Origin of the sequence: Staphylococcus sp. HMSC034C12 (genome assembly GCF_001835895.1) — a bacterium.
In the GTDB taxonomy this organism is placed as follows: domain Bacteria; phylum Bacillota; class Bacilli; order Staphylococcales; family Staphylococcaceae; genus Staphylococcus; species Staphylococcus hominis.
Genome location: NZ_KV826331.1, coordinates 173014 through 219462, shown reverse-complemented (window position 1 = coordinate 219462; position 46449 = coordinate 173014). Strand labels below are relative to the sequence as shown.

General features: G+C 31.2%; 38 protein-coding genes, 1 pseudogene and 1 riboswitch (1 of these 40 only partly in view). Of the genes and pseudogenes, 31 read left to right on the top strand and 8 right to left on the bottom strand.

Features of this window, described 5'->3' with window-relative positions:
• The coding region (locus HMPREF2629_RS07710) for a pyridoxal-phosphate-dependent aminotransferase family protein (protein ID WP_070813253.1) at positions 1–841 on the bottom strand (841 nt) is incomplete at its 3' end.
• A 103-nt stretch (positions 842–944) separates the two neighbouring features.
• Positions 945–1388 carry an OsmC family protein gene (locus HMPREF2629_RS07705; protein ID WP_017176107.1) on the bottom strand — a complete coding sequence of 148 codons (444 nt, stop codon included), beginning with the start codon at positions 1386–1388 and terminating at the stop codon, positions 945–947.
• Between the two features lie 78 nt (positions 1389–1466).
• On the opposite strand from HMPREF2629_RS07705, the gene HMPREF2629_RS07700 reads away from it, so the two are divergent.
• Entirely contained in the window at positions 1467–2213 is a 747-nt protein-coding gene (locus tag HMPREF2629_RS07700; RefSeq protein WP_017176108.1) for a glycerophosphodiester phosphodiesterase, read from the top strand.
• A 51-nt stretch (positions 2214–2264) separates the two neighbouring features.
• Here the strand turns inward: HMPREF2629_RS07700 and rpsD are convergent, their stop codons facing one another.
• On the bottom strand, positions 2265–2867 hold the full coding sequence (gene rpsD, locus HMPREF2629_RS07695; protein ID WP_017176109.1) for a 30S ribosomal protein S4: 603 nt from the start codon (positions 2865–2867) through the stop codon (positions 2265–2267).
• 231 nt (positions 2868–3098) lie between these two features.
• Positions 3099–3566 carry a GAF domain-containing protein gene (locus HMPREF2629_RS07690; RefSeq protein WP_019835459.1) on the bottom strand — a complete coding sequence of 156 codons (468 nt, stop codon included), beginning with the start codon at positions 3564–3566 and terminating at the stop codon, positions 3099–3101.
• Positions 3567–3697: 131 nt separating this feature from the next.
• On the opposite strand from HMPREF2629_RS07690, the gene ezrA reads away from it, so the two are divergent.
• The 7 genes from ezrA to HMPREF2629_RS07655 all read left to right on the top strand — a co-directional run bounded on the left by ezrA (position 3698) and on the right by HMPREF2629_RS07655 (position 11671).
• The gene (gene ezrA / locus HMPREF2629_RS07685) at positions 3698–5392 is read left to right on the top strand and encodes a septation ring formation regulator EzrA (protein WP_054105800.1); all 1695 of its coding nucleotides are present in this window, start codon (positions 3698–3700) and stop codon (positions 5390–5392) included.
• Positions 5393–5556: 164 nt separating this feature from the next.
• Positions 5557–6693 (top strand): cysteine desulfurase family protein, encoded by a 1137-nt coding sequence (locus tag HMPREF2629_RS07680; protein ID WP_054105799.1) that lies wholly within the window; start codon positions 5557–5559, stop codon positions 6691–6693.
• Positions 6694–7917: a tRNA uracil 4-sulfurtransferase ThiI gene (thiI, locus tag HMPREF2629_RS07675; RefSeq protein ID WP_049413796.1), complete on the top strand. Its 1224-nt coding sequence runs from the start codon at positions 6694–6696 to the stop codon at positions 7915–7917.
• Between the two features lie 30 nt (positions 7918–7947).
• Positions 7948–8733, top strand: a complete 786-nt coding sequence (locus HMPREF2629_RS07670; protein WP_080979090.1) for a sulfite exporter TauE/SafE family protein — start codon at positions 7948–7950, stop codon at positions 8731–8733.
• Between the two features lie 93 nt (positions 8734–8826).
• Complete coding sequence (tpx, locus tag HMPREF2629_RS07665; RefSeq protein ID WP_002448307.1) at positions 8827–9321, top strand: thiol peroxidase; 495 nt, start codon at positions 8827–8829, stop codon at positions 9319–9321.
• Between the two features lie 123 nt (positions 9322–9444).
• Positions 9445–10392, top strand: a complete 948-nt coding sequence (locus tag HMPREF2629_RS07660) for a class I SAM-dependent methyltransferase (protein WP_019835454.1) — start codon at positions 9445–9447, stop codon at positions 10390–10392.
• An 82-nt stretch (positions 10393–10474) separates the two neighbouring features.
• Positions 10475–11671 (top strand): acetate kinase, encoded by a 1197-nt coding sequence (locus HMPREF2629_RS07655; RefSeq protein ID WP_019835453.1) that lies wholly within the window; start codon positions 10475–10477, stop codon positions 11669–11671.
• A 181-nt stretch (positions 11672–11852) separates the two neighbouring features.
• On the opposite strand, the gene HMPREF2629_RS07650 is transcribed toward HMPREF2629_RS07655, so the two are convergent.
• Positions 11853–12350: a universal stress protein gene (locus HMPREF2629_RS07650; protein WP_048761525.1), complete on the bottom strand. Its 498-nt coding sequence runs from the start codon at positions 12348–12350 to the stop codon at positions 11853–11855.
• Positions 12351–12502: 152 nt separating this feature from the next.
• On the opposite strand from HMPREF2629_RS07650, the gene ald reads away from it, so the two are divergent.
• Positions 12503–13621, top strand: coding sequence for an alanine dehydrogenase (gene ald, locus HMPREF2629_RS07645; RefSeq protein WP_049379582.1), 1119 nt, complete (start codon positions 12503–12505; stop codon positions 13619–13621).
• Between the two features lie 88 nt (positions 13622–13709).
• Here ald and HMPREF2629_RS07640 read toward each other — a convergent pair whose 3' ends face one another.
• A complete protein-coding gene (locus HMPREF2629_RS07640) occupies positions 13710–14765 on the bottom strand; it encodes a M24 family metallopeptidase (protein WP_049415022.1) in 1056 nt (351 codons plus the stop codon).
• Between the two features lie 129 nt (positions 14766–14894).
• On the opposite strand from HMPREF2629_RS07640, the gene HMPREF2629_RS07635 reads away from it, so the two are divergent.
• Entirely contained in the window at positions 14895–15584 is a 690-nt protein-coding gene (locus tag HMPREF2629_RS07635; RefSeq protein ID WP_054105798.1) for a metal-dependent hydrolase, read from the top strand.
• 58 nt (positions 15585–15642) lie between these two features.
• On the opposite strand, the gene HMPREF2629_RS07630 is transcribed toward HMPREF2629_RS07635, so the two are convergent.
• Positions 15643–16056, bottom strand: coding sequence for a universal stress protein (locus tag HMPREF2629_RS07630; RefSeq protein ID WP_048679566.1), 414 nt, complete (start codon positions 16054–16056; stop codon positions 15643–15645).
• Between the two features lie 216 nt (positions 16057–16272).
• On the opposite strand from HMPREF2629_RS07630, the gene HMPREF2629_RS07625 reads away from it, so the two are divergent.
• From HMPREF2629_RS07625 to pyk, 8 genes and pseudogenes are all read left to right on the top strand, one after another.
• Entirely contained in the window at positions 16273–17571 is a 1299-nt protein-coding gene (locus tag HMPREF2629_RS07625) for a DRTGG domain-containing protein (RefSeq protein ID WP_054105797.1), read from the top strand.
• Positions 17572–17601: 30 nt separating this feature from the next.
• The gene (locus tag HMPREF2629_RS07620; protein WP_048761533.1) at positions 17602–18540 is read left to right on the top strand and encodes a DHH family phosphoesterase; all 939 of its coding nucleotides are present in this window, start codon (positions 17602–17604) and stop codon (positions 18538–18540) included.
• Positions 18541–18560: 20 nt separating this feature from the next.
• Positions 18561–21764, top strand: coding sequence for a DNA polymerase III subunit alpha (locus HMPREF2629_RS07615; RefSeq protein ID WP_054105796.1), 3204 nt, complete (start codon positions 18561–18563; stop codon positions 21762–21764).
• Between the two features lie 194 nt (positions 21765–21958).
• A pseudogene (locus tag HMPREF2629_RS11170) lies at positions 21959–22117 on the top strand (NAD-dependent malic enzyme); the annotation flags it as partial.
• 310 nt (positions 22118–22427) lie between these two features.
• Positions 22428–23294 (top strand): acetyl-CoA carboxylase, carboxyltransferase subunit beta, encoded by an 867-nt coding sequence (accD, locus tag HMPREF2629_RS07610; RefSeq protein WP_017176124.1) that lies wholly within the window; start codon positions 22428–22430, stop codon positions 23292–23294.
• The gene (locus HMPREF2629_RS07605; protein ID WP_017176125.1) at positions 23287–24231 is read left to right on the top strand and encodes an acetyl-CoA carboxylase carboxyltransferase subunit alpha; all 945 of its coding nucleotides are present in this window, start codon (positions 23287–23289) and stop codon (positions 24229–24231) included. Before accD ends, HMPREF2629_RS07605 begins: the two co-directional genes overlap by 8 nt.
• A gap of 173 nt (positions 24232–24404) precedes the next feature.
• On the top strand, positions 24405–25373 hold the full coding sequence (gene pfkA / locus HMPREF2629_RS07600; protein ID WP_054105795.1) for a 6-phosphofructokinase: 969 nt from the start codon (positions 24405–24407) through the stop codon (positions 25371–25373).
• A 17-nt stretch (positions 25374–25390) separates the two neighbouring features.
• Positions 25391–27151 (top strand): pyruvate kinase, encoded by a 1761-nt coding sequence (gene pyk, locus HMPREF2629_RS07595; RefSeq protein WP_017176127.1) that lies wholly within the window; start codon positions 25391–25393, stop codon positions 27149–27151.
• Between the two features lie 306 nt (positions 27152–27457).
• Here pyk and HMPREF2629_RS07590 read toward each other — a convergent pair whose 3' ends face one another.
• A complete protein-coding gene (locus HMPREF2629_RS07590) occupies positions 27458–28810 on the bottom strand; it encodes an amino acid permease (RefSeq protein WP_017176128.1) in 1353 nt (450 codons plus the stop codon).
• Positions 28811–29159: 349 nt separating this feature from the next.
• Here HMPREF2629_RS07590 and HMPREF2629_RS07585 point away from each other — a divergent pair, with 349 nt between their 5' ends.
• From HMPREF2629_RS07585 to HMPREF2629_RS07525, 13 genes are all read left to right on the top strand, one after another.
• A complete protein-coding gene (locus tag HMPREF2629_RS07585; protein ID WP_017176129.1) occupies positions 29160–30278 on the top strand; it encodes a citrate synthase in 1119 nt (372 codons plus the stop codon).
• 35 nt (positions 30279–30313) lie between these two features.
• On the top strand, positions 30314–31585 hold the full coding sequence (gene icd / locus HMPREF2629_RS07580; protein ID WP_017176130.1) for an NADP-dependent isocitrate dehydrogenase: 1272 nt from the start codon (positions 30314–30316) through the stop codon (positions 31583–31585).
• A 224-nt stretch (positions 31586–31809) separates the two neighbouring features.
• Positions 31810–32520 (top strand): response regulator transcription factor, encoded by a 711-nt coding sequence (locus HMPREF2629_RS07575; protein WP_017176131.1) that lies wholly within the window; start codon positions 31810–31812, stop codon positions 32518–32520.
• Entirely contained in the window at positions 32520–34217 is a 1698-nt protein-coding gene (gene pnpS, locus HMPREF2629_RS07570) for a two-component system histidine kinase PnpS (RefSeq protein ID WP_048681004.1), read from the top strand. The genes HMPREF2629_RS07575 and pnpS overlap by 1 nt, the downstream gene beginning before the upstream one ends.
• A 180-nt stretch (positions 34218–34397) precedes the next feature.
• A complete protein-coding gene (gene polA / locus HMPREF2629_RS07565) occupies positions 34398–37034 on the top strand; it encodes a DNA polymerase I (protein ID WP_049419697.1) in 2637 nt (878 codons plus the stop codon).
• 15 nt (positions 37035–37049) lie between these two features.
• On the top strand, positions 37050–37922 hold the full coding sequence (gene mutM / locus HMPREF2629_RS07560; RefSeq protein ID WP_017176134.1) for a bifunctional DNA-formamidopyrimidine glycosylase/DNA-(apurinic or apyrimidinic site) lyase: 873 nt from the start codon (positions 37050–37052) through the stop codon (positions 37920–37922).
• Between the two features lie 21 nt (positions 37923–37943).
• A complete protein-coding gene (gene coaE / locus HMPREF2629_RS07555) occupies positions 37944–38546 on the top strand; it encodes a dephospho-CoA kinase (RefSeq protein WP_017176135.1) in 603 nt (200 codons plus the stop codon).
• Between the two features lie 193 nt (positions 38547–38739).
• Positions 38740–39765 carry a type I glyceraldehyde-3-phosphate dehydrogenase gene (gene gap, locus HMPREF2629_RS07550; protein WP_054105793.1) on the top strand — a complete coding sequence of 342 codons (1026 nt, stop codon included), beginning with the start codon at positions 38740–38742 and terminating at the stop codon, positions 39763–39765.
• A 287-nt stretch (positions 39766–40052) separates the two neighbouring features.
• On the top strand, positions 40053–40523 hold the full coding sequence (gene nrdR / locus HMPREF2629_RS07545) for a transcriptional regulator NrdR (protein WP_017176137.1): 471 nt from the start codon (positions 40053–40055) through the stop codon (positions 40521–40523).
• Positions 40524–41894, top strand: coding sequence for a replication initiation and membrane attachment family protein (locus HMPREF2629_RS07540; protein ID WP_017176138.1), 1371 nt, complete (start codon positions 40524–40526; stop codon positions 41892–41894). It begins immediately after the preceding gene.
• Positions 41895–42815, top strand: coding sequence for a primosomal protein DnaI (gene dnaI / locus HMPREF2629_RS07535; protein ID WP_054105792.1), 921 nt, complete (start codon positions 41895–41897; stop codon positions 42813–42815).
• A gap of 310 nt (positions 42816–43125) precedes the next feature.
• Positions 43126–45063, top strand: coding sequence for a threonine--tRNA ligase (gene thrS, locus HMPREF2629_RS07530; RefSeq protein WP_037541057.1), 1938 nt, complete (start codon positions 43126–43128; stop codon positions 45061–45063).
• 48 nt (positions 45064–45111) lie between these two features.
• Positions 45112–45287: riboswitch (Lysine riboswitch) on the top strand.
• Positions 45288–45439: 152 nt separating this feature from the next.
• Positions 45440–46449: the 5' portion of an amino acid permease gene (locus tag HMPREF2629_RS07525; protein ID WP_002448996.1), read on the top strand. 484 nt of this gene lie beyond the right edge of the window; 1010 of the gene's 1494 nt are visible here — the first part of the coding sequence; the start codon lies at positions 45440–45442; the stop codon falls past the right edge of the window.

The following is a 46449-nucleotide window of genomic DNA, read 5'->3' as shown; positions in this document are numbered from 1 at the left end:
TTTCTCTTAAACCATCTCTAATCGAGTAATGTCTGTGAATGGTATTGTTAAATCCTTCTTTTTTAATAAGTGCAGCATAAGCGTTAACCGCTCTAAATAATCCAACATTTGGTGTGAATGGAGTAGAATTTTGTTCAATAGAATCAAAGTACTTATTTAAATTTAAATAAAAACGTGGTGTTTTAACTGCTTTAAATCGCTCTTGTGCACGATGATTATAAGCAACAAAAGATAGGCCAGGCGGTAACATTAAAGCTTTCTGGCTACCTGACACGAGTACATCAATATTGTCTCTTTCTAAATCGACATCAACGGCACCAATACAACTTACGCCATCGACAACGAAGTAAATGTCTTGATTGAATGCTTTAATCACTTTTCCTAATTTGTGTATAGGGTGAAGTACAGCAGTAGAAGTCTCGCAAAATTGGGTGAATACAGCAGTAATATCATGTTTAAGTGAATGTAAATATGTTTCAAATGCTTCAATGTCGACCGCTTTTCCCCATTCAACATCATAAACATGTACATTCTTATAATATGTTTCAGCAATTTGTTTAAAACGATTGCCAAATGCACCTGATACAATGACTACAAAATGATCCTCGGGATTGACTATATTTAACATACTAGCTTCTAAGACGCTAGTACCACTTGAAGTAAGAATCATTACTTTATTTTTAGTTCCAAAAATAGGTTTTAAATGATTAAATGCTTCTTCTGCGATAGCTTCAAAATCTGAAGAACGATGGCCTACCATTGATAAATTAAGTGCATGTGTGATTTCATCAGGTACAGGGGTTGGTCCAGGTGTTAATAATAAGGGTTCATAATAATACATCGTAAATCTTCCTCCTGATATAAGATTTTTTAATTTTACCAAATATTCTGAAAATTTAAAAGTCTAAAATAAAAAGCGGCAGTTAAATCGACCGCTTTTAGTTCTAATCTTGAATGGTTGCTTGAATTTCTATTTTAACGTTGTTTCGAATTGAGTTAGATATCATACAATGATGATCAGCAATATCTAATAGTTTAGGAAGTCGTTTATTAAGATGCGTTTTTTCTTCTTCTGTAAGAGATATTGTTGGATAATGAGTGATTTTTTCCATTTTAAATTTTCCATTTTCAAACACTGCGCTTCCAATTGACTTAATTTCTAAATGAATATTAGTAAATTTAGCTCTTTCAAGTGTAGCAGCTAAAGAGATAATATAACATGATGAGGCTGCTGCAACTAACATTTCATCGGGATTTGTCCCAGTTCCATTACCACCAAGTGAAGAGGGAATAGAAATTTGCTCAGAAATTACATCGCCATTAACTTTACCGATTTCTTCACGACCTCCACGCCATGACGTATGAACTACAAAATCGTGTTTAACCATTATTATTGACCTCCTATATCATTATGGTAATTTAAGTGTAGTTGAACATATAATTAATTTAAAGGATGGTATTTAAAAATGAAAATACAAAAGCCTAATACATCATTTCAAATCGTTGCACACCGTGGATTATCGCAGAAATATCCTGAAAATACGGTAGAAGGTTTTAAAGCAGCCCTTATGCAACATATTGATATGTTAGAAATTGATGTACATTTTACAAAAGATAAACAATTAGTAGTCATTCATGACGATTCCATTGACCGCACATCGAATCAAAAGGGTAAAGTAAAAGATTTTACTTTAGAAGAATTAAAACAATTTGATTTTGGAATCAGACATGGTGAAACTTTTAAAAATACTCGTATTTCTACTTTTAGCGAAGTACTTTCATTATTTAAAAATTACTCTAAAACATTACTTATTGAAATAAAAAAACCAGAACAGTATCCTGGCATTGAAAAAGCGTTACTTGAGGAACTCGATAAATTTCAAATTCCCTCTCATAGAGTCATTATTCAGTCATTTGATGTGGAAAGTGTTAAAAGAATGTCTGAATACACAAAGAAATATGCACTAGGTGTTTTAATAAGTAAAAAGCAATACTGGTACAAACAACCTGATTTTGAAAATATAGCTTCTTTTGCACAATTTATAAATCCTAACTATAAATTAATAAATAAAAAATTTATCAAGCGTGCTCATGAACATCATCTTAAAGTAATACCTTATACAGTAAATAACATGAAAGATGTGAAAAAATTGATTCATTTAGGAGTAGATGGAATTATCTCAGATATACCAGATGATATATTTAAATTATAAATAAAAAACCACCCTGACCAAAATGGAAAGGGTGGTAGAATATTAATCAACTTATCTTGAGTAGTACTCAACGATTAATTGTTCATTAATTTCAGCTGGTAATTCACTACGTTCTGGTAAGCGAACGAAAGTACCTTTTAAGCTGTCAGCATCGAAATCTAAATATTCTGGTACGAAATTGTTGATTTCAACAGATTCTTTAATGATATCTAAGTTTTGTGATTTTTCACGAACTGAGATAACTTGACCAGGTTTTAAAGTGTATGATGGGATGTCAACACGTTTACCATCAACTTCAATGTGACCATGGCCAACTAATTGACGAGCTTGACGACGTGTACGTGCTAAACCTAATGAGTAAACTACTGCATCTAAACGGCTAGCTAATAAAATCATGAAGTTTTCACCGTGTACACCGTGCTGTTTACCAGCAATATCAAATGTGTTACGGAATTGTCTTTCAGTCATTCCATATAAATAACGTAATTTTTGTTTTTCACGTAATTGTAAACCATATTCTGATAATTTTTTACGTTGGTTTGGACCATGTTGTCCTGGTGCGTAAGGACGTTTTTCTAATTCTTTACCAGTACCACTTAATGAGATACCTAAACGACGAGATTTTTTCCAGTTAGAACCTCTGAAACGAGCCATAATAAGACTCCTCCTTTTTCTTTTTTGTTGGAATGAATAAACAAAAAAGAGTGTTGTATGCTCATTAAGATATATTGTTTTATGTGTCTTCACCTTATAGCTACAGTTACATGACACGTCCACATCGGGAACAACATAGAGCTTAATAATATACAACTGCTATTTTCGTTAATTCACACAAAATTCATTGTACCATTATTTTTTAAAGTGTCAAGGAATCATTTAAATTTATTATTTTGATAATTGGTGTTCTAAGATAGAAACTATCTCTTCAAGTCCTTGTTGATCGCCTTTACTAAATCGTTGTGTAATAGGCGCATCTATATCTAACACGCCGATTATTTCATTATCAACATGAATTGGAACGACAATTTCAGATTTACTATTAGCATCGCAAGCGATGTGACCAGGAAATGTATTTACATCATCGACAAGTTGTGTTTGGTTATTTGCAACAGCAGTTCCACATACACCTTTTCCTATAGAGATATGCACGCAAGCAGGATGCCCTTGGAAAGGACCTAAAATAAGTTCATTATTTTCAATTAAATAAAATCCTACCCAATTGATTTGATCTAAGTTGTCATTGAGTAAAGCTGAAGTATTACTTAAAATTGCAATTAGATTTGTTTCATCTTCAATAAGACTTGCAAGTTGTTTACCTAATAAGTTGTAATTTGTTTCTTTAGTTGTCGTCATATAAAAACCTCTCTATGTAATATTTTGATTATTAGTATAAATGTAAAAATTTTTTCAATCAATTCTTTGAATTTTATTTTAATGACGGGATAAGATACGTTATAATAATGATAATATAGGAGGAGAATGAGATGGTTTTATACATTATATTAGCAATTATTATTATTATATTGATTGCTGTCGGTATTATGTTTTATTTACGTTCTAACAAACGTAAAATGGTTGAGCAAGCAGAAGAACGTAAATTAAAAGTTCAACAGTTACCTTTTGAAGATAATTTAGAAAAGTTATCAGCTTTAAACCTTAAAGGTGAAACGAGAACAAAATACGACGCGTTAAAACAAGATACATTAGATCACACTAATAACTATTTAGCACCAGTAGAAGAAAAAATTCATGACGCTGAGCTTCAACTTGATAAATTCCAATTTGCAGGAGCTCAAACTGAAATTGATGACGCTCATGAATTAATGGATAGATATGAAGCTGGTTATCAGTCACAAGTAGATGAAGTAAATGAAATTCTTTCTCTACATAAAGATAACGAAGCAATCTATGAAAAATGTAAAATAGATTATCGTGAAATGAAAAGAGATGTTTTAGCAAATAGACATCAATTTGGAGAAGCGGCAGCTCCTCTTGAAAAACGTATTGAGGCTTTTGAACCAGAACTTGATCAGTATGACATGCTGAAAGAAGAAGGTAACTATGTACAAGCTCATAATCATATTAATGGATTAAATGAATCTATTAATGAAACAAAAAGATACATGGATGAAATTCCTGATTTAATTAGAGAAACTCAAAAAGAGTTACCAGGACAATTCCAAGATTTAAAATATGGTTGTAGAGATTTAAAAGTAAATGGTTATGACTTGGATCATGTAAAAATTGATGGTACATTACAAAGCTTAAAAACTGAATTAAATTTTGTAGAACCTATGATTAGTCGTCTTGAATTACAGGAAGCTAATGATAAATTGCAACAAATTAATGATAAGCTTGATGAAATGTATGATTTAATTGAGCATGAAGTAAAAGCTAAAAATGAAGTTGAAGAAACAAAAGAAGATATTACAAATGAATTATTCAAAGCGAGAGAAATGAACTATACGCTTAGAACAGAAATCGACTATATACGAGAAAACTATTTCATTAATGAAAGTGATGTTCATAGTATTAGACAACATGAAAATGAAATTCAAAATCTAGTTGTAGTATATGATGATATTCTAAAAGAAATGTCTAAATCTGCTGTGAGATACAGTGAAGTAAAAGATAATTTAGAATACTTAGATGAACATGTAAAAGTGATTAATGAAGAACAAGAAAAATTACAAAATCATCTGATTCAACTTAGAGAAGATGAAGCTGAGGCTGAAGATAATCTATTAAAAATTCAATCGAAAAAAGAAGAGATTTATCGTCGACTTCTTGCTTCAAACCTAACAAGTGTTCCAGAGCGATTTGTTATTATGAAAAATGAAATCGACCATGAAGTAAGAGCGGTCAGCGAACAATTTAACGAACGTCCGCTTCATGTTAAACAACTTAAAGATAAAGTTTCAAAAATTGTAATTCAAATGAATACTTTTGAAGATGAAGCGAATGATATATTAGTCAATGCAGTCTATGCAGAACGATTAATTCAATATGGAAACAGATATCGTAAAGATCATCATAGTGTAGATAAAAGTTTAAACGAAGCAGAACGTTTATTTAAAAATAACCGTTATAAGCGCTCAATTGAAGTATCAGAGCAAGCACTTGAAAGCGTAGAACCTGGTATAAAAAAACATATTGAAAATGAAGTAATTAAAGGATAATACATTTTTATAATTAGAGAATGACCTAGACATCCACATATTTCTAGGTTATTCTCTTTTATTTTTTTTAAAAAATAGTATAATGCTTGAGTGTCTATTTTTAAGTCGAGAAATCTAAAATATGTTTTAGATATGTTATTGATGAAAGTGAGTGTTCTATATATATGATTTATTTAGATAATGCTGCCACAACAAAACCAAACCCAGCGGTTTTAGCTTCATTTCTAAAAGTAAGTGAGAAAGCTTATTATAATGCTAATAGTCCTCATCAAATGGGCTTACAATCAGAAAAAATATTATTACAGGCTAAGTCGCGTGTAAAAGAGATGTTAAACCTCAATAATAATACTGATGTCATTTTCACAAGTGGTGCCACTGAGTCTAATAATATTGCACTCAAAGGTATTGCATTAAGAAAAAAACAGTTTGCGAATGTAATCATTACCTCAGTATTAGAACATCCATCAGTATTAGAAGTGATGCGTTATTTAGAAACACAAGGATTTATATTGAAATATGTGAATGTGACTCCAAATGGTCAAATAGATATTAATCATTTAGAACAATTAATGACGGATAATGTGGGCTTAGTTACATGTATGTATGTCAATAATGTTATGGGACAAATACAACCGATAAAAGAAATTGGATCATTATTAAAACAATATCCTAAGGCACATTTTCACGTAGATGGCGTACAGGCTTTAGGGAAAATTCCAATGCAATTAGAGAATGTAAATAGTGTAAGTTTTAGTGGTCATAAATTTAATGGTTTAAAAGGTCAAGGCATATTAGTTATCGATAATAAGGAAAAAATTGAACCGACAGTATTTGGCGGTGGCCAGGAATATGGAATTAGAAGTGGCACTGTAAATTTAGCAATGAATGTTTCACTTGTGAAAGCAATGGAAATTGCAATTCAAAATTTAAATGAGCTTAATCATCGTCTATCACGTTATAATAAAGTAATTAGAGAAAGTTTAAGTCAATATAAAGGAGTGTATATTAATTCTCCAGAAAATAGTGCTCCGCATATTTTAAATATTGCTTTTCCAGGAGTAAAAGGAGAAGTACTTGTTAATGCGTTCTCAAAATTGGATATTATGGTGTCGACTACAAGTGCATGTTCGTCTAAAAGAGAAAAATTAAATGAAGTTTTGTTAGCAATGGACATCGAGGACAACAGAATAGAGGGAAGCGTTCGCTTATCCATGGGTGAAACTACAACAGAAAAAGATATCGAACAATTTAAAGATAAATTTAAATTAATCTATGCTCAAATAAAGGAGTTGTTGAAATAAATGAAATATGATCATATTTTGGTAAGATATGGAGAACTTACGTTAAAAGGAACAAATAGAAAAAGATTCACAAATGTATTAAAAGAAAATGTGATTCAGTCATTACGTTCATTAGAAGGTACACGAGTTAAATGTGAGAGAGATCGCATGTTTATCTCGCTTTTTGAGGAAGCAAATGTAAATGAAGTCATGAATCGTTTAACAAAGATATTTGGCATAAAATCTATTAGTCCAGTATTTAAAACAACACAAAATCTTGAAGATATAAAACAACTTTGTGTTTCGTTAGCTAAAGACTTTGCAAATGGAGATACTTTTAAAATTGATGTAAAACGTGTAGATAAATCATTTTCATTAGATACGTATCAACTACAAAGAGAACTAGGTGGTGTCATTTTAAAATCAGTTGATCATTTAAAAGTAGATGTTAAACGTCCGACACATAATATTAAAGTGGAAGTACGTAAAGAAGGCGTATATATCTATACTAAAGTTATCGATGGTGCTGGCGGATTACCTACAGGTACAGGTGGTAAAACACTTCTTCAGTTATCAGGTGGGATTGATTCACCAGTAGCTGGTATGGAAATGATGAAACGTGGCGTAAAAATAGAAGCTATTCATTTTCACAGTCCACCATTTACAAGTGAAAAAGCGAAAGACAAAGTGATTGAATTGACACGCATACTATCTGAACGTGTAGGACCCATTAAATTACATATTGTTCCTTTCACAGCACTTCAAAAACAAATCAATAAGTCTGTGCATCCACGATATACCATGACTTCTACTAGACGCATGATGTTACGAGTGACAGATATTATTTTAGAACGTATTGGAGCGAACGCTATCGTAAATGGTGAAAATTTAGGTCAAGTAGCTAGTCAAACATTAAAGAGCATGTACGCAATCAATGATGTTACATCTACTCCTATTTTAAGACCACTTATTTCTTTAGATAAAGAAGACATTATAAAAAAAGCAAAAGAAATAGGAACATTTGAAGTTTCAATACAGCCTTATGAGGATTGCTGTACGATTTTTACGCCTAAAAACCCTGTAACTGAACCAGATTTTGATAAAGTTGTTAAATATGAAAGTGTGTTTAACTTTGATAATCTTGTTCAAGAAGCAGCAGACAATGTAGAAACAATAGAGATTAATAAAGATTATAAAACTGAAAAAGATAAAAGTACTGATGCACTCATTGATGAATTATTTTAATATGAAAGTATTAAAGTAATTTAATAAGGGGTGGGCGTTATAGAACTAAGTTTTCATATTATTTTCATTATTATTAGTTTTGGTTTCTTGGCAGCATTTATAGATGCTGTTGTAGGTGGCGGTGGCTTAATATCAATTCCTGCACTCTTAGCTATAGGAATGCCGCCATCATTAGCATTAGGTACAAACAAATTAGCAAGTGCGTTTGGCTCATTAACGAGTGCAATCAAATTTTTAAAATCTGGAAATGTTGATAAAAAAATAGTATTTAGACTATTTCCGTTTGTATTTATATTTGCAGTTGGTGGAGCAAGTTTAGCTACTTTCTTGCCATCAGATGTTTTGAAACCACTCGTTATAGTCATATTGACACTTGTTTTAATTTACACCATTTTTAAGAAAGAATGGGGTAATGTCAGAACGTTCTCTAAATTTACTATTAGTAAAGCGATTGCCTTTATATCACTTCTGCTTTTAATTGGATTTTATGACGGATTCTTAGGCGGAGGTACTGGATCATTTATGTTATTTGTATTATTAATGTTTGGATTTGATTTTTTAAGTGCAGCTGGTAATGCAAAAGTATTAAACTTTGCTTCAAACGTTGGTGCATTAACATTATTTATTATTCTTGGTCAAGTAAATATAGCATATGGATTAATTATGGCAGTCAGTATGGTGATTGGGTCGTATACTGGTGCACATTTTGCAATCAAAAAAGGTGTAGGATATGTCAAAATTTTATTTATAATAGTTACCATTTTACTCATTTTAAAAAATACCTTTGATTATATCATGCAAATCATTTCAAATTAAAATAGTAGTTAGTGTTTTAAATGATTGAAATAAGTTTAAATACTATCGTATCATTAAACTATAATTTAAATAACTAATGGGAGGTCATATAATATGACAGAAATTACTTTTAAAAATAACCCTATACATTTAGAAGGAACTGAGGTTTCAAAAGGAGATGTGGCTCCTAATTTTAAAGTTTTGGATAATAGTTTAAATGAAGTTACTTTAGATAATTTTAAAGGGCAAAAGAAATTGATTAGTGTTGTTCCTTCTATTGATACTGGCGTATGTGATCAACAAACTCGCAAATTTAATGAAGAAGCTTCTCAAGAAAATGGTGTAGTACTTACAATTTCAGCGGATTTACCTTTCGCTCAAAAAAGATGGTGTGCATCAAATGGTCTAGAAAATGTAATTACGTTAAGTGACCATAAAGATTTATCATTTGGTGAGCATTATGGTGTTGTTATGAAAGAAATGAGATTATTAGCGCGTTCTGTTTTCGTATTAGATGAAAACAATCATGTAGTTTATAAAGAGTTAGTTCAAGAAGGTACTGATTTTCCAAATTTCGAGGCTGCTTTAGAAGCTTATCGTAATATTTAAGTCACTATTAAATGATTAAATTAAAGATATAATACTAATATTGTCCATATGTATTTTAAAATGAATGATTTCGTTTTAAGACATTTGCATTATGGACATTTTTTTATTGGAAAGGAATTGAATATGGCAGAAGAACAAACTATTATGGAAAGATTATTCCGAACTTTAGATGATAAAGCTAAGTCGTTAAATGAAGAAAATGGTCAAAGCTTTATAGAAAATTTAGGTTTAGCAATGGAAGATGTATATCGTAATCAACGTACTCTATTAGAACAAGCAACGCTTCAAGATCGTCGAAAAGCATTTCAATTTGCTTACTTAAGCTTATTACAAGAAGAAAATATTCAGGCAAATCATCAAATTACACCAGATTCTATTGGCTTAATTTTAGGTTTTTTAGTACAAAAATTTATAGAAAATAATAAAGAATTACAGATTGTTGATATTGCAAGTGGAGCTGGTCATTTAAGCGCTACAGTGAATGAAGTATTAAAAGATAGCGAAGTTATGCATCACTTAATTGAAGTAGATCCTGTTTTATCGAGAGTTAGTGTGCATCTAGCGAATTTTTTAGAAATACCGTTTGATGTGTATCCTCAAGATGCGATTATGCCATTACCATTGGAGGAAGCTGATGTGGTTGTTGGAGATTTTCCTATTGGATATTATCCTTTAGATGAACGTAGTAAAGAAATGAAACTTGGATTTGAAGAAGGCCATAGTTATTCACACTTTTTACTCATCGAACAAGCCGTCTATGCTTTAAAACAAAGTGGCTATGCTTTTTTAGTAGTACCTAGTAATATTTTTGAAGATGAACATGTGAAACAGTTACAAAATTTTATTACTACAGAAACTGAAATGCAAGCATTTTTAAACCTTCCTAAAACATTGTTTAAAAATGAAAATGCACGTAAATCAATTTTAATACTACAAAAGAAAAAAGCAAATGAAACTAAGCCTGTAGAAGTGTTATTAGCTAATATTCCGGATTTTAAAAATCCTAATCAATTCCATGGTTTTATTAACGAATTAAATGAGTGGATGGACGCAAATCATTCACAAAAATAAACTGTGATATTCTTGAATTACTTCTGTATTAGTGGTTAAATAGATATGGATATTTAATATATAAATTGGAGGACAATGAATCATGTCTAAATTAGTTTTAGCGATTAATGCGGGAAGTTCTTCTTTAAAGTTCCAACTTATCAGAATGCCTGAAGAAGAATTAGTTACAAAGGGCTTAATTGAGCGTATTGGTATTAAAGATTCAATATTTACTATTGAAGTAAATGGTGAAAAAGTAAAAAGAGTTAAAGATATTAAAGATCATGAAGAGGCAATTAATATCATGTTAGATAGCTTCAAAAAACATGGTATTATTAATGATATTAATGATATTGCTGGTACAGGGCATCGTGTTGTTCATGGTGGAGAATTATTCCCTAAATCTGCTTTAGTCACTGATGAAGTAGAAGAAAAAATTGAGTCATTAAGTGAATTAGCGCCATTACATAATCCTGCAAACTTAATGGGAGTTCGTGCCTTTAGAAAGTTATTACCTAATATTCCACATGTTGTAGTTTTTGATACTTCATTCCATCAAACTATGCCAGAAAGTTCTTATTTGTATAGTTTACCATATAACTATTACGAAGATTTTGGTATTCGTAAATACGGTTTCCATGGTACAAGCCATAAATATGTATCACGTCGTGCGGCTGATATTTTAGAAAAACCTATTGAAGAATTACGTATTATTTCTTGTCATATTGGTAATGGTGCGTCAATTGCTGCAATTGATGGTGGGAAATCTATCGATACATCAATGGGCTTCACTCCATTAGCAGGTGTAACAATGGGTACACGTTCAGGAGATATTGATCCAGCTTTAATTCCATTTATTATGGAAAAAACAGGTAAAACTGCTGATGAAGTTTTAACAGTTTTAAACAAAGAATCTGGATTATTAGGTATCTCTGGTACTTCAAGTGATTTACGTGATTTATTAGGTGAAGCTGCCAATGGCGATGAACGAGCTGAACTTGCTTTAGATATTTTTGCTTCTAGAATTCACAAATACATTGGTTCTTATGCTGCTAGAATGCATGGCGTTGATGTTATTGTCTTCACAGCAGGTGTCGGTGAAAATTCATCACCAATACGTGCTAAAATTTTAGAAGGCTTAGAGTTTATGGGTGTTTATTGGGATCCTAAGAAAAATGAATCTACTCACGGTGAAGAAGCTTTCATAAATTACCCACACTCTCCAGTTAAAGTAATTGTTGTTCCAACTAATGAAGAAGTCATGATTGCAAGAGACACAGTAAAATTCGGTGAATTATAAGATATATTAAAAAAACGATGAGATTAAACTTATCTCATCGTTTTTTAGAATATAACAGGGGAATAGAACAAAAGTCATGTTGAATTTGTTGTCCCACTCTAATGTTGTATCTCTAACATATTAAAGAGGTCTGAGACATAAGGAATTGTCTCAGACCTCTTTATTTACATACATTACTTTATTAAGAAAATTGTTTTCTAAATTCAGGAGTTGCAACTTCAGGTTGGAAATCTTCTGGAATTTCTTCAGTACGCACGACAAGTACATCACATGGTGCATGACGAACGATTGCTTCTGAAACAGAACCAACGATAAATCGTTCTACTGCATTTAATCCTGAAGTACCACACATTATTAAATCGACACCTAATTCATTTGCTAACTTTTTAGGTATAATCGCTTTAGGTGATCCAAATTCTAAACGAGTTTCTACATTTGTAACACCTGCACGTGAAGCAACTTCCTTATAGCCTTTTAAAAGTTCATCAGAAAAACCTTTAGATTTTTCCGTGAATTGAGCATCGTACACTTCATAAGAAGAGTAAGTTCTTGAATCGATAATATTAACAATAGTTAATTGAGCATCATTACGTTTAGCAACGTCTACAGCTTTGTTGAAAGCCCATTCTGCTTCATGTGAACCATCAACTGCGATTAAAATGTTTTTATAAGTTAACATCTTAAGTCCCCCTTAACTTTTCTTAATTCAATTTTAACATAAATTTCTGAATATTTAATATTTATAATTCAACAATTATGTGGACATTGTGTATCTTTGGTGATTGCGCTTTCATTACTTTAGCGTTACCATAAGAAGTGGAGGTGGATGGAATGAAAATCGGTATTCCAAAAGAAATAAAAAATAATGAGAATAGAGTAGGTTTATCACCAAGTGGTATACATGCATTAGTTGAACAAGGACATACAGTACTTGTTGAAACAAACGCAGGTTCTGGTTCATATTTTGAAGACGAAGATTATAAACAGGCTGGTGCAGAAATAGTTAATGATGCAAAAACAACTTGGGATGTAGACATGGTGATTAAAGTAAAAGAACCATTAGAAGAAGAATATAAATATTTCAGAGAAGGTCTTATCTTATTCACATACTTACATCTTGCTAATGAAGAAAAACTTACTCAAGCATTAGTTGATAATAAAGTAGTAAGTATTGCCTACGAAACAGTTCAATTACCAGATCGTTCTTTACCTTTATTAACACCAATGAGTGAAGTTGCAGGACGTATGTCAGCTCAAATTGGTGCAGAATTCTTACAAAAAATTAACGGTGGAATGGGTATTTTACTTGGTGGCGTGCCAGGTGTACCAAAAGGCAAAGTTACTATTATTGGTGGCGGTCAAGCAGGTACAAATGCTGCTAAAATTGCTTTAGGATTAGGTGCAGATGTAACTATTTTAGATGTAAATCCTAAACGTTTAGCGGAATTAGAAGATTTGTTTGACGGTCGTGTTAATACAATAATGTCTAATCCACTTAATATTGAAAATGCAGTTAAAGAAAGTGACTTAGTTATTGGTGCAGTATTAATTCCTGGAGCGAAAGCACCAAGTTTAGTTACTGAAGATATGATTAAACAAATGAAAGACGGTTCAGTAGTAGTCGACATTGCTATTGACCAAGGTGGGATCTTTGAAACTACTGATAAAATCACGACACATGATGATCCAACTTATGTTAAACATGGTGTTGTACATTATGCAGTAGCGAATATGCCTGGTGCAGTTCCACGTACGTCTACTATTGCTCTTAATAATGCTACTTTACCTTATGCACAGTTACTTGCTAATAAAGGTTATAAAGAGGCATTTAAAGCAAATCAACCTCTGTCATTAGGTTTAAATACGTATAAAGGTTATGTAACTAATAAAGGTGTTGCAGAAGCTTTTGATTTAACTTATACATCTATTGAAGATGCATTAAAAGAATAATCTAAATTAATTCAATAAAAAGCGGAATAGCATTCTTTATGAGTGCCTATTCCGCTTTTTTGATATAAAAGAGAGATTTAATTTTAAATTACTTATTATAATGTGTAAGTATTTCAAATCCAGTATCAGTGACTAAAATATCATCTTCAATTCTGACGCCAGCGACATCAGGTACATAAATGCCAGGTTCAATTGTAATCACCATACCTGCTTCAAGTAAATTTGTATTTGTACTTGATACATCTTGATATTCATGTTCTTCTAAACCGAGTCCATGTCCTAATCGATGAGGGAAGAAATCACCGTAACCCGCTTCTGAAATAATGTCTCTAGCAATTTTATCAATATTTTGTAAAGGGACACCTGGTTTAATTGCTTCAATAGCACTTTGTTCAGCTTTTAAGACAATATCATAAATCGTTCTTGCTTCTTTACTTGGTTCACCAAATTTTACAGTTCTTGTCATATCACTACAATATTGATTATAGACTACACCTAAATCAAATAATACATATTCATTCTTAACTAATGTTCGATCTCCAGGTACACCATGTGGAGATGCAGCATGATCACCAAATAGTACCATTGTATCGAAACTCATTTCACTAACGCCATATTTTTTAATTTCATTTTCAATATGATTTACAACTTCTCTTTCAGTTACGCCTTCAGATAAAAATGAAACACCAATATCTATACATTTATCTGCAAGTTCAGCAGCTTTTTTTATATTTTCAACTTCATTTTCATCTTTAATATTTCTTAGCTTTTTAATAGTTAAATCGATATCTTCATACGCTTTAACGTTAAAGTTATTCGTAAGTTCTCGTTGACGTTTAACAGTGAGATGCTCACTTTCAATTAATAATTTATCAAATGTATGGGGTGCTAAATCGAAAGGACTCTCAGTATCTAAATAGCCAACAATATTTCCATTAAAAGGTGAATGCTTAACTTCTTCAACTTCCATTTTAGGACAATATAATGTGCATTCACCATTTGAAGTTATAAGTAACGCAAACAATCTTTCATGAGGTTCACTTCTATAACCTGTGAAGTAGAATATATTAAGTGGAGTAGTAATCCATGCTGCATCAGCATTTTTATCTTTTAATGTTGCAATAATTTCGTCTGTTTTAATCATAATACGTATCCTCCTATAGTTTAATCAATTTAATTTTACGTCTAAATAGAAATGAATTCAAAGTGTTTCAAGTTATAAATATAATTATCAGGGTATAATAATAATATTAAAATATAGGAGGTTCTATATATGAAACTTTCATTTCATGGACAGTCAACGATTTATTTTGAAAGTAATGACAAAAAAGTAATTGTTGATCCATTTATTTCTGGTAATGATAAAAGTGATTTAGATGAGCAGACATTAGATGTGGATTATATTATTTTAACGCATGGACATGGTGATCATTTTGGTGATGTAGTTGAATTAGCTAATCGCAATCATGCTACAGTGATTGGTTCTGCAGAAGTACAAGGCTATTTAACAACGTATCATGGAATTGAACACGCACATGGTATGAATATTGGCGGTAAATATCAATTTGATTTCGGTACAGTAAAATTTGTTCAATCCTTCCACAGTTCAAGTTATACTAATGAAGATGGAATACCTGTTTATTTGGGTATGCCAATGGGCGTTATCATTGAAGCAGAAGGTAAAACAATTTACCATGCAGGAGATACTGGTTTATTTAGCGATATGAAATTAATTGCTGAACGTCATCCAGTAGATGTATGTTTTATTCCTATTGGTGATAATTTTACTATGGGTATTGAAGATGCAAGTTATGCAATAAATGAATTCATTAAACCTAAAATTTCAGTGCCTATTCATTACAATACATTCCCATTAATTGAACAAGATCCACAGAAATTTAAAGAAGCAGTATCTCAAGGAGAAGTACAAATTTTACAACCTGGTGATGAAGTGACATTTTAATGATATATAGAAAAGACGGTAAATATAGCATTTACCGTCTTTTTTTATAAGATTAAAATTATTTAACTATTAAAACAGGGATAGTAGCACGTTTAGCAACTTTATGACTAACACTACCTAAAACAAATTTCTTTTGTTGTTCAGCTTTACGGTTACTTAATACGACAATGTCATATTTACCACTATTTGCATGTTTCACCAATTCATCTTTTGGATTTCCACGAACGATAATTTGATCATAATTAATACCATAATCATCTAAAGTATGACGTGTGTGTTCAAGTCCTTGATCACGACGATGTGTCAATTTTTCGATGTGAGTCCCTCCTTTAATAGAGGCTTGGATGTCTTGTTCACCAATCGCATTCATGATTGTAACAACGGTACCTGGGCCAGCTAATTTTGAAATTTCTTTCAATGCTTTGTCATTTTTTAATTGAGTATCTACACCTAGTAATATGTTTTTATACATAGGTCATCCCTCCTTATATTTAATTATATAATTAGTGATTTAATATTTCCATCAAATTTATATTTTTATTATTTAAATTAACTTCATTTTTATACATTAAAAACAAAATGATACCGATATGTTAGTTTTTGATACTTTTGTCACATTCAAATCGATTTTTATAAATAAAAAAGTTATAATATATTAGACATTGTCTAAAAATGAAGAGGGTTGAAAATGACTAAACATGAACAAATTGTATCTTATATAGAATCATTAAATATAGGACAAAAAATTTCAGTTAGAAAAATAGCCAAAGTAATGAATGTTTCTGAAGGGACTGCTTATAGAGCAATTAAAGATGCTAGTCAACTTGGCTTTGTAACCACCATCGATAGAGTGGGTACAGTTCGGATAGATAAAAAGAGTCGCGAACAAATTGAACATCTTACTTTTCAAGAAATTGTGAATATTATTGAAGGTGACATCATAAGTGGGAAAAATGGTTTAAATAAAACTGTTAGTAAATTTGCAATTGGAGCTATGGAACTAAAAGATGTAGTAAAGTATATTGGAAATCAAACGTTATTGATTGTAGGTAACCGTCCTGAAGTTCAGATGGAAGCATTAAAAAGAGGAAGCGGTATACTTATTACCGGTGGATTTAGTACAGCTCAAAATATTATTGATTATGCAAATAAACAAGAGTTACCTATTATTTCTTCAAATTATGATACATTTTTAGTAGCTAATATCATTAATAGAGCCATGTATAATCAAATGATAAGAAAAGAGATACTTATTGTTGAAGATATCGTAAAACCTATCAATGATATGACGGTAGTGTTTGATGAAATGGGTTTAGAAGACTATATTTCTCGTGCAAAAGTCACAGGACATTCTCGTTTTCCAGTAGTAAATAAAGATTGGAAACTTGTGGGAATTGTAACGAGTAAAGAAATTATTCATATGAACGAAGATGATAAGATTAATAAAGTCATGACAAGACGACCTATCAATGTTGAATTAACAACTACAGTAGCGAGTTGTGCTCATATAATGATTTGGGATGGAATTGAAATTTTACCTGTCACAACAAGAAATAAAAAAGCAATAGGTGTTATTACACGAAATGATGTGTTAAAAGCAATGCAATTAATTGGAAGACAACCTCAAATTGGAGAAACCATTATCGATCAAATTGCCAAACATATCTCAATAAATCATAATGAGACTTCAGTTAAAATTTCACCAGTTTTAACCAACCAATATGGTACGTTGAGTAAAGCAATATGTGTCGCAATTATTGAAGAAACAATTAAACATGAATTGCGTAAGTATAAAAAAGTAGATGTTATGATTGAAAGCTTGAATATCATTTATATTAAAAATGTCGCAATTGAAAGTACGCTTGATGTAAAGTATAACATGTTAGATGTAGGAAGAAATTTTGCTAAATTAGAGGTCACTATGACTTGTAAAAATGAGAAAGTTGCAAATGCAATGGTTATATGTCAAATGTTTGAAGGTGTTTAAAATAGTTTTTGAAATTAAAGGAGAAAAGAAATGGTAGAAATTTTTAATAAAATAATGAATGAAATTGATAAATATGAAACTGTTATTATTCATAGACACGTTCGTCCTGATCCAGATGCATATGGTTCGCAGTTAGGCTTAAAATATTATTTGCAACGTAAATTTCCAGAAAAGTCTATTTATGCAGTTGGGCAACCAGAATCTTCTTTAGCATTTATAGGGGATTTAGACAGAGTTAGAGATGATATGTATCAAAACGCTCTAGTGATTGTTTGTGACACAGCAAATGCACCTCGTATCGATGATCAAAGATTTAATCAAGGCAAAGATTTAATTAAAATTGATCACCATCCTGCTACTGATCAATATGGCAGAATAAATTATGTAGATACTAATGCAAGTTCAACAAGCGAAATCATTTTTGATTTTATTACACATTTTAATGATATTAATATTATCGATGAATCTGTCGCACGTGTTCTATATTTAGGAATTGTCGGAGACACAGGTCGTTTTTTATTTAGTAATACCACACCACATACTATGAAGGTTGCTAGTCGTTTGCTAGAATTTCCATTTAATCATAATGAGATATTAAATCAATTGGGTGAGAAAGATCCAAAACTTATGCCATTCCAAGGATATATTTTACAAAATTTCCAATTAAGTGAAGATCATCAATATTGCCAAATAAAGATTACTAAAGACGTCCTAAACCAATTTCAAATTGCACCTAACGAAGCATCTCAGTTTGTTAATACCGTAGCGGATATCAAAGGTCTAAAAATATGGATGTTTGGTGTTGATGAAGGTGATCAAATTAGATGTCGATTACGTTCTAAAGGAATTACTATTAATGATATAGCTAATCAATTTGGCGGTGGAGGACATCCAAATGCATCTGGAGTCTCTGTTGAAAATTGGGAACAATTTGAGACTTTAGGTGAAGCCTTACGCCAAAAACTATAAATTACGAAAGGAAGTCATATATGTTTGTACATTTGAATATTCATTCAACATATGATTTATTATATTCAAGTTTAAAAATTAACGATGTTGTATCAAAGGCAAAAGAAAATAGATATCAAGCACTTGCAATTACTGATACGAACGTATTATATGGCTTCCCTAAGTTTTATGACGCATGTGTTAAAGAGGGAATTAAGCCAATATTTGGAATGACTGTAATGGTTTCTGATGAAATTAGCACAATTGAAACAGTATTATTCGCAAAGAATAATGAAGGTCTCCATGCTCTGTATCAACTTTCTTCTGCAATAAATATGAAACAAAAGACTACGATACCCCTAAAATGGCTACAAAAATATAGTTATCATCTTGCTATTGTTTTTAAAGATGCTCATGCGTCTCATCAATCGTTAATTCAAACACTAAAGAATAATGAGTCAGTATTCATAAATCACACAAGTCAATTAGATTTTTCAGACGATAAAATTGTCTTTCTTAATAATGCAAGATATTTAAATCCTGAAGATGCAGATACAATACCTGCATTAAAAGCAATAAAAAACAATACAAAATTGGATTTAGTAAATGATATTAAGGATGCTCATGAATATTTTCCAACTAGTGAAAATATTAAAGCATTTCAATTGTCTGAAAAAATAATAGCTAATACAAAGGCTTTAGCTGATGAGTGTAACGCAGAAATTCAATATCATCAAAATCTATTGCCTAACTTTAAAACCCCTAATCAACAAAGTACTAAATCCTATCTTTTAGAAAAGTTAAAATATAGTCTTAAAGAATTTAAATTAGATAAAGATCAGCGATATATTGACCGATTACATCATGAATATTCAATAATAACGAATATGGGATTCGAAGATTATTTTTTGATAGTGAGCGATTTAATACATTTTGCTAAAACGCATGACGTGATGGTTGGACCTGGACGTGGTTCATCTGCAGGATCTTTAGTCAGTTACTTATTAGGTATCACAACTATTGATCCAATTAAATTTGATTTATTATTCGAGCGCTTTTTAAATCCAGAACGTGTCACTATGCCAGACATTGATATCGATTTTGAGGATACAAGAAGAGAAAAAGTGATTCAGTACGTACAAGAAAAGTATGGTCAATATCACGTATCAGGTATCGTCACTTTTGGTCACCTATTAGCAAGAGCTGTAGCGAGAGATGTAGGCCGTATTATTGGTTTTGACGAAAAAACGTTAAATGAAATATCGAATTTAATCCCACATCAATTAGGTATTACACTAGAAGAAGCCTATCAAAATGAAAAATTTAAAGCATTTGTTCATAAAAGTTATCGTCATGAAAAATGGTTTGAAATTAGTAAAAAACTAGAGGGCTTACCACGTCATACATCTACCCATGCTGCTGGAATAATTATTAATGATAAACCATTGTATGATTTTGCTCCTTTAACAATGGGAGATACAGGTATATTGACTCAATGGACAATGACTGAAGCAGAACGATTAGGTTTATTAAAAATTGACTTTCTTGGTCTTAGAAATTTATCAATTATTCATCAAATTATCACTCAAGTAAAAAAAGATTTAAATATTGATATCGATATAGAACAAATCCCTTTTAATGATCAAAAAGTATTTAAATTATTATCTCTAGGAAACACTACAGGTATATTTCAATTAGAATCAGAAGGTGTTAGAAGAGTATTGATGGAATTACAGCCTGAACACTTTGAAGACATCGTTGCTGTAACATCATTGTATAGACCTGGTCCAATGCAAGAAATTCCTACATACATATCAAGAAGACATCGTCAAAGTGACATTAAATACTTACATCCTGATTTAGAGCCTATTTTAAAGAAGACATATGGCGTCATTATTTATCAAGAACAAATCATGCAAATTGCTAGTCAATTCGCTAATTTTAGTTATGGTCAAGCAGATATATTGAGACGTGCAATGAGTAAAAAAAATAGAGCTATTCTAGAAAGTGAACGTCAACACTTTATTGAAGGGGCTGTAAGTAATAATTATGATGCATCAATTAGTGAACGTATTTTCGAACTAATATTAAAGTTTGCGGATTATGGTTTTCCTAGAGCTCATGCAGTGAGTTATTCTAAAATTGCATATATCATGGCTTATTTAAAAGTGCATTATCCTAATTATTTCTACGCGAATATTCTCAGTAATGTTATAGGTAATGAAACCAAAACGGCAATAATAATAGAAGAAGCTAAAACTCAAAGTTTAAATATTTTACCTCCAGATATTAATAAAAGTCACTGGTTTTACAAAGCGACAGAAAAAAATATTTATTTATCGTTGGGTGCAATAAAAGGTGTGGGATATCAAAGCGTCAAATCTATAGTAGACGAACGATCTGAAAATGGATTGTATAAAGACTTTTTTGATTTCACCAGAAGAATTCCTAAGAAAATTAAAACTAGAAAATTATTAGAAGCATTAATATGTGTGGGCGCATTTGATTCATTTGGTAAAACTAGATCAACACTATTATCTACAATTGATGAAGTTATTGATCAAGTTTCGAATGTTGAACAAGATGAATTTTTATTTAATATGTTAACACCGAAGCAAGCCTATGAAGATAAAGAGGAATTCAGTGATCAAATAATTAGTGCTTATGAAAAAGAATACTTAGGATTTTATATTTCTAACCATCCAGTTGAAAAATTATTTTATATCAAACAATATTTAGGTATATTTACGATTAAGAATAGCTTAGATTATCAACCTATACTTGTTCAGGTTAATCAATTTAAGCAAATAAGAACAAAAACTGGACAACATATGGCTTTCTTGGTTCTAGATGATGGTAGAACCACTATTGATGGTGTTTTGTTTCCAGATAAGTACAAACAATATGAGACAATGAGTCAACAACAAAATGATATTCTAGTCGTTCATGGCAAATTTGAAGAACGAAATCAAAAGAGACAAATTATCATTCAAAGTATGGATACAATTAACGACTTTGAAAATAACAAATTATCTCAAGCCAAACAAATAATGGTTAGAAACGTCAATCAATTAGAAGATATTAAATCATTTTTAATAGATCAAACGACACATAACGATTTAGAAGTAGTTTTATTTAATGAAATGCAACAACAAACTCAATCTTTAGGATTTTTACAAAAAGAAATGGAACAAGTCGAAAGGTTTATAAAGATGTTCAAGCCAAGTGACATCAGAATTATATAACTTTTATATGCAAAAAAATTATGATATAGTTAATTGATGGTTATAAAGAAAAATTAATAATTTTATTGATTTTTTTATCTCTTGATTTAATAACATGTAGCATATAAAAATGGTTTTTAAAATTGAACTTAATTGTTACAAAAATCCTTCTTTTCAAAAGTAATTTAATTATAAATCAATTAGAGATTGATTAAATGTCTTTAAGAGACGATGCATTACAAATGCATAAAGAGAATCAAGGTAAATTAAAAACTACACCTTATGTTAAAGTAACCAATATAGAAGAGCTAAGTTTAGCATACTCTATAGAGGCAGTAGAATCGTGTAAAGAAAGCTATGAAGAATCAAGGAAGTAGTGCTAAAGTAGTAGGAACGAGACGACCTTATTTTCGAAATCAAATTAATAAGATATTAGCTTATCTAGGTGTTTTTAGAGTTGTTTTAGATATTGAATCTACTCCTTTCGATTAAAGAGTGACACCATCAGCGACACAAGATTTAACACAATCTGCTATGGAATTAGGTGTTGCATGTATTGAAGTAGATTTCCATGACGTATATGATAAAACAATGAAGTTAACAGATTTAAAATAAAGTAAGCGAATTTAAAAGTAACTATTTAAAATAACGAAATTATTGAGTGAGTTATGCGGAGGTTTACGCATGTTTAAAGATTTTTTTAATAGAAGTAGTAAAAAAAAGAAATATTTAACGGTACCGGATTCTAAACAAAATGACGTACCAGCGGGTATCATGACTAAATGTCCTAATTGTAAAAAAATAATGTATACAAAAGAACTAACTGAAAATTTAAATGTATGCTTTAATTGTGATCATCATATCGCACTTCCTGCATACAAAAGAATAGAAGCTATTTCAGATGAAAATTCGTTCAAAGAATTCGATAAAGAAATGACATCTTCTAATCCTTTAGATTTTCCTGGTTATCAAGAAAAGGTGGAAAAAGATCAAAAGAAAACGGGTTTAAATGAAGCCATCGTAACTGGTACAGCAGAATTAGATAGCGTGAAATATGGCATTGCAGTTATGGACTCACGATTTAGAATGGGAAGTATGGGTTCAGTCGTAGGGGAAAAAATCTGTAGAATCGTTGATTATTGTACTGAACATCGGTTACCATTTGTATTATTTTCTGCAAGTGGTGGTGCCAGAATGCAAGAAGGTATTATTTCATTAATGCAAATGGGAAAAACAAGTGTATCATTAAAACGACATTCTGATGCTGGATTATTATATGTTTCTTATTTAACACATCCTACTACTGGTGGTGTATCAGCTAGTTTTGCTTCTGTGGGTGATATTAACCTAAGCGAACCTAAGGCTTTAATCGGTTTTGCTGGACGTAGAGTTATAGAACAAACAATTAACGAAAAATTGCCGGAAGATTTTCAAACTGCTGAGTTTTTATTAGAACATGGTCAATTAGATAAAGTTGTGCATAGAAAAGACATGAAAGCAACACTTTCTGAAATTTTAAAACTACATCAAGAGGTGAAGACGAATGCTTGATTTCGAGAAATCTTTATATGAGATTAAAGAAAAGATTAATTCATTGAAGGAATCTCAAGAAAAAAATGACGTCGACTTACAAGATGAAATTGATTTGTTAGAAGCCTCTTTGGAAAGAGAAAGAAAAAAAATATACACCAATTTAAAACCTTGGGATCGAGTACAAATTGCAAGACTTCAAGAAAGACCTACAACACTTGATTATATTCCATATATCTTTGATTCATTCATTGAATTACATGGAGATCGTAATTTTAGAGATGATCCTGCGATGATTGGTGGAATAGGATATCTCAACAATCAACCGGTAACTATCATAGGTCAGCAACGAGGGAAAGATACTAAAGATAATATTTATCGTAATTTTGGAATGGCTCATCCTGAAGGTTACCGTAAAGCTTTACGCTTAATGAAACAAGCTGAAAAATTTAATCGTCCTATTTTTACGTTTATTGATACAAAAGGTGCATATCCGGGAAAAGCAGCTGAAGAACGAGGGCAAAGTGAATCAATTGCGAAAAATTTAATTGAGATGGCTTCTCTTAAAGTACCTGTGATTGGTGTTGTCATCGGTGAAGGTGGAAGCGGTGGTGCGCTTGGTATTGGTATAACTAATAAATTATTAATGCTTGAAAATAGTACTTATTCTGTTATTTCTCCAGAAGGGGCGGCAGCATTACTTTGGAAAGATAGCTCTTTAGCAAAAATGGCTGCTGAAACGATGAAAATTACTGCAAAAGATTTACTGGAACTAAACGTGGTAGATGAAGTTATTAATGAACCACAAGGCGGCGCTCACAGAGACGTCGTTTTTCAAGCAAAACAAATTAAACAATCTTTTATTCATCAGCTTAATGAATTAAATAAATTAGATGGACAAGCTTTAGCGAATCATCGATTTAATAAATTTAGAAATATTGGTACCTTTATTAATTAACACAGAATGACTAGAAATTTTAATTAAAATTTCTAGTCATTTTTTTTATATAAATTAAATTAAAAATTTAAAACGTTTACATATATATAATCTATCAATATTAATGGAATAGATAATAAAATTATGGTAATTTATACATGAAGATTATTATAGTTAGGAAAGGGTATGTCGCTATGAAGAGAATTGCGGTATTAACAAGTGGTGGAGATTCACCAGGCATGAATGCTGCTGTTAGAGCAGTCGTACGAAAAGCAATTTATAATAATATCGAAGTTTTTGGTGTTTATCAGGGTTATCAAGGTTTACTTGATGATAATATCCACAAACTTGAATTAGGAAGTGTTGGAGATACGATTCAACGAGGAGGAACTTTTCTATATTCTGCTAGATGTCCTCAGTTTAAAGATGAGAGTGTAAGACAAAAAGGGATTGAGAACTTACACAAGCATGGTATTGAAGGACTTGTAGTAGTCGGTGGAGATGGCAGTTATAGAGGTGCTCAACGTATTAGCGAAGAAACAACCGATATAAAAACAATTGGTATCCCTGGAACAATTGATAATGATATTAATGGTACTGATTTCACTATTGGTTTCGATACAGCATTAAATACGATTATTGACTGTGTCGATAAAATCAGAGATACTGCTTCAAGTCATGCGAGAACTTTTGTTGTAGAAGTAATGGGACGTGATTGTGGTGATTTAGCACTGTGGGCTGGATTGTCAGTAGGTGCTGAAACAATCTTAGTCCCAGAAGAGCACACAGATATTAAAGATGTTGCTGAAAAAATTGAAAGTGGTATTAAACGTGGAAAAAAACATTCTATCGTTATGGTAGCAGAAGGTTGTATGAGTGGCCATGAATGTGCAGAACAATTAACTAAATATATCAATGTTGATGCACGTGTATCTGTTCTTGGTCACATCCAACGTGGTGGTAGTCCATCTGGTGTAGATCGAGTACTTGCTTCAAGATTAGGCGGTTATGCTGTAGAATTGTTAATGCAAGGTCAAACAGGATTCGGTGTAGGTTTACAAAATAACCAACTTACAGCAACACCATTTGATGAAATTTTCAATAATGAAAGCCATAAATTCAACACTCGTATTTATGACTTAGCAAAAGAATTATCTATATAATTTAGGAGGCTTTTATAATGAGAAAGACTAAAATTGTATGTACTATAGGACCTGCTTCAGAGTCTGAGGAAATGTTAGAAAAATTAATGAATGCTGGAATGAACGTTGCACGTTTAAATTTCTCTCATGGTAGTCATGAAGAACATAAAGCACGTATTGATTCAATTCGTAAAGTATCTAAAAAATTAGGTAAAACTATTGGTATTTTATTAGATACTAAAGGACCTGAAATTCGTACACATGATATGAAAGACGGCTTGATTGTACTTGAAAAAGGTAAAGAAGTTATTGTGAGTATGTCTCAAGTTGAAGGTACACCTGAAAAATTCTCAGTCACATATGAAGATTTAATTAATGATGTTCAAATTGGATCATACATTTTATTAGATGATGGTTTAGTAGAATTACAAGTTAAAGATATTGATAAAGATAAAGGCGAAGTTAAATGTGATATCTTAAATACTGGTGAATTAAAAAATAAAAAAGGTGTAAACTTACCTGGTGTTAAAGTAAACTTACCTGGTATCACTGATAAAGATGCTGCAGATATTAAATTTGGTATTAAAGAAGATATTGATTACATTGCAGCAAGCTTTGTACGTCGTCCTAGTGATGTATTAGATATTCGCGAAATTTTAGAACAAGAAAATAATGATAATATTACGATCTTCCCTAAAATTGAAAACCAAGAAGGTATTGACAATATCGAAGAGATTTTAGAAGTATCTGATGGTTTAATGGTTGCGCGTGGTGACATGGGTGTTGAAATTCCACCTGAATCTGTGCCAATCGTTCAAAAAGATTTAATTAGAAAATGTAATAAATTAGGAAAACCTGTCATTACTGCAACTCAAATGCTTGATTCAATGCAACGTAATCCACGTGCAACAAGAGCTGAAGCAAGTGACGTTGCTAATGCAATCTATGATGGTACAGATGCAGTTATGTTATCTGGTGAAACAGCTGCAGGACAATATCCTGAAGAAGCAGTTAAAACAATGAGAAATATCGCAATTTCAGCTGAAGCTGCTCAAGATTACAAAAAATTATTATCTGATCGTACTAAATTAGTAGAAACATCATTAGTAAATGCGATTGGTGTATCTGTAGCACATACTGCTCTAAACTTAAATGTTAAAGCAATTGTAGCTGCAACTGAAAGTGGTTCAACAGCGATTACAATTTCTAAATATCGTCCACATTCAGATATTATTGCAGTAACACCTAGTGAACATACTGCAAGACAATTAGCACTAGTATGGGGTGCATATCCAGTTGTTAAAAAAGGACGTAAAACAACAGATGATTTATTAAATAATGCAGTAGCAACAGCTGTTGCTACTGAAAAAGTTGGTAATGGTGATTTAATTATCATTACTGCTGGCGTTCCAACTGGTGAAAAAGGTACGACTAATATGATGAAATTACATTTAGTAGGTGATGAAATTGCTAAAGGTCAAGGTGTTGGTCGTGGATCAACAACTGGTAAAACAGTGATTTCTAAAACTGCTAGTGATTTAGAAGGAAAAGACCTAAGTGAATCAATTATTGTGACTAATTCAGTAGACGAAAGTTATGTTCCATATGTTGAAAAAGCTGCAGGTTTAATTACTGAAGAAAACGGTATAACATCACCAAGTGCAATCGTTGGACTTGAACAAGGTATCCCAACTATTATTGGTGTTGAAAATGCAACTAAAGAATTGAAAAATGACTTATTAATTACTGTTGATGCAAATCAAGGTAGAATTTTTGAAGGGTATGCGAATGTCCTTTAATTAAACAACTGTATAAGTATGTTTAATTAAAATGCTAGAAGAGCGAGAATAACCACATTAGTGGATAAAATTCTCGCTCTTTTTTATATTATTTAAACATATTAAAAAAGTGGAATAGAGCCGTATTCGTCGTCCCACCTTGCGTTGAACGTAGATTTTCATTAAGAAAATCTCTATGTTGGGGATAGTAGTGTTTAAAAATGCTTATTACAAGAGTATTTCAATTCAGACATCGACTGCATTAACATAAAAATGACTGGAACATTATCAATTGTTCCAGTCATTTTTTATATTGATATTTTAATGTTAATTTGCTACTTTTTTATATCTTAAATACATAATACCTAAAATAATAAACCAAATGGGTGTTAAGAAAATAGCGTTTCTTGTTGTTGCATTTACAAATAGTAAACAAAACACAAATATGAAGAATGCTAAAATAATATAGGCCATATATTTTCCACCAGGAAGTTTGAATTTTGCTTTTTTATGTAATTCAGGATTTTTTCTATGATAATTAATATAAGCCCAAATAATTAAAGCCCACACGATAATAAATAATACTGTTGAAATTGTTGTAACATATGTAAATACTAGCGTTGCATTTGGAAAAATATAGTTTAATAATGCTGTCACCAATAATAACGCAGATGATACTATAATTGCGATATGTGGTACACCTTGTTTGTTAGTACTTTTAAATATAGAAGGCGCTTGTTTTTGTTCAGATAATCCAAATAACATACGACTATTTGAGAAGATACCACTATTACAAGATGAAGCAGCAGCAGTTAAAACTACAAAGTTAATTAATCCAGCTGCAAACGGAATACCAATTAATGAGAACAATCTAACAAATGGGCTCTCATTTGGATCCACTTTGTCCCAAGGAATAATAGACATAATGACTGCTAAAGCACCTACATAGAAAATTAAAATTCTAATTGGTACTGCATCTATAGCTTTAGGTATTGTTTTTTCTGGATCTTTAGTTTCACCAGCGGTTACCCCAATCATTTCAATACCAACAAATGAGAATAAAGCCATTTGGAATGACATAAAGAAACCAGAGGTTCCATTGGTAAAAATACCATGTTTATAAAGATTAGTTAAACTTGCATGTCCAAATTGAGTTTTATAAGCAAATAAAATCATTATTGCACCAATGACGATTAAAGCTATAATAGTTATAATTTTAATAATAGCAAACCAGAATTCTAATTCTCCAAATAATTTTGCACTTAATAAGTTAAAAACCATTAATATTAATACGCAAAATAAAGCAGTAATCCAGTTTGGTATAGTTGGAAACCAGAAACTAACATATTTGGCAACTGCAGTTACTTCTGCCATTCCCGTTATAATCCAGCATAACCAATATGTCCATCCAGTAACGAATCCTGCAAATGGTCCAATATACTCGTTTGTTACATCAGCAAATGATTTAAAACGAGTATTTTGAATAATGATTTCTCCAAGACCTCTCATAAACATAAATAGCATGAATCCAATAATGATATAGGTTAATAGAATAGAAGGTCCAGTCATAGCTATAGTTTGACCTGCACCTAAGAATAATCCAGTTCCGATAGCGCCACCAAGAGCAATCAATTGTACATGACGATTACTTAATCCTCTTTGTAATTTTTCTTCTGCCATAAGACAACTCCCTTACATTTAATTAATATTAATTATGCACTTATATATTAAATTCGACAATTATTTTTCTAAATTTTTTCTAAAAATTTTATTAACATTGAGTTAATAAAAAATAATCATTGTTGATAAATAATTAAAATATTCATTATTTTCACATAAGTCAACCTTGTCTTACTATTCATAAATAGCTTTATAACAATTTTTACTATCATTATAATTAAAATTAATATATAAATAATTTACTAATGAAAATTTAAACCACATATATAATTATTCACAAAACTTATAATTTTAGATATACTATTTTATGAAAGCCATTACATTATGTAAAAGAAAAGGGGAATTACTTATGGCAGAATTACAAAAAGGTTTAGAAGGGGTTATCGCAGCAGAAACTAAAATTAGTTCAATTATTGACAGTCAATTAACTTATTCAGGATATGATATTGATGATTTAGCTGAAAATGCTCAATTTGAAGAAATCATGTTCTTATTATGGAATTATAGATTACCAACACAAGAAGAACTTGAAGAATTAAAAGAGAAACTTAAACAATATATGACATTAAATCCAAGGGTATATAAGCATTTTGAAGAATATGCTACGGATGATGTACATCCAATGACTGCATTACGTACCTCTGTTTCTTATATTGCACACTTTGATCCAGATGCTGAAGAGGAAACAGATGAAAGTCGAAAAAATCGAGCTATTCGTATCCAAGCAAAGATTGCATCATTAGTTACAGCGTTTTCACGCGTGCGAGAAGGAAAGGAACCTGTTAAGCCCAATTCTGATTTAAGCTATGCAGCAAACTTCTTGTATATGTTAAAAGGGGAATTGCCATCTGATACTGAAGTTGAAGCTTTTAATAAAGCTTTAATATTACATGCTGATCATGAACTTAATGCTTCAGCATTTACAGCAAGATGCGCAGTATCATCTTTATCTGATATGTATTCAGGTATTGTAGCAGCAATTGGTTCATTAAAAGGCCCTTTACATGGTGGAGCAAATGAACAAGTTATGAAAATGCTATCAGAAGTTAAATCACTTGATGAAGTAGATAATTATTTAGATAAGAAACTCGCTAACAAAGAAAAAATCATGGGATTCGGTCATCGTGTATATAAAGAGGGAGATCCACGTGCCAAGTACTTAAAAGAAATGAGTCGAAAAATAACTTCTGAAACTGGACATAACGAATTATATGAAATTTCTCTTGCAATTGAAAAGCGTATGCATGATGAAAAAGGTTTAATTCCAAATGTAGACTTCTTTAGTGCAACTGTTTATCATAGCATGGAAATTCCACACGATATTTTTACACCTATCTTTGCTGTAAGTCGTACTGCAGGATGGACCGCGCATATTTTAGAACAATATCGTGATAATCGAATTATTCGTCCGCGTGCAAAATATGTTGGAGAAACAAATCGTAAATATGTAGCAGTAGAAGAAAGATAAAATATTTCAAAATTTAATTTATGGAGGCTTTTATAATGGCAGCTGAAAAAATTACTAGAGCAAATGATGAATTATTAAATGTACCTAATGAACCAATTATTCCATTTATTATTGGGGATGGTATCGGTCCTGATATTTGGAAAGCAGCTAGTCGTGTTGTTGATGCGGCGGTTGAAAAAGCATATAACGGTGAAAAGCGTATTGAGTGGAAAGAGGTATTAGCTGGTCAAAAAGCGTACGATGAAACTGGTGAATGGTTACCACAAGAAACTTTAGATACCATCAAAGAATACTTAATCGCAATTAAAGGGCCATTAACTACACCAATTGGCGGAGGCATTCGTTCTTTAAATGTAGCATTAAGACAAGAATTGGATTTGTTTACTTGTCTTCGTCCAGTACGTTGGTTTAAAGGTGTACCTTCACCAGTAAAACGTCCTCAAGATGTTGATATGGTTATCTTCCGTGAAAATACTGAGGATATTTATGCTGGAATTGAATTTAAAGAAGGAACAGAAGAAGTTAAAAAAGTTATTGACTTCTTACAAAATGAAATGGGTGCTACAAATATTCGTTTTCCCGAAACTTCTGGTATTGGTATTAAACCAGTTTCTAAAGAAGGAACCGAACGTTTAGTAAGATCAGCTATTCAATATGCAATTGATAATAACCGTAAATCAGTAACATTAGTTCACAAAGGTAATATTATGAAGTTTACAGAAGGATCATTTAAACAATGGGGTTATGATTTAGCTCATAACGAATTTTCTGATAAAGTATTTACTTGGCAACAATATGATGACATTGCTGAAAAAGATGGTAAAGATGCTGCAAATGACGCACAACAACAAGCTGAAAAAGACGGTAAAATTATTATTAAAGATTCAATAGCAGATATTTTCTTACAACAAATTTTAACACGTCCAGCAGAACATGATGTAGTAGCTACAATGAACTTAAATGGCGACTATATCTCAGATGCACTTGCTGCACAAGTAGGAGGAATCGGTATTGCTCCTGGTGCTAATATTAACTATGAGACAGGGCATGCTATTTTTGAAGCAACACATGGTACAGCACCAAAGTATGCTAACTTAAATAAAGTGAATCCATCATCTGAATTATTAAGTTCTGTATTAATGTTAGAACATTTAGGATGGCAAGAAGCGGCTGATAAAATTACTGATGCTATTGAAGCTACAATTGCTTCTAAAATTGTGACATATGATTTTGCTCGCTTAATGGACAGAGCTACTGAAGTATCAACTTCAGAATTTGCCGATGAATTGATTAAAAACTTAAAATAATATTTATTTTGATAAAACAGTCTAAGATGGATTTTGATGTCTTAGACTGTTTTTGTTCATTATTAATAAATATCAAAACAAGATTAACGAAAAATATTCTTAACAAATTGAAAATAATAAGTAAATGTTAAGTTTATGTAAATTCAATATGTTGTATGTTATTTTTATTTAAATTTCAGTTATAATAAAATTGAAATTGTTAATTCTATTTAGGGAGGCAAATCATGTCACAAAAAGTATTAGTGGTTGATGACGAGCAATCAATAGTAACGTTACTAAAATATAACTTAGAAACAGCAGGTTATATTGTAGATGTAGCGTATGATGGTGAAGAAGCACTCAAAAAAGTTAAAGAGGTTAAACCTGAACTGATTGTATTAGATGTCATGTTACCTAAAAAAGATGGAATAGAAGTATGTAAAACGATTCGATCTGATAAAAATCTTGTACCTATTTTAATGTTAACGGCTAAAGATGATGAGTTTGATCGTGTTTTAGGCTTAGAATTAGGTGCTGATGATTACATGACTAAACCTTTCTCTCCAAGAGAAGTTGTAGCAAGAGTAAAAGCTATTTTAAGACGCTCTCAAATTGCTAATGAAGTCGTAAAAGATGACGTGGAGGATGAAGATATTGTAATTGATAATATTAGAATTCGTCCTGAATTCTTTGAAGTCTATAGAGATGATACCTTGCTTGAACTTACTCCTAAAGAATTTGAGTTATTACTTTATCTTATTGAACGTCAAGGACGCGTAATTACTAGAGAACATATGTTAAATTCAGTGTGGAATTACGAGTTTGCAGGAGATTCAAGAATTGTAGATGTTCATATTAGTCATTTAAGAGATAAATTAGAAGAAAATCCTAAACAACCTAAGTTGATAAAAACAGTTCGTGGATTGGGTTATAAATTAGAAAGACCTAAAGCTTAATGATTAAATTTCATCATAGATTATTACTTCTACTATGTACAATCACAATTATTAGTTTTATAGGCTTAGGTGCAATTCTTCATCATACGATTTATCAGATATTATCAGATACTCAAACTAGAGAATTAAATCATTTATCAGAAAATATCGTAAATTTAAATAAGCGAAATAAACAAGCAGACATTCAGCGTATAGCACAAAATCAAAATTTGGTTGTTAAAATTTCTGAAAATGGACATGTGTTATATCAAACTGGCAATCAACATCAAATTAATCATACTATTGATAATGCAGCTAATCCTTCGAATATTATATATCATAAAAATAAGGATAAGGTGGATTACACATTTAAAAATACTGTAAGTAATCAAACAATATACATAAGTGGTATTAATACTGAAATTTTAGATTTACAAAAAAATATGTGGAAGTACTTATCATTAATTGGAATCATTGTGTTATTTGCTATTTATTTAGCTGTAAGAAGCATTAATCGCACCTATATACGACCAATCAACGAAGTTACTTATGCGACATCTTTAATTGCAGATGGATATTATCATGTTAGAGTACCTGAAAGTAATGTGAAAGAAACAAAAGCATTATTTGTTACTACCAATGATTTAGCAAGACGATTGCAAAAATTAAATAATAAACAAAAAATGCAATCTAATCGCCTTAAAACAACATTAGAAAATATTCCTAGTTCGGTATTAATGATAGATAAACAAGGTGAAATTGTTATTGCAAACCATGCTTATTACGAGGTGTTCAAACCAGATAGTAAAGTCGAAAATAAAGATTATACTGTACATTTAGATAAAGAAATTCAACATCTTATTATTGAAAGCTTTAAAACTGAAAAACCGTTGCATGAACAAATTGAGTTATACATTAATGATGTTCATCAAAAATATTTTGATGTTTCTTGTATTCCCATTTTAAGTAAATCAAAAAAGAAACTTCAAGGTATGGTTGTAGTATTACATGATATCACTAATCTAAAAAAATTAGAGAATTTGAGACGTGAGTTTGTTGCAAATGTTTCACATGAACTTAAAACTCCAATCACTTCAATTAAAGGATTTGCAGAAACCTTAATTGAAGGTGCAAAGAATGATGAACAATCTCTTGATATGTTTTTAAATATTATTTTAAAAGAATCAAATCGTATAGAATCACTTGTCATGGATTTATTGGATTTATCTCATATTGAACAACAAACTGAGATTGAGACTACTTATGTTAATCTTTCAGATTTAGCACATAATACAATCCATAATCTACAAACTCAAGCTAAGTATAAAAATATCGCTATTAAATCTGAAATAGAAAATGATGTTATTATTGAAGCGCATGAAGGAAAATTGTCTCAAGTTATCACGAATTTACTTTCAAATGCCATTAACTATTCATATGAAAATAATAAAGTTATTGTTAGAGTTTACAGAGAAGATATAAAAGTTAATCTAGAAATCCAAGATTATGGCATTGGGATAGACAAAAAAGATCAAAAGCATATTTTTGAGAGATTTTATAGAGTAGATAAAGCAAGAAGTCGTGACTCTGGTGGAACAGGTTTAGGATTATCGATTACAAAACATATTGTAGAAGCACTTCACGGTACCATTATGGTCGAAAGTGAACTGAATAAAGGATCGCTATTTAGAGTCTCATTTATAGATAAAATCGAATAACTATTTTGTCCTACAAGTTTAGGTCATCCACACTTTAAAATACTTTTTTATGTTTTTAGGATTTTAAAGGGACCTAAACTTGTAGGATTTTATTTTTTGACATTCGTAAAATATCGTTCAGTCGTTATGACCAAAGGTTTATGCTAAAATATAATTAAACTCATTCTGGAGGTTTAAAATTTGAATAAATTAGTATTGATAGATGGCAATAGTTTAAGTTTTAGAGCTTTTTACGCATTGCCACTTTTATCTAATAAAGCAGGGATTCATACAAATGCGATTCTTGGGTTTGCCAAATTACTCGAAAAAATTATCAGAGAAGAACAACCTACACATTTCTTAGTAGCCTTTGACGCAGGTAAGACTACTTTTAGACATTCTAAATATAGTGAATACAAAGGTGGACGTCAAAAAACACCACCCGAATTAAGCGAACAATTCCCCTATATTCGACAATTGTTAGATGCTTATCATATTAAACATTATGAATTAGAAAACTACGAAGCAGATGACATTATTGGTACATTAAGTAAAGAAGCAGATCAAAATGATTTTGAAACTATTATTGTAACTGGAGATAGAGACTTAACACAGTTAGCAACTCAAAATGTGACTATTTATTATACTAAAAAAGGGGTCACAGACGTTGATCACTATACTCCAGAATTTATAGCAGAAAAATATAATGGTTTAAAACCAATACAAATTATTGATATGAAAGGTTTAATGGGAGATAGTTCAGACAATATACCCGGTGTAGCTGGAGTAGGAGAAAAAACAGCAATTAAACTTTTAAATCAATTTGATTCTGTAGAAGGTGTCTATGAGAATATTGATAAAGTATCTGGTAAAAAATTAAAAGAAAAGCTCGAACTTAGTCATGAAGATGCATTAATGAGTAAAGAGCTTGCTACAATTAATCGACATAGTCCAATAGAAGTCACTTTAAGTGATACGAAATTAAGTGATATCAAGGATAATCATGAAAAAATTGAACTTTTCAAGAAATTAGAATTTAAACAATTATTAGCAGATATAGATAATGAAGCATCTGAATTTGAGCAAGAACAAAAACAAGTTTCTTTTGATATTTTGCCTACATTTGAATATGTTGATTTTAATCATCTTGATGAAGCAGTGATTCATTTCGAAATAGATGGTTCTAATTATTTAAAAGATGATATTTTAAAGTTTGGATTTTATGATAAAGAACGTTATATCGTAGTTGATGCAGATAATATTAAAGATTATCCAGAACTTATTAAATGGTTGGAAAATGAAAATTCTAAAAAGGTAGTTTATGACGCAAAGAAAACATTTGTTATAGCACACAGATTAAATATTACCATTCAAAATATCGTTTTTGATGCGATGTTAGCAAGCTACATTATTGATCCATCACGAACGATTGATGATGTCTATTCGGTTGTAACAAATTATCATCAAACGTATGTTAAAGAAGATGTCTCTATTTATGGGAAAGGTAAAAAGCGACAAGTTCCTAATGCTGAAATTTTAAATACGCATATTGCATCTATTACTAAATCTATTGATGCTGTTAAACCGTTAATGGAAAAAGAACTAGAATCACATCAACAAATGAATTTACTAAAAGATTTAGAACTTCCGCTAGCACGTATTTTAAGTAAAATGGAAGAAATTGGTATTTATACAGATATAAATGATTTACAACGCATGCAACAAGAATTACAAGAGAAGTTAGAATTGTTAGTTCAGCGTATTCATGATGCAGCAGGTGAAGAATTTAACATTAATTCGCCTAAACAACTCGGTGTTGTTTTATTTGAAACATTAAAACTACCTGTCATTAAAAAAACAAAAACAGGTTATTCTACAGCGGTCGATGTCCTAGAACAGTTACAGAATGAACATCCTATCATTAATGATATTTTAGAATATCGTCAATTAGCTAAATTACAATCTACTTATGTGGAAGGTTTACAAAAAGTCATTAGTAATGATAAGCGTATACACACTCGTTTTAATCAAACATTAGCACAAACTGGACGATTATCTTCAGTTGATCCTAATTTACAAAATATACCGATTCGACTTGAAGAAGGGCGTAAAATACGTAAAGCATTTAAACCTTCATCTGAAGACAGTGTTATTTTATCTGCTGATTATTCTCAAATTGAATTACGTGTCTTAGCACATATTACACAAGATGACAGTTTAAAAGAAGCATTTATTCATGGACAGGATATTCATACTGCTACAGCACGAAAAGTATTCGGTGTTGAAGCGGAGGAAGTCACTGATTTAATGCGTAGACAAGCCAAAGCTGTAAATTTTGGAATCGTTTATGGTATTAGTGATTATGGCTTAAGTCAAAGCTTAAATATAACTCGTAAAGAGGCAAAAATATTTATTGATGATTATTTAGCAAGTTTCCCTGGAGTTAAGCAATATATGAGTGACATTGTAAAGGATGCTAAAGCAAATGGCTACGTTGAAACATTATTGCATCGTAGACGTTATATTCCTGACATTACTAGTCGTAATTTTAATTTAAGAGGTTTTGCGGAGCGAACAGCAATGAACACTCCAATTCAAGGAAGTGCAGCAGATATTATTAAACTTGCTATGGTGGAATTTGATAAGCAAGTTCAACATACGTCTTACAAAGCTAAATTACTTTTACAAGTACACGATGAATTAATATTTGAAGTGCCTAAGTCTGAAGTTGAAGAATTTAGTTTATTTGTTGAAGATATCATGGAGCATGCATTAGACCTAGATGTTCCATTAAAAGTAGACTCTAATTATGGTCCTACTTGGTATGATGCGAAATAGAAAGAGGAATGAATAATGCCAGAATTACCAGAAGTTGAACATGTTAAAAGGGGAATAGAACCTTTTATTGTAAATACTACAATTAAAAGTATTTCATTTTCTAAAAAAGTAATTGAAGGTAAAAGTCAGAATAAAGAAACGATTATCAAAGGAATGAATTTAGATGGTTTTCGTTTGAATTGCGAAGGCTATAAGATAATTAAAGTCGAACGAAGAAGTAAATATATTGTTTTTCATATTGAAAAGCATAATCGTAAACGTGTGTTACTTAGTCATTTAGGTATGGCTGGTGGATTTTTCATTGTCAATCACCTATCTGAGATAGCAATTCCCAACTATCGTAAACATTGGCACGTGATTTTTCATTTAAATAATGGAAAAAAATTAGTGTTTTCAGATATACGTCGATTTGGTGAGATTAGAAATTTAAATTCATTTGAAGATTATCCTTCATTTTTAGAAATAGCGCCTGAGCCTTTTGACGAAGAAGCGTTACAACATTTTAATCACTATTTATCTCAAAAAAAAGTAGCCAATAAACCTATTAAACAGATGTTATTGGATCATAAAATCGTAGCAGGATGTGGAAATATCTATGCTTGTGAAGCGTTATTTAGAGCAGGTATCCATCCTGCTAGAAAAGTAAAAGATACGTCTCATCAAGAAAGACAAATGCTCTTTTATTATGTACAAGAAGTTTTAAAAGAGGGTATTGATAATGGTGGAACCAGTATTTCAGATTATCGTCATGCAGACGGAAAAACTGGACAAATGCAATTACATTTAAATGTATACAAACAAAAGACATGTAAAGTATGTGGCCATGATATTGAACAAAAGGTTATAGCATCTAGAAACAGTCATTTTTGCCCATATTGTCAGAAATAAATAAAGTGAGCGGTGATATAAATGCCTAAAGTAATTGGATTAACAGGTGGAATAGCTACCGGAAAGTCAACAGTTTCTAAATTATTATCAGAATATGGATTTAAAATTGTCGATGCAGATATAGCTTCAAGAAAAGCAGTAGAGAAAGGATCAACTGCTTTGGAACGAATAAAAGAAACGTTTGGCGATGAAGCAATCACAAGTGACGGAGAAATGAATCGAGAATACATTGGAGAATTAGTATTTAATCATCCAGAAAAACGATTAGAACTTAATGAAATTATTCATCCTATTGTAAGAACGATTATGGAACAAGAAAAGCAACACTATGTACAACAGGGATATGATGTGATTATGGATATTCCGCTTCTGTTTGAGAATGATTTACAAGATACTGTGGATGAAGTTTGGCTCGTCTACACATCAGAAAGTGTACAAATTGAACGTTTAATGAAACGTAACAATTTAGACTTGGATCAAGCAAAAGCGAGAGTTCATAGTCAAATATCAATTGATAAAAAAAGCAGAATGGCTGATCATGTTATAGATAACTTAGGAAGTAAATCTGAATTAGAAACCATTCTTAAACAACTATTGATTGAAAAAGGATACATTCATGAATAATATAAAAAAGAGTTTAGGGCTTTATTTTAAGTCTTAAACTCTTTTTATTTATACAATAAAATATATTAGTTATATAAACTTAAAATGTAAAAGTAAAAAATATTACATTATTTTCGGTAAACGCTTTCAATCGAAATCTATTATGTTATACTAATTTTATAAAGTATAACATATAAAACAAGGGGTGCTTTAAATGTCAACAAATATTGCAATTAATGGAATGGGTAGAATAGGAAGAATGGTTTTAAGAATTGCATTACATAATGAAAATTTTAATGTGGTTGCGATTAATGCAAGCTATCCACCTGAAACAATTGCACATCTAATTAACTATGATACAACGCATGGACGTTATGATAAAAAAGTAGAACCAATTGATGATGGTATACGTGTTGACAACCATGACATTAAGTTAGTGTCAGATAGAAATCCTGAAAATTTACCATGGAAAGATTTAAATATAGATATCGTAATTGAAGCAACTGGAAAATTTAATCATGGTGATAAAGCAGTTGGACATATTCGTGCTGGAGCTAAAAAAGTATTACTAACTGGTCCATCTAAAGGTGGAGAAGTTCAAATGATTGTTAAAGGGGTAAATGATGACAAATTAGATGTTGAAAAGTATGACATTTTCAGTAATGCTTCATGTACGACAAATTGTATAGGACCAGTTGCTAAAGTTTTAAATGATCAATTTGGTATTGTCAATGGATTAATGACTACTGTTCATGCAATTACTAATGATCAAAAAAATATTGATAATCCTCATAAAGATTTACGTAGAGCACGTTCATGTAATGAAAGTATTATTCCAACTTCTACTGGAGCAGCAAAAGCATTGAAAGAAGTTTTACCAGAATTAGAAGGTAAACTTCATGGGTTAGCTTTACGTGTGCCTACAAAAAATGTTTCTTTAGTTGATTTGGTTGTAGATTTAGAAAAACCGGTAACTGTTGACGAAATTAATAATGCATTTCGTCATTCAGATTTAGATGGTGTTTTAGAAGTAGAACATGCACCTTTAGTGTCTGTCGATTTTAATACAAATCCACATTCAGCTATTATCGATGCTGAGAATACAATTGTAATGGATGAACATAAGGTGAAAGTGATTGCTTGGTATGATAATGAATGGGGTTATTCTAATAGAGTAGTAGAAGTAGCTGAAATGATTGGTGAACAACTAGTAGAAAAGTCTACTGTGACTGCAGTTTAAGCTTTTAATAAATAAAAGATTGTTAATTTTAGAGTTGATAGCCTAATCTAATGTCCTTGATTTTATAGATTAAAACATTATAAAAACATTAAATAATTTTTTAATGAGTCATATATAGGAAAGTGAAAAAAGAATTTATATTGAATTCTATTTCACTTTCTTTTTATATTCTATATAGGTTTAGACAGCTAAGTTGTATCAATTTATTATTAATACATATGAGTTCTTTTGTCATAAATCGTTTTTATAGTATAATGGAGCATAATCTATTCAAGAGGGTGACAGATATGAAATGCCCAAAATGTAGTGCCACACATTCACGTGTGGTAGATTCAAGACATGCTGATGAAGCTAACGCAATACGTAGAAGACGTGAATGTGAGAATTGTGGGACAAGATTTACAACATTTGAACATATTGAAGTGAGTCCACTTATTGTGGTCAAAAAAGATGGAACACGTGAACAATTTTTAAGAGAAAAAATATTAAATGGCCTTGTAAGATCTTGTGAAAAAAGACCAGTTAGATATCAACAATTGGAAGACATTACTAATAAAGTAGAGTGGCAATTACGCGATAAAGGTCATACAGAAATTTCATCTAGAGATATAGGTGAACATGTAATGAATTTGCTCATGCATGTAGATCAAGTCTCTTATGTACGATTTGCGTCAGTATATAAAGAGTTTAAAGATGTGGATCAATTACTAGCATCGATGCAAGGTATTTTGGATGATAACAAACGGAGTGATTCATAAATGAGTTTTAAATCTTATGAGTATGGTTTAAGTCCACACGATGGATTTAAAGTATATCGACATTTTTTCTTTAATCATCAACAATTAGAGATATTAAATCGATTGTACATACCGTTAATTGGCTTTAAAGCTATTGGTGTATATCATTTCATGAACCAATTTATCGATGAAGTTGAAGATACTATTCTCACACATTACACTATTATGAATGAGCTTAAAATAAATTTATTAGAATTCCGTGAATATATGGATTTACTTGAAGGCATTGGGTTAATTAAAACATTTGTAAAACATGATAGTAATCAGTCTATGTTTATATATGAATTGATTCAACCTCCAACTGCATACCAATTTTTTAATGATCCAATGTTATCTATATACCTATACAATGAAGTTGATAATCGAAGATATAAAGATTTAAAAGCGTATTTTGAAAAAAATGAACCAGATTTAAACGCATTTCAACAAGTAACGCGCAAATTTACTGATGTATTCAAGGTTCCACATAAAAATATATCTATTGATGCTTCAACAATTCAAAAGGAAAATCATTCAGCTACTATAGATTTAGATAATGAATCATTTGACTTTGATATGTTGAGAGATATGTTACAACATCATTTTATAAGTGGAGAAATTATCACTAAAGAGGCAAAACAATTAATTTTACAATTGGCTACTTTATATGGGTTAACGCCTACTTCTATGAAACGAATCATTCTTAACTCTATCACACAAAATCAAACGTTATCATTTGAAGAGATGAGAAAACAAGCAAGGTCTCATTACTTAATTGAGCATCAACAACAGCTTCCTAAGTTACAAACTAAAGCTAATCCTTCTAATCATTTAGAACAATCACAGAGTCCAAATGAGACTACTGATGATATAAAGGAAAGTGATAGTTGGTTTAAGTTATTAGAAGACACAAGTCCTATCGATATGTTAGCGTCTTGGTCAGAATCAGAACCAACTTTACAACAAAAAAGAATGGTAGAAGAGTTAATAGAGCGTGAAAAATTGTCATTTGGTGTAATTAATATTTTATTACAATTTGTAATGCTTAAGAATGAAATGAAACTTCCTAAATCCTATATATTTGAAATCGCTTCAAATTGGAAAAAGTTAGGTATTAAAACTGCACAACAAGCATACGATTATGCGCTGAAAACAAATCAACAAATCAATGATAGTATAACTAAAAAAACAAAACGTCAGTATAAACAACGTGACGTTGCATCGATAGAAAAAACACCAAAGTGGTTAAAAAATAAAAATCAACAAGATGAAAAACCAAACAATAATGATGCGCAATTTGAAAAAGATAGAGAAGCGTTTCGTGCTCAATTAGAACAAGATTGGGAGGATTAGATGAAACCATTTAGTAAACTTATAAAAAATCAAGATAATTTAAACAAAAGAATTGCTAAAATAAAAAATCAAGTCATTAATGATTCTGATGTTAAGCAATTTTTAAATCAACACCAGTCAGAACTTACTAATGAAATGATTGATAAAGATTTAAATGTACTTCAAGAATATAAAGATCAACAAAAACACTACGATGGTCACGATTATGCACATTGTCCAAACTTTGTTAAAGGTCATATTCCAGAATTATATATAGAAAATGAGCGTATTAAAGTTCGTTATCGATTATGTCCTTGCAAAATTAAATACGATGAAGAACGTTTAAGTTCACAACTCATTACTGCCCATCACATACAACGTGATACGTTGAATGCAAAAGTTAAAGATATCTATACCAACGATAGAAGTCGACTTGAAATAGCGATGGAAGTTAACGATATTTGTAAAAAGTTAGTTAACGGTGAACGCGTTAAGGGTCTTTATATACATGGCCCATTTGGAACAGGTAAATCTTTTATTTTAGGAGCGATCGCAAATCAGCTTAAGTCAAAACATGTGCCATCTACAATAGTATATTTACCTGAATACATTCGTATACTCAAAGGTGGTTTTAAAGATGGAAGTTATAATGAAAAGTTAGAGCGTATACGAGAAGCAAATATATTAATGTTAGATGATATCGGAGCTGAGGATGTCACAACTTGGGTAAGGGATGAGGTAATAGGTCCCTTATTACATTATCGTATGGTTCATGAATTACCAACATTCTTTAGTTCAAATCTAAATTTGGAAGAATTAGAACATCATTTATCTATTTCAAACAAAGGGGCAGAAATAACGAAAGCTGCTCGAATTATCGAACGTATCAAAAGTTTAGCAAATGAATTTTATTTAGATGGGAAAAATTTACGAAATAATTGAAATTTACAATGTGTGATGTATAATAAAGATAAATCTAAATCGTTGAAATAAATGAAGATATGGTAATTTAATCTCTATCATACAGCAAGCCAACAATTGATGAGAATTTGGTTGATATATTAAATTATTACTCCTTCATATTTAGATGCTGGTAATCAGTATCCGGCTCAAGACCGTTATCTTATGAAGAGATATCTAGAATACATCTAGATAACTAGGGTGGTACCGCGACGAACTCGTCCCTTTTATAGGGAGGAGTTTTTTTATTTTCTTCAGCGATCATAGAATAAAATTTATGGAGGGTTTCGATATGGAACAAATTAATATTAAGTTTCCAGATGGCAATTCAAAATCATTTGACAAAGGAACTACTACAGAAGACATTGCACAATCAATTAGTCCTGGACTTCGAAAAAAAGCAGTAGCAGGAAAATTTAATAATCAACTCGTTGATTTAACTCGTCCACTTGAAGAAGATGGGGCAATTGAAATTGTTACACCTGGTAGTGATGAAGCTCTAGAGGTATTACGTCATTCAACTGCTCATTTAATGGCTCAAGCATTAAAACGAATTTATGGAGATGTTAAATTCGGCGTTGGCCCAGTGATTGAAGGTGGTTTTTACTACGACTTTGATATGGATGAAAAAGTATCATCAGATGACTTTGAAAAGATCGAAAAAACAATGAAACAAATTGTTAACGAAAATTATAAAATTGAACGTAAAGTGGTTTCTCGTGAAGAAGCAAAAGATTTCTTTAAAGATGATCCATATAAATTAGAATTAATTGATGCAATTCCTGAAGATGAGAATGTAACATTATACAGTCAAGGTGAATTCACAGATTTATGCCGTGGTGTTCATGTACCATCAACTTCAAAAATTAAAGAATTTAAACTGCTTTCTACTGCAGGTGCATATTGGCGTGGAGATAGTGACAATAAAATGTTACAACGTATATATGGTACTGCTTTCTTTGATAAAAAAGATTTAAAAGCACATTTAGAAATGTTAGAGGAACGTCGTGAACGTGATCATCGTCGTATTGGTAAAGATTTAGAATTATTTACAAATAATCAACTTGTTGGTGCTGGTCTTCCACTATGGTTACCAAATGGTGCAACAATTCGCCGTGAAATTGAACGTTATATTGTAGATAAGGAAGTAAGCATGGGATATGATCATGTATATACTCCAGTTTTAGCTAATGTTGAACTTTATAAAACTTCAGGTCATTGGGATCACTATAGAGATGATATGTTCCCACCAATGAAATTAGATGAAACTGAAGAAATGGTATTACGTCCAATGAACTGTCCACATCATATGATGGTTTATAATAATAAACCACATTCTTATCGTGAATTACCAATTCGTATTGCTGAATTAGGTACTATGCATAGATATGAAGCAAGTGGTGCAGTATCAGGCTTACAACGTGTAAGAGGTATGACTTTAAATGATTCTCATATCTTTGTGCGTCCTGACCAAATTAAAGATGAATTCAAACGCGTTGTTCATATGATACAAGATGTCTATGAAGACTTTGGTTTTGAAGATTACACTTTCAGATTAAGTTACAGAGATCCTGAAGATAAAGAAAAATATATGGACGATGATGACATGTGGAATAAAGCTGAGTCTATGCTTAAAGAAGCAGTAGATGAAATGGGCTTACCATATGTTGAAGCCATTGGAGAAGCAGCATTCTATGGCCCTAAATTAGATGTTCAAGTTAAAACTGCAATGGGTAAAGAAGAAACCCTTTCAACTGCACAACTTGATTTCTTACTACCTGAACGATTTGACCTTTCTTATATTGGTAGTGATGGTGAAAATCACCGTCCTGTTGTTATTCATCGTGGCGTAGTTTCAACTATGGAACGTTTTGTAGCTTTCTTAACTGAAGAAACTAAAGGTGCTTTCCCAACATGGTTAGCTCCAAAACAAGTTGAGATTATTCCAGTAAATGTAGATTTACATTATGACTATGCGAGAAATTTACAAGATGAATTAAAATCTCAAGGTGTTCGTGTAGAAATTGATGATCGTAACGAAAAAATGGGCTATAAAATTCGAGAGGCACAAATGCAAAAAATTCCTTATCAAATTGTAGTAGGAGATAAAGAAGTTGAAAACAACGAAGTAAATGTTCGTAAGTATGGCTCACAAGATCAAGAAACAATAGAAAGAGATGAATTTATCTGGAACTTAGTAGATGAAATTCGTCTAAAAAAACGTAGATAGTCTTGATAAAATAATATTCTTAATGTATATTACAAAGTAGTTAAATAAAAATGAGTTAGAGGTTGCATCTTTAAAAAGTAATACTTCAGAAGTTGATATGGAACGTATGTTGAAAGTATGAAAGGTAAAGATGCCGAAACAAATGATAACCATACTTATGATTTGTTGGGACAGTTATCGAATAGAAACTGTACTGTCACAGTTTGTGATGTGCTACCGATATAGATTAAGTAATGGGTGCATATCTTAACGGTATGTACCTATTTTTTAATTTGTAATTTGATTTACATATCATTTATAAAAATTAAATATGTTAATTATCTTCACATAACAAATAAATACTTAGCTAACCTCTACATTAAGAAAGGGAGCTTATATGAGTAAAGTTGAAAATCAAGATAGTGGTATGAAGAGAGGGTTAAAAGATCGTCACATCTCCATGATTGCAATGGGAGGCTGTATTGGTACAGGCCTATTTATGACCTCAGGTGGTGCTATTCACGATGCCGGTGCATTAGGTGCGCTTATTGCATATGCAATTATTGGAGCTATGGTATTCTTTTTAATGACTTCTTTAGGAGAAATGGCTACGTATTTACCTGTTTCGGGTTCATTTAGTACCTATGCAACACGATTTGTAGATCCATCATTAGGATTCGCATTAGGCTGGAACTATTGGTTTAACTGGGTAATTACTGTAGCGGCAGATGTAACTATTGCAGCGCAAGTCATTCAGTATTGGACACCTATGGCAGGGATACCAGCATGGGTATGGAGTTGTATCTTTATAGTTATTATTTTCGCATTAAACTCTTTATCTGTCAGAGTATATGGTGAAAGTGAATATTGGTTTGCACTTATAAAAGTGATTACAGTAATTATTTTTATAATTATTGGTATTTTAACTATATTAGGAATTATGGGTGGACATTTTGTAGGATTTGAGACATTTACTAAAGGTGATGGGCCAATCCTAGGTGGAAATCTTGGCGGTAGTTTACTTTCAATTCTAGGTGTATTCTTAGTTGCTGGTTTCTCCTTCCAAGGTACTGAATTAATAGGCATTACTGCTGGAGAATCTGAGAATCCAGAACGTGCTGTTCCAAAAGCAATTAAACAAGTTTTCTGGAGAATATTATTATTTTACATTTTAGCCATCTTTGTTATTGGTATGTTAATTCCTTACAATAGTAATGCATTAATGGGTGGAGATAACGATGTTGCAACATCTCCATTTACGCTTGTCTTTAAAAATGCAGGGTTAGCATTCGCTGCTTCATTTATGAATGCAGTTATTTTAACCTCAGTATTATCAGCTGGTAATTCAGGGATGTATGCATCAACACGTATGTTATATTCAATGAGTAAAGATAAATTAGCTTTCGC

Excerpts from the sequence above, each read along its gene's own strand:
- HMPREF2629_RS07705 (WP_017176107.1), bottom strand. The coding sequence starts at position 1,388 with ATGGTTAAACACGATTTTGTAGTTCATACGTCATGGCGTGGAGGTCGT.
- HMPREF2629_RS07700 (WP_017176108.1), top strand. The coding sequence starts at position 1,467 with ATGAAAATACAAAAGCCTAATACATCATTTCAAATCGTTGCACACCGT.
- rpsD (WP_017176109.1), bottom strand. The coding sequence starts at position 2,867 with ATGGCTCGTTTCAGAGGTTCTAACTGGAAAAAATCTCGTCGTTTAGGT.
- HMPREF2629_RS07690 (WP_019835459.1), bottom strand. The coding sequence starts at position 3,566 with ATGACGACAACTAAAGAAACAAATTACAACTTATTAGGTAAACAACTT.
- ezrA (WP_054105800.1), top strand. The coding sequence starts at position 3,698 with ATGGTTTTATACATTATATTAGCAATTATTATTATTATATTGATTGCT.
- HMPREF2629_RS07680 (WP_054105799.1), top strand. The coding sequence starts at position 5,557 with ATGATTTATTTAGATAATGCTGCCACAACAAAACCAAACCCAGCGGTT.
- thiI (WP_049413796.1), top strand. The coding sequence starts at position 6,694 with ATGAAATATGATCATATTTTGGTAAGATATGGAGAACTTACGTTAAAA.
- tpx (WP_002448307.1), top strand. The coding sequence starts at position 8,827 with ATGACAGAAATTACTTTTAAAAATAACCCTATACATTTAGAAGGAACT.
- HMPREF2629_RS07660 (WP_019835454.1), top strand. The coding sequence starts at position 9,445 with ATGGCAGAAGAACAAACTATTATGGAAAGATTATTCCGAACTTTAGAT.
- HMPREF2629_RS07655 (WP_019835453.1), top strand. The coding sequence starts at position 10,475 with ATGTCTAAATTAGTTTTAGCGATTAATGCGGGAAGTTCTTCTTTAAAG.
- HMPREF2629_RS07650 (WP_048761525.1), bottom strand. The coding sequence starts at position 12,350 with ATGTTAACTTATAAAAACATTTTAATCGCAGTTGATGGTTCACATGAA.
- ald (WP_049379582.1), top strand. The coding sequence starts at position 12,503 with ATGAAAATCGGTATTCCAAAAGAAATAAAAAATAATGAGAATAGAGTA.
- HMPREF2629_RS07640 (WP_049415022.1), bottom strand. The coding sequence starts at position 14,765 with ATGATTAAAACAGACGAAATTATTGCAACATTAAAAGATAAAAATGCT.
- HMPREF2629_RS07635 (WP_054105798.1), top strand. The coding sequence starts at position 14,895 with ATGAAACTTTCATTTCATGGACAGTCAACGATTTATTTTGAAAGTAAT.
- HMPREF2629_RS07630 (WP_048679566.1), bottom strand. The coding sequence starts at position 16,056 with ATGTATAAAAACATATTACTAGGTGTAGATACTCAATTAAAAAATGAC.
- HMPREF2629_RS07625 (WP_054105797.1), top strand. The coding sequence starts at position 16,273 with ATGACTAAACATGAACAAATTGTATCTTATATAGAATCATTAAATATA.
- HMPREF2629_RS07620 (WP_048761533.1), top strand. The coding sequence starts at position 17,602 with ATGGTAGAAATTTTTAATAAAATAATGAATGAAATTGATAAATATGAA.
- HMPREF2629_RS07615 (WP_054105796.1), top strand. The coding sequence starts at position 18,561 with ATGTTTGTACATTTGAATATTCATTCAACATATGATTTATTATATTCA.
- accD (WP_017176124.1), top strand. The coding sequence starts at position 22,428 with ATGTTTAAAGATTTTTTTAATAGAAGTAGTAAAAAAAAGAAATATTTA.
- HMPREF2629_RS07605 (WP_017176125.1), top strand. The coding sequence starts at position 23,287 with ATGCTTGATTTCGAGAAATCTTTATATGAGATTAAAGAAAAGATTAAT.
- pfkA (WP_054105795.1), top strand. The coding sequence starts at position 24,405 with ATGAAGAGAATTGCGGTATTAACAAGTGGTGGAGATTCACCAGGCATG.
- pyk (WP_017176127.1), top strand. The coding sequence starts at position 25,391 with ATGAGAAAGACTAAAATTGTATGTACTATAGGACCTGCTTCAGAGTCT.
- HMPREF2629_RS07590 (WP_017176128.1), bottom strand. The coding sequence starts at position 28,810 with ATGGCAGAAGAAAAATTACAAAGAGGATTAAGTAATCGTCATGTACAA.
- HMPREF2629_RS07585 (WP_017176129.1), top strand. The coding sequence starts at position 29,160 with ATGGCAGAATTACAAAAAGGTTTAGAAGGGGTTATCGCAGCAGAAACT.
- icd (WP_017176130.1), top strand. The coding sequence starts at position 30,314 with ATGGCAGCTGAAAAAATTACTAGAGCAAATGATGAATTATTAAATGTA.
- HMPREF2629_RS07575 (WP_017176131.1), top strand. The coding sequence starts at position 31,810 with ATGTCACAAAAAGTATTAGTGGTTGATGACGAGCAATCAATAGTAACG.
- pnpS (WP_048681004.1), top strand. The coding sequence starts at position 32,520 with ATGATTAAATTTCATCATAGATTATTACTTCTACTATGTACAATCACA.
- mutM (WP_017176134.1), top strand. The coding sequence starts at position 37,050 with ATGCCAGAATTACCAGAAGTTGAACATGTTAAAAGGGGAATAGAACCT.
- coaE (WP_017176135.1), top strand. The coding sequence starts at position 37,944 with ATGCCTAAAGTAATTGGATTAACAGGTGGAATAGCTACCGGAAAGTCA.
- gap (WP_054105793.1), top strand. The coding sequence starts at position 38,740 with ATGTCAACAAATATTGCAATTAATGGAATGGGTAGAATAGGAAGAATG.
- nrdR (WP_017176137.1), top strand. The coding sequence starts at position 40,053 with ATGAAATGCCCAAAATGTAGTGCCACACATTCACGTGTGGTAGATTCA.
- HMPREF2629_RS07540 (WP_017176138.1), top strand. The coding sequence starts at position 40,524 with ATGAGTTTTAAATCTTATGAGTATGGTTTAAGTCCACACGATGGATTT.
- dnaI (WP_054105792.1), top strand. The coding sequence starts at position 41,895 with ATGAAACCATTTAGTAAACTTATAAAAAATCAAGATAATTTAAACAAA.
- thrS (WP_037541057.1), top strand. The coding sequence starts at position 43,126 with ATGGAACAAATTAATATTAAGTTTCCAGATGGCAATTCAAAATCATTT.